The organism is Pseudomonas sp. AD21 (assembly GCF_002878485.1).
Taxonomy (GTDB): domain Bacteria; phylum Pseudomonadota; class Gammaproteobacteria; order Pseudomonadales; family Pseudomonadaceae; genus Aquipseudomonas.
This window is the reverse complement of record NZ_NQYG01000028.1, coordinates 1-53,194: the sequence shown is the minus strand read 5'-3', so window position 1 is coordinate 53,194 and position 53,194 is coordinate 1. Positions and strand designations below refer to the sequence as shown.

The 53,194-nt window shown below is 59.4% G+C and carries 61 protein-coding genes, 1 tRNA gene and 2 pseudogenes (1 of these 64 cut by a window edge); 35 read left to right on the top strand and 29 right to left on the bottom strand.

The genetic code is table 11. The features are described from left to right. Positions 1-665, top strand: the 3' portion of a protein-coding gene (locus PseAD21_RS17460) for a siderophore-interacting protein (protein WP_102356753.1). 247 nt of this gene lie to the left of the window's left edge; only the last 665 of its 912 coding nucleotides appear in the window; the start codon falls outside the window, past its left edge; the stop codon is at positions 663-665. Positions 666-719: 54 nt separating this feature from the next. Here the strand turns inward: PseAD21_RS17460 and PseAD21_RS17455 are convergent, their stop codons facing one another. The 3 genes from PseAD21_RS17455 to PseAD21_RS17445 form a co-directional block, all read right to left on the bottom strand. Next, entirely contained in the window at positions 720-1,409 is a 690-nt protein-coding gene (locus PseAD21_RS17455; RefSeq protein ID WP_102356752.1) for an endonuclease, read from the bottom strand. Positions 1,410-1,413: 4 nt separating this feature from the next. Continuing rightward, positions 1,414-1,683 (bottom strand): DUF1654 domain-containing protein, encoded by a 270-nt coding sequence (locus tag PseAD21_RS17450; protein WP_371262577.1) that lies wholly within the window; start codon positions 1,681-1,683, stop codon positions 1,414-1,416. Positions 1,684-1,881: 198 nt separating this feature from the next. Further along, on the bottom strand, positions 1,882-2,970 hold the full coding sequence (locus tag PseAD21_RS17445; RefSeq protein ID WP_102356750.1) for an asparaginase: 1,089 nt from the start codon (positions 2,968-2,970) through the stop codon (positions 1,882-1,884). 349 nt (positions 2,971-3,319) lie between these two features. Here PseAD21_RS17445 and PseAD21_RS17440 point away from each other — a divergent pair, with 349 nt between their 5' ends. The 8 genes from PseAD21_RS17440 to PseAD21_RS17405 all read left to right on the top strand — a co-directional run bounded on the left by PseAD21_RS17440 (position 3,320) and on the right by PseAD21_RS17405 (position 10,957). Continuing rightward, positions 3,320-3,775: a hypothetical protein gene (locus PseAD21_RS17440; RefSeq protein ID WP_102356749.1), complete on the top strand. Its 456-nt coding sequence runs from the start codon at positions 3,320-3,322 to the stop codon at positions 3,773-3,775. A gap of 200 nt (positions 3,776-3,975) precedes the next feature. Then, entirely contained in the window at positions 3,976-4,932 is a 957-nt protein-coding gene (locus PseAD21_RS17435) for a sugar ABC transporter substrate-binding protein (protein ID WP_102356748.1), read from the top strand. A gap of 57 nt (positions 4,933-4,989) precedes the next feature. Next, entirely contained in the window at positions 4,990-6,543 is a 1,554-nt protein-coding gene (locus tag PseAD21_RS17430; protein ID WP_102356747.1) for a sugar ABC transporter ATP-binding protein, read from the top strand. Beyond that, a complete protein-coding gene (locus PseAD21_RS17425; RefSeq protein ID WP_025111208.1) occupies positions 6,540-7,517 on the top strand; it encodes an ABC transporter permease in 978 nt (325 codons plus the stop codon). Before PseAD21_RS17430 ends, PseAD21_RS17425 begins: the two co-directional genes overlap by 4 nt. A gap of 3 nt (positions 7,518-7,520) precedes the next feature. After that, positions 7,521-8,540: a LacI family DNA-binding transcriptional regulator gene (locus PseAD21_RS17420; protein ID WP_102356746.1), complete on the top strand. Its 1,020-nt coding sequence runs from the start codon at positions 7,521-7,523 to the stop codon at positions 8,538-8,540. Positions 8,541-8,564: 24 nt separating this feature from the next. Next, positions 8,565-9,482: a ribokinase gene (gene rbsK, locus PseAD21_RS17415; RefSeq protein ID WP_102356745.1), complete on the top strand. Its 918-nt coding sequence runs from the start codon at positions 8,565-8,567 to the stop codon at positions 9,480-9,482. Continuing rightward, on the top strand, positions 9,479-9,883 hold the full coding sequence (gene rbsD, locus PseAD21_RS17410) for a D-ribose pyranase (protein WP_102356744.1): 405 nt from the start codon (positions 9,479-9,481) through the stop codon (positions 9,881-9,883). Before rbsK ends, rbsD begins: the two co-directional genes overlap by 4 nt. Positions 9,884-9,928: 45 nt before the next feature. Continuing rightward, a complete protein-coding gene (locus tag PseAD21_RS17405) occupies positions 9,929-10,957 on the top strand; it encodes a nucleoside hydrolase (RefSeq protein ID WP_102356743.1) in 1,029 nt (342 codons plus the stop codon). Positions 10,958-10,990: 33 nt separating this feature from the next. Here PseAD21_RS17405 and PseAD21_RS17400 read toward each other — a convergent pair whose 3' ends face one another. Further along, a complete protein-coding gene (locus tag PseAD21_RS17400; RefSeq protein ID WP_102356765.1) occupies positions 10,991-11,203 on the bottom strand; it encodes a hypothetical protein in 213 nt (70 codons plus the stop codon). A gap of 132 nt (positions 11,204-11,335) precedes the next feature. On the opposite strand from PseAD21_RS17400, the gene PseAD21_RS17395 reads away from it, so the two are divergent. Both PseAD21_RS17395 and PseAD21_RS17390 read left to right on the top strand, forming a co-directional pair. Beyond that, complete coding sequence (locus PseAD21_RS17395; protein ID WP_102356742.1) at positions 11,336-11,641, top strand: hypothetical protein; 306 nt, start codon at positions 11,336-11,338, stop codon at positions 11,639-11,641. A gap of 168 nt (positions 11,642-11,809) precedes the next feature. Next, the gene (locus PseAD21_RS17390) at positions 11,810-12,127 is read left to right on the top strand and encodes an I78 family peptidase inhibitor (protein ID WP_102356741.1); all 318 of its coding nucleotides are present in this window, start codon (positions 11,810-11,812) and stop codon (positions 12,125-12,127) included. Between the two features lie 72 nt (positions 12,128-12,199). On the opposite strand, the gene PseAD21_RS17385 is transcribed toward PseAD21_RS17390, so the two are convergent. Continuing rightward, positions 12,200-12,412 carry a cold-shock protein gene (locus tag PseAD21_RS17385; protein ID WP_003179963.1) on the bottom strand — a complete coding sequence of 71 codons (213 nt, stop codon included), beginning with the start codon at positions 12,410-12,412 and terminating at the stop codon, positions 12,200-12,202. A 292-nt stretch (positions 12,413-12,704) separates the two neighbouring features. Then, positions 12,705-13,004 carry a hypothetical protein gene (locus PseAD21_RS17380; protein ID WP_102356740.1) on the bottom strand — a complete coding sequence of 100 codons (300 nt, stop codon included), beginning with the start codon at positions 13,002-13,004 and terminating at the stop codon, positions 12,705-12,707. A 381-nt stretch (positions 13,005-13,385) separates the two neighbouring features. Between PseAD21_RS17380 and thrS the strand changes: the two genes are divergently transcribed. The 9 genes from thrS to PseAD21_RS17335 all read left to right on the top strand — a co-directional run bounded on the left by thrS (position 13,386) and on the right by PseAD21_RS17335 (position 20,838). Continuing rightward, positions 13,386-15,308, top strand: coding sequence for a threonine--tRNA ligase (gene thrS, locus PseAD21_RS17375; RefSeq protein ID WP_003226368.1), 1,923 nt, complete (start codon positions 13,386-13,388; stop codon positions 15,306-15,308). Then, positions 15,308-15,859, top strand: a complete 552-nt coding sequence (gene infC, locus PseAD21_RS17370) for a translation initiation factor IF-3 (protein WP_171057393.1) — start codon at positions 15,308-15,310, stop codon at positions 15,857-15,859. Before thrS ends, infC begins: the two co-directional genes overlap by 1 nt. Positions 15,860-15,919: 60 nt before the next feature. Next, on the top strand, positions 15,920-16,114 hold the full coding sequence (gene rpmI / locus PseAD21_RS17365) for a 50S ribosomal protein L35 (RefSeq protein WP_002553160.1): 195 nt from the start codon (positions 15,920-15,922) through the stop codon (positions 16,112-16,114). Positions 16,115-16,142: 28 nt separating this feature from the next. Beyond that, entirely contained in the window at positions 16,143-16,499 is a 357-nt protein-coding gene (rplT, locus tag PseAD21_RS17360) for a 50S ribosomal protein L20 (protein ID WP_007913489.1), read from the top strand. 109 nt (positions 16,500-16,608) lie between these two features. After that, positions 16,609-17,625 (top strand): phenylalanine--tRNA ligase subunit alpha, encoded by a 1,017-nt coding sequence (pheS, locus tag PseAD21_RS17355; RefSeq protein WP_003226365.1) that lies wholly within the window; start codon positions 16,609-16,611, stop codon positions 17,623-17,625. A 26-nt stretch (positions 17,626-17,651) separates the two neighbouring features. Further along, positions 17,652-20,030, top strand: a complete 2,379-nt coding sequence (gene pheT, locus PseAD21_RS17350) for a phenylalanine--tRNA ligase subunit beta (RefSeq protein ID WP_102356739.1) — start codon at positions 17,652-17,654, stop codon at positions 20,028-20,030. Between the two features lie 3 nt (positions 20,031-20,033). Then, positions 20,034-20,336 carry an integration host factor subunit alpha gene (gene ihfA / locus PseAD21_RS17345; RefSeq protein ID WP_002553164.1) on the top strand — a complete coding sequence of 101 codons (303 nt, stop codon included), beginning with the start codon at positions 20,034-20,036 and terminating at the stop codon, positions 20,334-20,336. Beyond that, entirely contained in the window at positions 20,317-20,673 is a 357-nt protein-coding gene (locus tag PseAD21_RS17340; RefSeq protein ID WP_003179985.1) for a MerR family transcriptional regulator, read from the top strand. The genes ihfA and PseAD21_RS17340 overlap by 20 nt, the downstream gene beginning before the upstream one ends. 88 nt (positions 20,674-20,761) lie before the next feature. Further along, positions 20,762-20,838: transfer RNA gene (locus tag PseAD21_RS17335), tRNA-Pro, on the top strand. A gap of 69 nt (positions 20,839-20,907) precedes the next feature. Here the strand turns inward: PseAD21_RS17335 and PseAD21_RS17330 are convergent. From PseAD21_RS17330 to PseAD21_RS17300, 7 genes are all read right to left on the bottom strand, one after another. Beyond that, the gene (locus PseAD21_RS17330; protein ID WP_256588182.1) at positions 20,908-22,089 is read right to left on the bottom strand and encodes a tyrosine-type recombinase/integrase; all 1,182 of its coding nucleotides are present in this window, start codon (positions 22,087-22,089) and stop codon (positions 20,908-20,910) included. Further along, on the bottom strand, positions 21,975-22,376 hold the full coding sequence (locus tag PseAD21_RS30055) for a hypothetical protein (RefSeq protein ID WP_224794775.1): 402 nt from the start codon (positions 22,374-22,376) through the stop codon (positions 21,975-21,977). Before PseAD21_RS30055 ends, PseAD21_RS17330 begins: the two co-directional genes overlap by 115 nt. Before the next feature lie 44 nt (positions 22,377-22,420). Continuing rightward, positions 22,421-22,918: a hypothetical protein gene (locus PseAD21_RS17325; RefSeq protein ID WP_102356737.1), complete on the bottom strand. Its 498-nt coding sequence runs from the start codon at positions 22,916-22,918 to the stop codon at positions 22,421-22,423. Positions 22,919-22,969: 51 nt separating this feature from the next. Continuing rightward, the gene (locus PseAD21_RS17320) at positions 22,970-23,287 is read right to left on the bottom strand and encodes a hypothetical protein (RefSeq protein WP_102356736.1); all 318 of its coding nucleotides are present in this window, start codon (positions 23,285-23,287) and stop codon (positions 22,970-22,972) included. Positions 23,288-23,527: 240 nt separating this feature from the next. Continuing rightward, a complete protein-coding gene (locus PseAD21_RS17310) occupies positions 23,528-23,713 on the bottom strand; it encodes a DUF1382 family protein (RefSeq protein ID WP_102356734.1) in 186 nt (61 codons plus the stop codon). A gap of 73 nt (positions 23,714-23,786) precedes the next feature. Next, complete coding sequence (locus PseAD21_RS17305) at positions 23,787-24,179, bottom strand: ASCH domain-containing protein (RefSeq protein ID WP_102356733.1); 393 nt, start codon at positions 24,177-24,179, stop codon at positions 23,787-23,789. Then, positions 24,176-24,601: a hypothetical protein gene (locus tag PseAD21_RS17300; RefSeq protein ID WP_256588179.1), complete on the bottom strand. Its 426-nt coding sequence runs from the start codon at positions 24,599-24,601 to the stop codon at positions 24,176-24,178. The genes PseAD21_RS17305 and PseAD21_RS17300 overlap by 4 nt, the downstream gene beginning before the upstream one ends. 116 nt (positions 24,602-24,717) lie before the next feature. Between PseAD21_RS17300 and PseAD21_RS17295 the strand changes: the two genes are divergently transcribed. Beyond that, positions 24,718-25,365: a hypothetical protein gene (locus tag PseAD21_RS17295; RefSeq protein WP_146011293.1), complete on the top strand. Its 648-nt coding sequence runs from the start codon at positions 24,718-24,720 to the stop codon at positions 25,363-25,365. Here PseAD21_RS17295 and PseAD21_RS17290 read toward each other — a convergent pair. From PseAD21_RS17290 to PseAD21_RS17275, 4 genes are all read right to left on the bottom strand, one after another. After that, positions 25,332-25,625: a hypothetical protein gene (locus PseAD21_RS17290; RefSeq protein ID WP_256588178.1), complete on the bottom strand. Its 294-nt coding sequence runs from the start codon at positions 25,623-25,625 to the stop codon at positions 25,332-25,334. The two genes, PseAD21_RS17295 and PseAD21_RS17290, sit on opposite strands and share 34 nt — an antisense overlap. Before the next feature lie 437 nt (positions 25,626-26,062). Further along, complete coding sequence (locus tag PseAD21_RS17285; RefSeq protein ID WP_102356763.1) at positions 26,063-26,608, bottom strand: histidine phosphatase family protein; 546 nt, start codon at positions 26,606-26,608, stop codon at positions 26,063-26,065. Positions 26,609-26,657: 49 nt separating this feature from the next. Next, positions 26,658-27,719 (bottom strand): SDR family oxidoreductase, encoded by a 1,062-nt coding sequence (locus PseAD21_RS17280; protein ID WP_102356731.1) that lies wholly within the window; start codon positions 27,717-27,719, stop codon positions 26,658-26,660. Positions 27,720-27,722: 3 nt separating this feature from the next. Then, positions 27,723-28,142, bottom strand: coding sequence for a nuclear transport factor 2 family protein (locus PseAD21_RS17275; RefSeq protein WP_102356730.1), 420 nt, complete (start codon positions 28,140-28,142; stop codon positions 27,723-27,725). Positions 28,143-28,259: 117 nt separating this feature from the next. On the opposite strand from PseAD21_RS17275, the gene PseAD21_RS17270 reads away from it, so the two are divergent. Further along, the gene (locus PseAD21_RS17270) at positions 28,260-29,162 is read left to right on the top strand and encodes a LysR family transcriptional regulator (protein ID WP_102356729.1); all 903 of its coding nucleotides are present in this window, start codon (positions 28,260-28,262) and stop codon (positions 29,160-29,162) included. A gap of 91 nt (positions 29,163-29,253) precedes the next feature. On the opposite strand, the gene PseAD21_RS17265 is transcribed toward PseAD21_RS17270, so the two are convergent. From PseAD21_RS17265 to PseAD21_RS17250, 4 genes and pseudogenes are all read right to left on the bottom strand, one after another. Further along, positions 29,254-29,787 (bottom strand): NADPH-dependent FMN reductase, encoded by a 534-nt coding sequence (locus PseAD21_RS17265; protein WP_256588181.1) that lies wholly within the window; start codon positions 29,785-29,787, stop codon positions 29,254-29,256. A 185-nt stretch (positions 29,788-29,972) separates the two neighbouring features. Further along, positions 29,973-30,173, bottom strand: a pseudogene (locus tag PseAD21_RS17260) (helix-turn-helix domain-containing protein); the annotation flags it as partial. Between the two features lie 72 nt (positions 30,174-30,245). Then, positions 30,246-30,452, bottom strand: coding sequence for a hypothetical protein (locus PseAD21_RS17255; protein WP_102356762.1), 207 nt, complete (start codon positions 30,450-30,452; stop codon positions 30,246-30,248). A gap of 70 nt (positions 30,453-30,522) precedes the next feature. Beyond that, entirely contained in the window at positions 30,523-30,798 is a 276-nt protein-coding gene (locus PseAD21_RS17250; protein ID WP_102356727.1) for a hypothetical protein, read from the bottom strand. A gap of 167 nt (positions 30,799-30,965) precedes the next feature. Between PseAD21_RS17250 and PseAD21_RS17245 the strand changes: the two genes are divergently transcribed. Beyond that, entirely contained in the window at positions 30,966-31,295 is a 330-nt protein-coding gene (locus PseAD21_RS17245) for a hypothetical protein (protein ID WP_102356726.1), read from the top strand. Positions 31,296-31,352: 57 nt separating this feature from the next. Here the strand turns inward: PseAD21_RS17245 and PseAD21_RS17240 are convergent, their stop codons facing one another. Further along, positions 31,353-31,766: a VOC family protein gene (locus PseAD21_RS17240; protein ID WP_102356725.1), complete on the bottom strand. Its 414-nt coding sequence runs from the start codon at positions 31,764-31,766 to the stop codon at positions 31,353-31,355. Positions 31,767-31,968: 202 nt separating this feature from the next. Between PseAD21_RS17240 and PseAD21_RS17235 the strand changes: the two genes are divergently transcribed. Then, on the top strand, positions 31,969-33,780 hold the full coding sequence (locus tag PseAD21_RS17235; protein WP_102356724.1) for an ABC transporter ATP-binding protein: 1,812 nt from the start codon (positions 31,969-31,971) through the stop codon (positions 33,778-33,780). On the opposite strand, the gene PseAD21_RS17230 is transcribed toward PseAD21_RS17235, so the two are convergent. Both PseAD21_RS17230 and PseAD21_RS17225 read right to left on the bottom strand, forming a co-directional pair. After that, positions 33,777-34,721, bottom strand: a complete 945-nt coding sequence (locus tag PseAD21_RS17230) for an alpha/beta hydrolase (protein ID WP_102356723.1) — start codon at positions 34,719-34,721, stop codon at positions 33,777-33,779. The genes PseAD21_RS17235 and PseAD21_RS17230 overlap by 4 nt on opposite strands. Before the next feature lie 109 nt (positions 34,722-34,830). After that, positions 34,831-35,829 (bottom strand): NAD(P)H-quinone oxidoreductase, encoded by a 999-nt coding sequence (locus PseAD21_RS17225; RefSeq protein WP_102356722.1) that lies wholly within the window; start codon positions 35,827-35,829, stop codon positions 34,831-34,833. Between the two features lie 173 nt (positions 35,830-36,002). On the opposite strand from PseAD21_RS17225, the gene PseAD21_RS17220 reads away from it, so the two are divergent. The 3 genes and pseudogenes from PseAD21_RS17220 to PseAD21_RS17215 all read left to right on the top strand — a co-directional run bounded on the left by PseAD21_RS17220 (position 36,003) and on the right by PseAD21_RS17215 (position 37,563). After that, positions 36,003-36,878 (top strand): LysR family transcriptional regulator, encoded by an 876-nt coding sequence (locus tag PseAD21_RS17220; protein WP_102356721.1) that lies wholly within the window; start codon positions 36,003-36,005, stop codon positions 36,876-36,878. Between the two features lie 279 nt (positions 36,879-37,157). After that, a pseudogene (locus tag PseAD21_RS30325) lies at positions 37,158-37,220 on the top strand (hypothetical protein); the annotation flags it as partial. Then, a complete protein-coding gene (locus tag PseAD21_RS17215) occupies positions 37,210-37,563 on the top strand; it encodes a hypothetical protein (protein ID WP_146011295.1) in 354 nt (117 codons plus the stop codon). The pseudogene PseAD21_RS30325 and the gene PseAD21_RS17215, both read left to right, overlap by 11 nt. Before the next feature lie 49 nt (positions 37,564-37,612). Here the strand turns inward: PseAD21_RS17215 and PseAD21_RS17210 are convergent, their stop codons facing one another. Further along, a complete protein-coding gene (locus PseAD21_RS17210) occupies positions 37,613-38,335 on the bottom strand; it encodes a pirin family protein (protein WP_102356719.1) in 723 nt (240 codons plus the stop codon). Between the two features lie 212 nt (positions 38,336-38,547). On the opposite strand from PseAD21_RS17210, the gene PseAD21_RS17205 reads away from it, so the two are divergent. Together PseAD21_RS17205 and PseAD21_RS17200 are read left to right on the top strand one after the other, a co-directional pair. Then, complete coding sequence (locus tag PseAD21_RS17205; RefSeq protein WP_102356718.1) at positions 38,548-39,498, top strand: GlxA family transcriptional regulator; 951 nt, start codon at positions 38,548-38,550, stop codon at positions 39,496-39,498. Positions 39,499-39,657: 159 nt separating this feature from the next. Continuing rightward, the gene (locus tag PseAD21_RS17200; RefSeq protein ID WP_102356717.1) at positions 39,658-41,115 is read left to right on the top strand and encodes a winged helix-turn-helix domain-containing protein; all 1,458 of its coding nucleotides are present in this window, start codon (positions 39,658-39,660) and stop codon (positions 41,113-41,115) included. On the opposite strand, the gene PseAD21_RS17195 is transcribed toward PseAD21_RS17200, so the two are convergent. Beyond that, a complete protein-coding gene (locus PseAD21_RS17195) occupies positions 41,077-43,974 on the bottom strand; it encodes a winged helix-turn-helix domain-containing protein (RefSeq protein WP_102356716.1) in 2,898 nt (965 codons plus the stop codon). The genes PseAD21_RS17200 and PseAD21_RS17195 overlap by 39 nt on opposite strands. Before the next feature lie 134 nt (positions 43,975-44,108). Next, positions 44,109-44,540 carry a helix-turn-helix domain-containing protein gene (locus PseAD21_RS17190; protein ID WP_102356715.1) on the bottom strand — a complete coding sequence of 144 codons (432 nt, stop codon included), beginning with the start codon at positions 44,538-44,540 and terminating at the stop codon, positions 44,109-44,111. 213 nt (positions 44,541-44,753) lie between these two features. On the opposite strand from PseAD21_RS17190, the gene PseAD21_RS17185 reads away from it, so the two are divergent. The 5 genes from PseAD21_RS17185 to ycaC all read left to right on the top strand — a co-directional run bounded on the left by PseAD21_RS17185 (position 44,754) and on the right by ycaC (position 49,351). Beyond that, a complete protein-coding gene (locus tag PseAD21_RS17185; protein WP_102356714.1) occupies positions 44,754-45,677 on the top strand; it encodes a LysR family transcriptional regulator in 924 nt (307 codons plus the stop codon). A 77-nt stretch (positions 45,678-45,754) separates the two neighbouring features. Further along, positions 45,755-46,171 carry a DoxX family protein gene (locus PseAD21_RS17180; protein WP_102356713.1) on the top strand — a complete coding sequence of 139 codons (417 nt, stop codon included), beginning with the start codon at positions 45,755-45,757 and terminating at the stop codon, positions 46,169-46,171. Beyond that, the gene (locus tag PseAD21_RS17175) at positions 46,164-46,790 is read left to right on the top strand and encodes an antibiotic biosynthesis monooxygenase (protein ID WP_102356712.1); all 627 of its coding nucleotides are present in this window, start codon (positions 46,164-46,166) and stop codon (positions 46,788-46,790) included. Before PseAD21_RS17180 ends, PseAD21_RS17175 begins: the two co-directional genes overlap by 8 nt. Before the next feature lie 30 nt (positions 46,791-46,820). Further along, complete coding sequence (locus PseAD21_RS17170; RefSeq protein ID WP_102356711.1) at positions 46,821-48,659, top strand: amidohydrolase; 1,839 nt, start codon at positions 46,821-46,823, stop codon at positions 48,657-48,659. A 68-nt stretch (positions 48,660-48,727) separates the two neighbouring features. After that, entirely contained in the window at positions 48,728-49,351 is a 624-nt protein-coding gene (gene ycaC / locus PseAD21_RS17165) for an isochorismate family cysteine hydrolase YcaC (RefSeq protein ID WP_102356710.1), read from the top strand. Positions 49,352-49,452: 101 nt separating this feature from the next. Here the strand turns inward: ycaC and PseAD21_RS17160 are convergent, their stop codons facing one another. Both PseAD21_RS17160 and PseAD21_RS17155 read right to left on the bottom strand, forming a co-directional pair. Continuing rightward, complete coding sequence (locus tag PseAD21_RS17160; RefSeq protein ID WP_102356709.1) at positions 49,453-50,877, bottom strand: mechanosensitive ion channel family protein; 1,425 nt, start codon at positions 50,875-50,877, stop codon at positions 49,453-49,455. A gap of 102 nt (positions 50,878-50,979) precedes the next feature. Continuing rightward, positions 50,980-51,996 carry an alpha/beta hydrolase gene (locus PseAD21_RS17155; RefSeq protein WP_102356708.1) on the bottom strand — a complete coding sequence of 339 codons (1,017 nt, stop codon included), beginning with the start codon at positions 51,994-51,996 and terminating at the stop codon, positions 50,980-50,982. Between the two features lie 129 nt (positions 51,997-52,125). Here PseAD21_RS17155 and PseAD21_RS17150 point away from each other — a divergent pair, with 129 nt between their 5' ends. After that, positions 52,126-53,013, top strand: a complete 888-nt coding sequence (locus PseAD21_RS17150) for a LysR family transcriptional regulator (protein ID WP_102356707.1) — start codon at positions 52,126-52,128, stop codon at positions 53,011-53,013. Positions 53,014-53,194: the final 181 nt, after the last annotated feature.

Here is a 53,194-nt window from a genome sequence, read left to right as displayed (position 1 = left end):
CTTACACCATTCGTCATCTGCGCGCCGATCAAGGCGAAGTCGACATCGATTTTGTCCTGCATGGCGAGACCGGTCCTGCTTCGCGTTGGGCGCTGCATGCGCAGCCGGGTGCCTCGATGCAGATTCTCGCTCCCGACCGCGGATTTTCCGCGCAGGACGCCGGAGGGTTTGAATGGAAGCCGCCGCAGATACTCCAGCAGGTTTTGCTGGTGGCCGATGCGACGGCATTGCCAGCGGCCATGGGCATTCTCGAAGAGTTGGCCGCCCTGGCCGAACCGCCCCAGGTTCAGGCGTACTTTGAAGTGGACAGCGCCCCAGACATGCTCTCGGTACCAGACTGGCCCGGGCTGTCGGTGCAGTGGCTGGTTCGCGATCAGGCGCCGGCAGCGGTTGCTGGTGCGTTGATGGCAGAGGCAGTGCAACGGGCGTTCCTGCCGGCAGATGATTCCTCAGCCGGGCAAGCTGCCGAACTGGCTGAAGTCGATATCGACAAGGACATTCTCTGGGAGATCGCCAATACCGCCCCTGAAGGGTTCTATGGCTGGATTGCCGGAGAAAGCGCTGCGGTGATGCGCCTGCGCAAGCACCTGATCAAGGCATGCGGCATCCCGAGAGAATCGCTGAACCTGATGGGGTACTGGCGCTACAACAAGGCCGGCAGCTAGGCACAAAAAAGGCCTCGAACACCACGTTCGAGGCCTTTTCTTTTGGCTGGAGGATCAGCCGCAGGCTTTCAGGTTCACCGGGCCGACAAACTCATTGCCGCGTCCCATCACGCACGCCACGCTCTGGTTGCGCTGGCGTTCCCAGTCTTGCACCGGGTAGGTCTTGTCCCACGCCTCGTACAGCTGCCGATCCTGTTTCGACAGGCGCAAGCCGTACTGCTTGCTCATGTAGAAGTAGGTGCGAGCGATCATGCCGCGAATCGACGGGCGGGGCATGACCTTCTTGGCCTTGAAGTCGACCTGGGTCAGGCACGAGCCGTACTGGCCGGATTGCACCGGCAGCCAGCCATAACTGAAGTTGCTGCGATCACCGTTGACCTCGCCGATGCTCGGCACCAGATTGTGCAGATCGGCTTCGGCTTTCTGATAGCTCGGGTCATAGCGCGTGCAGTTTTTGCGCCCGCCCGACTGCCAGCATTGACGCTGATGGCCGAACTCCCACGCCGGCACAATGTGCTCCCACTCAATGCGCGAAGCGCGCTTGGCATTTTTGCGCGGCACGTAGCCGCAAGCCTTCAAGTCCACCTTGTTGCCGGTGTACTTGCACCCGCAGTAAAACTCGGTGGACTGTGGTGCATACAGTTTCCAGGCGACCTTCTTGGCTTCGGTAAAGGTGCGGGGTGCGCCAGCGTGGGCACCACACGCGATGAACAGCAACAGCAAAGCAAAACAGCGGACACTCATTGAATCAATCTTCCTTCGGCACAACCCAAAAAATCTGCACGCCGCCATCGTCGCGATAGGCGAGAGTGACGTTATCGTTCTCGTCGATTTCCTCGAGCAGTTGCTCCCAGGCATCCATCGGCTCGTCCGGTAAACGGAAGATCAAGGCGGCTTTGGCTTTTTGTGCGGTGGGAGAATTGATGATTTTCTGAACGCGCATGCCCATGCGTTCGTAAGCGTCAGGAGCATCAGGAGAGGTGGCCACGAGGTTATCCTTATTAAGCTGTACGTGCATACAGTATTTAGCTGTAGGCATTTTCGCAACTGCTTAAAATTCAAGAAAATCCTCTGACAGCGCTTTTCCGGTTTTGGTGTAAGTCGGGTCGATTATTTTGTGCGAAAAAGTCGCGCTCGGCGTAGGTGGCAGCACCACCCGCCGCGCGGGCGAGTGGTGAGCAAGCTGCCCGACCCGGAAGGGTCAGGCGAGGGTCAATCAATATTCCCAGAACATCCGTTGCAGCTCTTTGCTGTCGTTGGTCTTGGTCAGGGCGACCATGGCCAGGATGCGGGCTTTTTGCGGGTTCAGATCGTGAGCGACAACCCAGTCGTACTTGTCGTCAGGCTGTTCGGCGTTACGCAGGACGAAACCACCGGCGTTGACGTGGGACGAGCGGATGATCTGCACGCCATCCTTACGCAGGGCTTGCAGGGATGGGACTACGCGGGAGGACACCGAACCATTGCCGGTACCGGCATGGATGATCGCTTTGGCACCGGCCTGGGCCAGAGCCTTGTAGGCGGTGTCGTCGACGTTGCCGTAGGAGTAGGCGATTTCTACGTCAGGCAGGCTCTTGATGTTCTTGATGTCGAATTCCGAATCCATGGTGTGACGCTTGGCTGGCAGGCGGAACCAGTAGGATTTGCCTTCGACCACCATGCCCAGCGGACCCCAAGGGCTTTTGAACGCTTCAGTCTTGAGGTTGATCATCTTGCTGACATCGCGACCGGACTGGATTTCATCGTTCATGGTCACCAGCACGCCTTTGCCGCGCGCTTCTTTGCTGCTGGCCACGGCAACGGCGTTGTACAGGTTGAGCATGCCGTCCGCCGACATGGCGGTGCCCGGACGCATAGAGCCAACCACGATGATCGGCTTGTCGGTCTTCTCGACCAGGTTCAGGAAGTAGGCGGTTTCTTCCAGGGTGTCGGTACCGTGGGTAATGACAATGCCATCGACGTCCTTGCTGTCGGCCAGTTCGGACACGCGACGGCCCAGTTGCAGCAGGTTTTCGTTGGTGATGCTTTCGGAGGCGATCTGCATGACTTGTTCGCCGCGCACATTCGCCAGTTTGCTCAGCTCGGGGATGCCGGCGATCAACTGTTCAACGCCTACCTTGGCCGCTTGATAAGTCGCGCTGTTGGCTGCGCTGGCGCCAGCGCCGGCAATGGTGCCGCCGGTCGCGAGTACCACGACGTTGGCGAGTTTGGTCTGGGTTTCGACTTCTTTTGCCTGGAGGGCGGTCGGCAGAAGCAGGAGGAGGGCCAAAGCGCCCGGTGCCAAGGTGTTGAAAGCAGATTTCATTATTTTTCTCTCTAGTAGTGAGACGGTGCTGATGCAGGTTCATCTAGATGCGCCCCGAGCTGATCTGAATACTCGGGGTACAGGCTAGGGAGCAGGATCTGTCCCAGCCGTACTTTGCTTTAGAGAAATGTTTAACTTCATGATTTACATCAAGATTTTATGGAATGGCAAATAGTTGGGCAAATCGCCTGTCCGGTTTTCCGAACATTGGAAGCTTTCGCGTTCGGTTCGCCGAAAAAGACTACGATCGCTGTCGAACGAAACGGCTTTCCAGTTTCAGGTTTTCTGCTAAAGAAACCCGTCAGCAGGCCGATGGGTGTTCAAGGAAACGCTTATTTAGGGAGTTCACATGTCACTGACGATCGGTTTTTCAAACCCTGGTGCAGTCACCATCGGCGGTAAAACCGCAGCGACGATCAATGCAATGAATCAGGCGGAAGCGGACGCTGCTGACGAGGCACTTGGCGTTGAAAAAGAGCCGAGCAAACAGGTCCGAACCGGTGGTCCTGCGCAAGAAGCCAACAAGGCTGATAGTGGCGACAGCGGCGATAGTCTGAGCGTCACCGTGAAAATGCTGCTGAAGCGGATGAAGGAATTGCAGAAGCAACTGCAGGAGCAACAGCAGCAATTGGCGGCTGCACAAGCTGCGAGTTATCCGACGCCGGAGGCCAAGTCGCAGGCGGTCATGTCCATTCAGGGGCAGATTGCACAAACCAGCGGCGCATTAATGGAGGTCGCGGCTGCGCTGCTCAAGGAAATGTCCCAGGGGCCCACCAGCGGCAGCATGGTCAACACCACGGCCTGAGCATCGAAGGGCGAATCGACGGATTCGCCCTGCACTCGATACCGATTTCTGATTGTTGACAAATGTCGGCGGGATTCGCATAGTTCGGTCTACGCAAACGTTTGCGCGCCTTTTCCGATGCACTATTGCCCGGAGGAAAGCGATCAAGCTTACGCCAGCGCGAGCGTTGCTCACAATAATCATAAGATCGGAGTGAACCCATGAAGCTGCCATTTGCTGGACGTCTTCTTGCTGTCGCTATGCTGGCTGCCGCAGCCGCCGCACTACCTGTCTCTTCGGCCTTCGCCGAGTCTCCTGAAAAACCCAAAGTCGCGCTGGTCATGAAATCCCTGGCCAACGAATTCTTCCTGACCATGGAAGACGGCGCCAAGGCCTACCAGAAAGAACACTCCGCCGATTTCGACCTGATCTCCAATGGCATCAAGGACGAGACCGATACCGCTGGCCAGACCCGCATCGTCGAGCAGATGATTCTGGCGAAGGTCAATGCGCTGGTCATCGCACCGTCCGATTCCAAGGCCATGGTGCCGGTGATCAAGAAAGCCGTCGATGCCGGTATCACCGTGATCAACATCGACAACCAGCTCGATCCGCAAATCGTCAAAAGCAAGAACATCAGCGTGCCATTCGTGGGGCCGGACAACCGCAAGGGTGCACGTCTGGTTGGCGAGTACCTGGCCAAGCAACTGAAGGCCGGTGACGAAGTCGGCATCATCGAAGGTGTGTCCACCACCACCAACGCCCAGCAGCGCACCGCCGGCTTCAAGGATGCGATGGACGCGGCGCAGATCAAGGTGGTCTCGCTGCAATCCGGTGACTGGGAGATCGACAAGGGCAACAAGGTTGCCGCGTCGATTCTCAGCGAATACCCGGATGTAAAAGCGCTGCTGGCGGGTAACGACAGCATGGCCGTCGGCGCCGTTTCCGCGGTGCGTGCTGCCGGCAAGGCGGGGCAGGTGCAGGTTGTCGGCTACGACAACATCAACGCCATCAAACCGATGCTCAAGGACGGCCGCGTGCTGGCGACTGCCGATCAGTTCGCCGCCAAACAGGCGGTGTTCGGCATCGAGATCGCGCTGAAAATCCTCAAGGGCGAGAAAGTCGACAGCGGCGTCAATGGTGTGATCGAAACGCCGGTCGAGCTGGTCACTAAGTAAGTCTTTTGGCGACACAACGGCGCTCGTCCGTCCGGGCGAGCGCATGGAGAGTTTTTTATGTCAGTTTCCGCCCCGAACGCTGTCCTCTCGGTCAGCGGTATCGGTAAGACCTATGCGCAACCGGTGCTCACAGGCATCGACTTGACGCTGATGCGCGGTGAAGTGCTGGCGCTGACCGGCGAGAATGGTGCCGGTAAAAGCACGCTGTCCAAGATCATTGGTGGTCTGGTCACGCCGACCACAGGCCAGATGCAGTTCCAGGGCAAGGACTACCGCCCGGGCAGCCGCACTCAGGCCGAAGAGTTGGGCGTGCGCATGGTCATGCAAGAGCTCAATCTGTTGCCGACCCTGTCGGTGGCGGAAAACCTGTTTCTCGACAACCTGCCGAGCAACGGTGGCTGGATCAGCCGCAAGCAATTGCGTAAAGCTGCCATCGAAGCCATGGCGCAGGTCGGCCTCGACGCTATTGATCCGGACACCCTGGTCGGCGAGTTGGGTATCGGGCATCAGCAGATGGTCGAAATCGCGCGCAACCTGATCGGCGATTGCCATGTGCTGATACTCGATGAGCCGACGGCGATGCTTACGGCTCGTGAAGTGGAAATGCTTTTCGAGCAGATCACTCGCTTGCAGGCGCGTGGCGTCTCGATCATCTATATCTCCCATCGCCTTGAAGAGCTGGCGCGAGTCGCGCAACGCATTGCCGTGCTGCGTGATGGCAATCTGGTCTGCGTCGAGCCGATGGCCAACTACAACAGTGAGCAACTGGTCACCTTGATGGTCGGTCGCGAGCTGGGCGAACACATCGACATGGGGCCACGCAAGATTGGTGCGCCGGCCCTGACGGTCAAGGGCCTGACCCGCTCCGACAAGGTGCGCGATGTTTCCTTCGAAGTGCGTGCCGGCGAGATCTTCGGGATTTCCGGCTTGATCGGAGCCGGGCGCACGGAATTGCTGCGGCTGATTTTCGGCGCCGATCTGGCCGACAGCGGCACGATCGCGCTGGGTTCGCCGGCGCGGGTGGTCAGTGTGCGCTCCCCGGTTGACGCGGTGAACCATGGCATTGCCCTGATTACCGAAGACCGCAAGGGCGAAGGCCTGCTGCTCAGCCAGTCGATCAGCGCCAACATCGCGCTGGGCAACATGCCGGAAATTTCCAGTGGTGGTGTCGTCAATAACAGCGACGAAATCGCCTTGGCAAAGCGTCAGATCGACGCCATGCGCATCCGCAGTTCGAGCCCGACACAATTGGTCTCCGAGCTGTCCGGCGGCAATCAGCAGAAAGTGGTGATCGGCCGATGGCTCGAGCGCGATTGTTCGGTGCTGTTGTTCGACGAGCCGACCCGTGGCATCGACGTCGGTGCCAAGTTCGATATCTATGCCTTGCTTGGCGAGTTGACTCGCCAGGGCAAGGCACTCGTGGTGGTGTCCAGTGACCTGCGTGAGCTGATGCTGATCTGTGACCGGATCGGTGTCCTGTCGGCAGGGCGTTTGATCGATACCTTCGAGCGCGACAGCTGGACTCAGGATGATTTGCTTGCCGCCGCGTTCGCCGGCTACCAAAAACGTGATGCGTTGCTCAATGAAGCGGCGCCTAGGGAACTCCCATGAAAACTGCATCTTCTGCCGGCAAACGTAGTGGCAATTTCTACGGTCTGGGTACCTATCTGGGCCTGGCCGGTGCCTTGTTGGCGATGGTGGCGCTGTTCTCGGTGATGAGCAGCCACTTTCTGTCCTATAACACCTTCAGCACCCTGGCCAACCAGATCCCCGATCTGATGGTGCTGGCGGTGGGCATGACCTTCGTGTTGATCATCGGCGGCATCGACCTGTCGGTGGGTTCGGTGCTGGCGCTTGCCGCGTCGACGGTCAGTGTGGCGATTCTCGGTTGGGGCTGGAGCGTGTTGCCGGCGGCGTTGCTCGGTATGGCGGTGGCGGCACTGGCCGGTACGGTCACCGGCTCGATCACCGTGGCGTGGCGGATTCCGTCGTTCATCGTTTCGCTGGGTGTGCTGGAAATGGCGCGCGGTCTGGCGTACCAGATGACCGGTTCGCGTACCGCCTACATCGGTGACTCGTTTGCCTGGCTGTCGAACCCGATCGCCTTCGGCATTTCGCCGTCGTTCATCATTGCCTTGCTGGTGATCTTCATTGCCCAGGCGGTTCTGACGCGCACGGTGTTCGGGCGCTACCTGATCGGTATCGGCACCAATGAAGAAGCGGTGCGTCTGGCCGGGATCAATCCCAAACCGTACAAGATTCTGGTGTTCAGCCTGATGGGCCTGCTGGCCGGTATCGCGGCGCTGTTCCAGATCTCCCGTCTGGAAGCGGCGGACCCGAACGCCGGCTCCGGCCTCGAGTTGCAAGTGATTGCTGCCGTGGTCATCGGCGGTACCAGCCTGATGGGTGGGCGCGGCTCGGTGATCAGCACCTTCTTCGGTGTGCTGATTATCTCGGTGCTGGCCGCTGGCCTGGCGCAGATTGGTGCGACCGAGCCGACCAAACGCATCATCACCGGTGCGGTGATTGTCATCGCGGTTGTGCTCGATACCTATCGCAGTCAACGCGCCAGTCGACGGGGCTAAGTCATGGCAACGATCAAGGATGTGGCGGCGCTCGCAGGGATTTCCTACACCACCGTCTCGCATGTGGTGAACAAGACGCGCCCGGTCAGCCAGGAAGTGCGGCTGAAAGTCGAAGCGGCGATCAAAAGCCTCGACTATGTACCCAGTGCGGTGGCGCGTTCGCTGAAAGCCAAGACCACTGCGACCATTGGCTTATTGGTGCCCAACAGTCTTAACCCGTATTTTGCCGAATTGGCGCGGGGCATCGAGGATTACTGCGAGCGTAACGGCTACTGCGTGATCCTCTGCAACTCTGACGACAACCCGGAAAAGCAGCGCAGCTATTTGCGTGTGCTGTTGGAAAAACGCATCGACGGTCTCATCGTCGCTTCCGCCGGTGGCGACATCGGCCTCGCGCAAGGGCTGGCTGGCGTGAAAACGCCGATGGTCATTGTCGACCGGGGGCTGGATGGCGTGGATGCGGATCTGGTACGCATCGACCATGAATATGGCGCCTATCTGGCGACCCGGCACCTGCTGGAGCTGGGGCATCGCGACATCGCCACCATCGGCGGTCCGTCGAGCACCAGCGTGGCGCAAATGCGTCAGGCCGGTTTTTGCCGGGCGCTGAAGGAGGCAGGCATCAAGGTGCGTCCGGAACGCATGCTGGAAAGCGATTTCACCAGTACCGGCGGCTATAACGCGGCGGCGATCCTGCTCGAAGACAATCCGCCGAGCGCGATTTTCGCCGGTAACGACATGATCGGCATCGGCGTACTCCGTGCCGCGGCCGAGCGCAATGTGCGGGTGCCGAGCGAGCTGTCGGTGATCGGCTTCGACGATATCCAGATGAGCCGTTATGTGTATCCGGCGCTGACGACGGTTGGCCAGTCGATCCTGCAGTTGGGCGAGATGGCTGCCGAAGTGTTGCTGCGAAGAATTGCCACCCCGGGCCTGGTCACCGATCAACGGATCGTGACCCCGAGTATTGTCTTGCGCGAATCGACTGCGCCGCTGTCCGGCGTATTCACCGAGTACCGCTGAAACCGAATTGACGAGTAGCGATGTATGCCAGCAAATGTAGTGGTAATAGGCAGTCTGAACATGGATCTGGTGACCCGGGCGCCACGGCTGCCCAAGGGCGGTGAAACGCTGATCGGTCATTCCTTTGCCACCGTGTCCGGCGGCAAGGGCGCCAATCAGGCTGTCGCTGCTGCGCGCCTGGGTGCACAGGTCGCCATGGTTGGCTGTGTTGGCAACGATGACTACGGTGTGCAATTGCGCGACGCATTGCTGGCCGAGCAGATCGATTGCCAGGCCGTGAGTACCGTGGAGGATTGCAGTGGGGTGGCGCTGATTGTCGTGGACGACAACAGCCAGAACGCCATTGTGATTGTCGCCGGCGCCAACGGTGCAATGACGCCTGCGGTGATTGATCGCTTTGATGGCGTGCTGCAGGCTGCCGATGTCGTGATCTGTCAGCTCGAGATTCCCGATGCAACGGTGGGCCATGCGCTCAAGCGTGCGCGTGCGCTGGGCAAAACAGTGATCCTCAACCCGGCGCCGGCCAGTCGTCCGCTGCCGGCAGACTGGTTCGCGGCGATCGACTACCTGATTCCCAACGAAAGCGAAGCCGCTGCGTTGAGCAGATTGCCAGTGGATTCGCTGGAAACCGCTGAAAGCGCCGCCAGCCACCTGATTGCCATGGGCGCAGGCAAAGTCATCATCACCCTCGGCGCGCAAGGTTCGCTGTTCGCCAATGGCCAGGGTTTCGAGCATTTCCCGGCACCCAAAGTGAAAGCGGTCGATACCACGGCGGCTGGGGATACCTTCGTCGGCGGGTTTGCGGCGGCGCTCGCCAGTGGCAAGTCTGAAGCCGAAGCGATCCGTTACGGACAGATCGCAGCAGCGTTGTCTGTGACCCGGGCCGGCGCGCAACCTTCCATTCCAACCATGTCCGACGTACAGGCGTTCAAACCCGCATGAAAAAGACTCCTTTGCTCAATGTTGCATTGTCGCGACTGATCGCTTCCCTGGGGCATGGCGACATGGTGGTCATCGGTGACGCCGGCCTTCCGGTACCGCCGGGTGTCGAGTTGATCGATCTGGCGTTGACCCATGGCGTTCCGGATTTCGTCAGCACCCTGAAGGTCGTGCTCAGCGAGATGCAGGTGGAAAGCCATGTGCTGGCCAACGAAATTCTCGACAAGCAGCCGACGGCGTTGAACGCGCTGGATGAGTTGCAGGAAGAGGGCGCCCTTGGTCGGCGCGATCTGCTGACTCATGAGCAATTCAAGGTTCTCAGCCGACAGGCGCGGGCGATTGTTCGTACAGGTGAATGTCAGCCGTACTGCAACATCGTGCTGGTGGCCGGCGTCACGTTCTAACCGGGTCTTCGACCCTTCCATTTTCATCAGCACAAGGAATGCGCCATGCACCGCTATGCTCAAAAACTGCATCAATTGCTTCGGAGTCTGCTGCTTTTGTCTTTTATCTCCGCCACCGGCGCTCAGGCCGCTGAAAAGATCGACCTGATCATCGACACCGATCCTGGTGCCGACGACGTGGTCGCCTTGCTGTTCGCCCTGGCCTCGCCGGACGAACTGAACATCCGTGCATTGACTACCGTGGCCGGCAACGTGCGTCTCGACAAGACGTCGCGTAACGCGCGTCTGGCCCGCGAGTGGGCGGGGCGTGAGGACGTCCCGGTCTACGCCGGTGCGCCGAAGCCACTGATGCGTACGCCGATCTATGCCGAGAACATCCATGGCAAGGAAGGCCTGTCGGGTGTCACCGTGCATGAGCCGAAAAAAGGCCTGGCCGAAGGCAATGCGGTCAACTACCTGATCGACACCCTGAAAAAAGCCAAACCGCACAGCATTACCATCGCCATGCTGGGTCCGCAGACCAACCTTGCGCTGGCACTGATCCAGGAGCCGGAGATCGTTCAGGGCATCAAGGAAGTGGTACTCATGGGCGGTGCGCACTTCAATGGCGGCAACATTACCCCGGTGGCCGAGTTCAATCTGTTCGCCGACCCGCAAGCGGCGGAAGTGGTGCTCAAGAGCGGCGTGAAACTGACCTACCTGCCGCTGGACGTGACCCACAAGATTCTCACCAGCGACGCCCGCCTGAAGCAGATTGCCGCGCTCAACAACAATGCGAGCAAGATTGTTGGCGACATCCTGAATGAGTACATCAAAGGTGACATGGAGCACTACGGCATCCCGGGCGGTCCGGTGCATGACGCTACCGTCATCGCTTACCTGCTCAAGCCTGAGCTGTTCACCGGTCGCTCGGTAAACGTGGCCATCGACAGCCGTGAGGGGATCACCTTCGGCCAGACCGTCGTTGATTGGTACGACGGCCTGAAACAACCGAAAAACGCATTCTGGGTCGAGAACGGCGACGCCCAGGGCTTCTTCGATCTGCTGACCGAACGTCTGAAGCGCTTGAAGTAAGGCTGCGACCCGCAGGTGCCAGCCTGCGGGTTTTTACTCTCTCTCGGTGTCCTGCACGCTCTTGTCGTCATGCTGATACCGCTCGAACACTTGAGCGATAAACGTTTGTGCGCCTTGGGTTCCCATGGTCTTGACCAGCAGATCGATGCTGATCAATGCCAGCTCCTCCGAACTGCCCGGGCTATACGAACTGTGCCCCTTCGGCCACAGGACCTTGATGTCGGCGGTGATGCTTACGGTGCTCATGAGTGCGCTCGAAAAGTCGGGAATGTCTGAGGGCGAGTTAACCACTTTGTCGGGCGTTTGGCACTGCGACTTAGGCATGAGCGCGACGCTATGCGACACTTGGTCTTTTCCGGCAGATCCAAGGAATGCGCTGTGCAGATTGATTTGAACAACCCCGACGGCCTGACACTCGACGCTGTGCGCCAGTTGCTGGCCTCGGCCAGCGATGATGTGCACACGCAACTGCGCGTGACCAAGGGCGGGATTGCCTACATCTCTTCCGGCGTGACGGGCGGTCAGGACATCGATGGTCTGCTGTTTCGGCTGGAAACCTGGGCCAAGGGTTCGGGTTATGTCGGCAACGTCGCGGCCAGTGATGAAGTCTGGGTCATGCAGATTTTCAATGCGCTCAAGGATAACTGGCCGAACCCGCCGCTCGACTACATCGACATCTACTGAGCTGCGTTAATATTCGGTGACGATTGTCTGAAGATGCATTGCCTGCTCTTCAGGCAGACTCAGCGTTTTTCCGGGTCGTGGGGCAGGGTGATGGCACTTGCTGTGAAACCAAACGCCGGATTGGCGGTCGCACGATCTCAGCTTAACCATTTGAAAGAAGGAGGCTTCATGCCTTTGAAGTTCGCGTCTCTGGGTGCACTTATGGCCGTTGCCATGTTGGCCGGTTGCAGCACAACCTCCAGCGAGTCGGCAAAGGATCCTGTGGCGACCGATGCCGGTCATAGCCGCTGTGAAGCAAAGGCAGCGGAATTTGCCATCGGTAAAAAGGCTTCGCCTGAGCTGCTGGATCAGGCCCGTGCCAAGGCAGGCGCGCAAAATGCCCGCTTCCTCAAGCCAACGGACATGATCACCCTGGAGTATCGTTCCGATCGCCTGAACCTGAACACTGACGCCAATCTGGTGGTCACCCGCGTCAACTGCGGCTGATCTCTGACGGCTTTTGTTACAGGCATAAAAAACCCCGTCACATGGACGGGGTTTTTTTAGTGCGCCGGGAAATTACTCTGGGCGAACTTGTGCAGCTTGCATACCCTTTTGGCCTTTCTCAGCCACGAAGGAGACGGTCTGGCCTTCTTTCAGGCTTTTGAAACCGTCGGATTCGATAGCTTTGAAGTGTACGAACAGGTCGTCACCGCCACCTTGAGGAGTGATGAAGCCGAAGCCTTTTTCATCGTTGAACCATTTAACGGTGCCGGTTTGGCGATTAGACATGGTGTATCTCCAAGAAACATATATTTTCAGTAGTACTGTGCTGCTCAGGCCAACTGGGCACACCCGGGTATCATAGTCGAAATGTTCGCTTTGGTAGCCCCCCGGACGTGCTGTTTGCTTTCATATTGCATTCATTTCAACCTCTGAAATGTCTGCAAGCCCCGGTTTCAGAGGCTTTCGGCCGAAAAATCAGGGCGTAAAAAAAGCTATAAAACCTGCGTAAATTATCGAAATCGGGGTCTTTTTGGCGGTTTTAAGGCTGTCTGGGACCCGAAAAAGCATTCGTCAGCGCTTATTTCTGCACGCGGCAAACCGAGATTTCTTTCAGTGCGCGCTGACCCAGTTCACCGCTTGGCGGGGTGTTCTTGTCCATCAGTTGCGCAATCTCTTGCGTGGTAAATTTCTTCTCCAGGACATCGGCACCGCAAGTGCAGTGCTGTTTGGCTACGGTTGAATTGACACTTTGGGCAGCAGCTTTGGTGCAGTCATTCATGTACTGGTCTTTGACGCCGGCAGGCCATGCCGCATTGGCGCTCAGCGGCAGCAGCAGGGCCAGCGGGGCCGCGAAAGCAAAAAGACGGATAAGGCGCATGTCTGAAACTCCTTGGTTTGATATCGGCGAGGATTCTCAGCCTATTTGAGGCAAAGCGTATATCCCAAGTTCACTTTGCGCCGCAAAAATGCACAAATCTTCAGCGCCGCAAATCGTTCGAGTCGATGACCGCTCATCTGTGCTAGCATGCCGGGCTCAAGCGTTCTCAGGCTCCGGACGGCCTTCAGCCCCGGCAGCGGTCAGCGTGCGAACATTCTGATTTGAATCCCAGTCACTCTGGTTCGGTTTTCCGGTTGGCCGCAAGGCTCCTGCCGCTGTAAGGCAGGCGTTCGTCATTGAATGGCCTGGATCGGATCTTGTACTGGCTCATCCCAACCCACGTGACCTTTGGTAGGGGTCACCACTAGGAGAGGAGGCGCCATGCCAACTATTACTCTTCCCGACGGCAGTCAACGTTCATTCGATCACCCGGTTTCCGTAGCCGAGGTCGCCGCATCCATTGGTGCAGGTCTGGCCAAGGCCACAGTGGCCGGCAAGGTCAACGGCAAGCTGGTCGACGCCTGCGACATCATCGACAGCGACGCGACGCTGCAAATCATCACGCCAAAGGATGAAGAGGGGCTGGAGATCATTCGCCACTCTTGCGCGCACCTGGTTGGCCATGCGGTCAAGCAACTGTACCCGACGGCCAAAATGGTCATCGGTCCGGTCATCGACGAAGGCTTCTATTACGACATCGCCTTCGAACGTCCTTTCACGCCGGACGACATGGCCGCCATCGAACAGCGTATGCATCAGCTGATCGATAAAGATTACGACGTCATCAAGAAAGTCACTCCGCGCGCCGAAGTGATCGAAGTGTTCAAGGCCCGTGGCGAAGACTACAAGCTGCGCCTGGTCGAGGACATGCCGAACGAACAGGCCATGGGCCTGTACTACCACGAAGAATACGTCGACATGTGCCGTGGTCCGCACGTGCCGAACACTCGTTTTCTGAAATCCTTCAAGCTGACCAAGCTGTCCGGCGCCTACTGGCGCGGTGATGCCAAGAACGAGCAACTGCAGCGCGTTTACGGTACTGCCTGGGCTGACAAGAAGCAGCTGGCGGCTTATATCCAGCGCATCGAAGAAGCGGAAAAACGCGATCACCGCAAGATCGGCAAGCGCCTGGGCCTGTTCCATACCCAGGAAGAAGCGCCGGGCATGGTGTTCTGGCACCCGAATGGCTGGACCCTGTACCAAGTGCTCGAGCAATACATGCGCAAGGTGCAGCGTGACAACGGCTACCTCGAGATCAAGACCCCGCAAGTGGTTGATCGCAGCCTGTGGGAGAAATCCGGGCACTGGGCCAACTACGCCGACAACATGTTCACCACCGAGTCGGAAAGCCGCGACTACGCCATCAAGCCGATGAACTGCCCATGCCACGTGCAGGTGTTCAATCAGGGCCTGAAGAGCTACCGCGAGCTGCCGATGCGCCTGGCCGAGTTTGGTGCCTGCCACCGTAACGAGCCGTCGGGTGCGTTGCACGGCATCATGCGTGTACGTGCGTTCACTCAGGACGACGCCCACATTTTCTGCACCGAAGAGCAGATGCAGGCTGAATCCGCTGCCTTCATCAAGCTGACCATGGACGTTTACCGCGACTTCGGCTTTACCGATGTCGAGATGAAGCTGTCCACTCGTCCGGAAAAACGTGTGGGTTCCGACGAGCTGTGGGATCGCGCTGAAGCGGCACTGGCTGCAGCCCTTGATTCTGCGGGTCTGCCGTACGATCTGCAGCCGGGTGAGGGTGCGTTCTACGGTCCGAAGATCGAGTTCTCGCTGAAAGATTGCCTCGGTCGCGTCTGGCAATGTGGTACCTTGCAGCTCGATTTTAACCTGCCTGTCCGTTTGGGCGCTGAATACGTCTCCGAAGACAACAGCCGCAAACACCCGGTGATGTTGCACCGTGCGATCCTCGGTTCCTTCGAGCGTTTCGTCGGGATTCTGATCGAGCACTACGAAGGTGCGTTCCCTGCATGGCTCGCGCCAACGCAGGCGGTGATCATGAATATCACTGATAAACAGGCAGATTTTGTTGCAGAAGTTGAAAAAACTCTCAACGAAAGCGGATTTCGTGCCAAGTCCGACTTGAGAAATGAAAAGATCGGCTTTAAAATCCGCGAGCATACTTTGCTCAAGGTTCCCTATCTTTTGGTTATCGGAGATAAGGAAGTCGAGATGCAGACTGTCGCTGTGCGTACTCGTGAAGGTGCTGACCTGGGCTCGATGCCCGTCGCCCAGTTCGCTGAGTTTCTCGCGCAAGCGGTTTCCCGGCGTGGTCGCCCAGATTCGGAGTAATTATTATTAAGCGTGAAATGAGACAAGATAAACGAGCTGCACCGAAAGCCCCGATCAACGAGAATATCTCGGCACGCGAGGTTCGGTTAATTGGCGCTGATGGCGAGCAGATTGGCATCGTCTCGATTGATGAAGCGCTTCGTATTGCTGAAGAAGCAAAGCTTGATCTGGTGGAAATCTCCGCAGACGCAATCCCACCGGTTTGCCGGGTGATGGATTACGGCAAATCGATCTTCGAAAAGAAGAAGCAGGTTGCCGCGGCGAAGAAGAACCAGAAGCAGATTCAGGTAAAAGAAATCAAGTTTCGTCCAGGGACGGAGGAAGGGGATTACCAGGTAAAACTGCGCAACCTGGTACGTTTCCTGAGTGATGGGGACAGGGCCAAGGTATCCTTGCGATTCCGCGGCCGTGAGATGGCCCACCAGGAGCTGGGGATGGAACTCCTCAAGCGGGTTGAAGCTGACCTGCTCGAGTACGGTTCGGTCGAACAGCATCCTAAGATGGAAGGACGCCAGCTGATCATGGTCATCGCCCCGAAAAAGAAGAAGTAATCAACAGGGCACGGCAGGCCTTCTGATTATGTTTATCAACTGAATGCGGAGTATCCGAACATGCCAAAAATGAAAACCAAAAGTGGTGCTGCTAAGCGGTTTCTGAAAACTGCTAACGGTATCAAGCACAAGCACGCTTTCAAGAGCCACATCCTGACTAAAATGTCGACCAAGCGTAAGCGTCAACTGCGCGGTAGCAGCTTGCTGCATCCGTCTGACGTGGCAAAAGTCGAGCGCATGCTGCGCCTTCGTTAATTTTAGTCAAGAATAGAGGAAGTAACTCATGGCTCGTGTAAAGCGTGGCGTCATTGCCCGTAAGCGTCACAAAAAAATTCTGAAACTTGCTAAAGGCTACTACGGCGCACGCTCCCGCGTATTCCGTGTTGCCAAGCAAGCGGTAATCAAGGCAGGCCAATACGCCTACCGTGACCGTCGTCAGAAAAAACGTCAGTTCCGCGCTCTGTGGATCGCTCGTATCAACGCTGGTGCTCGTGTTAACGGTCTGTCCTACAGCCGTTTCATCGCTGGCCTGAAAAAAGCGTCCATCGAGATCGACCGTAAGGTTCTGGCTGATCTGGCAGTGAACGAAAAAGCGGTGTTTGCTGCGATTGTCGAGAAAGCTAAAGCCACCTTGGCTTAAGTACCCCCGACAATCACCCGGCCTCACTTTCGTGGGGCCAGGTGGTAAACGTCTTAAATAGGGGAAGAGCCTTCAAGCTCTTCCCCTATTTTGTATCTGGAGTCTGTACATGGAAAACCTGGATGCGCTGGTCTCTCAAGCACTAGAGGCTGTGCAAAGCGCTGAAGATATCAATGCCCTGGAGCAAATCCGGGTTCAATACCTTGGCAAAAAGGGCGAATTGACTCAGGTGATGAAGACCCTGGGGAATTTGCCGGCAGAAGAGCGTCCGCAAGTCGGCGCGCTGATCAACGTTGCCAAGGAACGTGTCACAGGCGTTCTCAATGCGCGCATGGCGCTGTTTGAAGAAGCCGAACTGGCTGCCAAACTGTCTGCCGAATCCATTGATGTGACGTTGCCGGGCCGTGGCCAGACCTCCGGTGGTCTGCATCCGGTGACCCGGACTCTGGAACGAGTCGAGCAATTCTTCACCCGTATTGGCTACGGCATCGCCGAAGGCCCTGAGGTCGAAGACGACTATCACAACTTCGAGGCGCTCAACATCCCAGGCCACCACCCGGCCCGGTCGATGCATGACACCTTCTACTTCAATGCAAACATGCTGCTGCGCACCCATACCTCGCCGGTACAGGTTCGCACCATGGAATCGAAACAGCCGCCGATCCGCATCGTCTGCCCAGGCCGCGTGTATCGCAGCGACTCCGATATCACCCACTCGCCGATGTTCCACCAGGTCGAAGGCCTGCTGGTCGATCGCGACATCAATTTCGCCGATCTCAAAGGCACCATCGAAGAATTCCTGCGTGTGTTCTTCGAAAAAGAGCTGGCCGTACGTTTCCGTCCTTCGTACTTCCCGTTCACCGAGCCATCCGCTGAAGTCGACATGGAATGCGTGATGTGCAGCGGTAAAGGCTGCCGCGTCTGCAAGCAGACCGGCTGGCTGGAAGTCATGGGCTGCGGCATGGTGCACCCGAACGTGCTGCGCATGTCCGGCATCGACCCGGAAGAGTTTTCCGGCTTTGCCTTCGGCATGGGAGTCGAGCGTCTGGCGATGCTCCGTTACGGCGTGAACGACTTGCGTCTGTTCTTCGACAACGACTTGCGGTTCCTCGCGCAATTTCGCTAGTCGTAACGAATTCTTAGGAGAGCAGGATGAAATTCAGTGAACAATGGCTGCGTGGCTGGGTTAGCCCGCAGGTAAGTCGCGACGAGCTGGTTGCTCGTCTGTCGATGGCGGGCCTGGAGGTCGATAGCGTGACCCCGGCCGCCGGTGTTTTCAGCGGCGTGGTAGTGGGCGAGGTGCTGAGCACCGAGCAGCACCCTGACGCCGACAAGCTGCGTGTGTGCCAGGTCAGCAATGGCGCGGAAACCTTCCAGGTCGTGTGCGGTGCGCCAAACGTGCGTCCGGGCCTGAAGATTCCGTTCGCCATGATCGGCGCCGAGCTGCCAGGCGACTTCAAGATCAAGAAGGCCAAGCTGCGTGGTGTCGAGTCCAACGGCATGCTCTGCTCGCAAGCCGAGTTGCAGGTCGGTGAAGGTAACGACGGTCTGATGGAACTGCCGGCTGATGCGCCGGTGGGCGAAGATTTCCGCGTGTATCTGGACCTGGAAGACGCCAGCATCGAGGTCGACCTGACCCCGAACCGCGGTGACTGCCTGTCGCTGGCCGGTCTGGCCCGTGAAGTGGGCGCGCTGTATGCCGCTCCGGTCACCCGTCCAGTGGTCATGGCCATTCCAGCGGTGCACGACGAAGTGCGTTCGGTGGAAGTGCTGGCGCCTGCCGCCTGCCCGCGTTACCTGGGCCGTGTCATCCGCAACGTTGACCTGTCCAAGCCAACCCCGCTGTGGATGGTTGAGCGTCTGCGCCGCGCCGAAGTGCGCAGCATCGACGCTGCCGTCGACATCACCAACTACGTGATGCTTGAGCTGGGTCAACCGCTGCACGCTTTCGATCTCGCCGAAATCAATGGCGGCATCCGTGTGCGCATGGCGGAAGAGGGCGAGAAGCTGGTTTTGCTCGACGGTCAGGAAGTCAGCCTGCGTAGCGATACGCTGGTGATCGCCGACCACACTCGCGCTCTGGCGATTGCCGGCGTGATGGGGGGCGAGCACAGCGGTGTGTCCGCGACCACGCGCGACGTTTTCCTGGAAAGTGCGTTTTTCGACCAGATCGCTGTGGCTGGCAAGGCGCGTTCCTACGGCCTGCACACCGACGCGTCGCACCGTTACGAGCGTGGCGTGGACTGGCAACTGGCCCGTGAAGCCATGGAGCGCGCCACTGGCCTGCTGCTGGAAATCACTGGCGGCGAAGCCGGCCCGATCATCGAGACCGTCAGCGAGCAGCACCTGCCGTCGATCGCGCCGATCACCCTGCGTGCGCAGCGCATTACCCAGATGCTGGGCATGGAAATGGATTCGGTGCAGGTCGAGCGTCTGCTCAGCGCCTTGGGTCTGAACATTTCCGCTGACGGAGCAGGGCAGTGGCGCGTAGAAGTGCCAAGCCACCGCTTCGACATCAGCCTGGAAGTCGATCTGATCGAAGAACTGGCGCGTCTGTACGGCTACAACCGTCTGCCGGTTCGTTATCCGCAAGCGCGTCTGGCGCCACAAGCCAAGGCTGAAGCGCGCAGCGATCTGCCTGAGCTGCGTCGCCTGCTGGTGGCCCGTGGTTATCAGGAAGCGATCACTTACAGCTTCATCGATCCACGTCAGTTCGAACTGTTCAATCCGGGCGTCGAGCCGCTGTTGCTGGCCAATCCGATCTCCAACGACATGGCTGCCATGCGTTCCTCGCTGTGGCCGGGTCTGGTCAAGGCGTTGCAGCACAACCTGAACCGTCAGCAAGATCGCGTGCGGCTGTTCGAGAGCGGTCTGCGCTTCGTTGGTCAGCTGGAAGGCCTGAAGCAAGAGCCGATGCTGTCGGGTGTGGTTTGCGGTAGCCGTCTGCCGGAAGGCTGGGCGCAAGGTCGCGACACGGTCGATTTCTTCGACGTCAAGGCTGACGTTGAAGCGGTGCTGGGTTTCGCCGGTGCACTGGATACCTTCACTTTCGCCCCGGGCAAACACCCGGCGTTGCACCCGGGTCAAACCGCGCGCATCGAACGTGACGGGCGTGAGGTCGGCTTTATCGGCGCGATCCACCCTGAATTGTCCAAAGCCCTGGGTCTGGATCGTCCAGTCTTCGTCTTTGAGCTGGTTCTGGCGGAAGTGGCAGCTGGAAAAATGCCGCAATTCCACGAGTTGTCGCGCTTTCCTGAAGTGCGTCGTGACCTTGCACTGATCGCGCACAAAGACGTCGCGGCCTCGGCTGTGCTGGACGTAATCCGTGAAAATGCAGGTGAATGGCTCACGGATCTCAGGCTGTTTGACGTGTATCAGGGTAAAGGTATTGATCCTGATAGAAAAAGCCTTGCAGTTGGCTTGACCTGGCAGCATCCATCGCGCACTCTTAATGACGATGAGGTGAATTCGACGACGCAAAATATCCTCACCTCGCTCGAACAAAGGTTGAACGCCACGTTAAGGAAGTGACGTATGGGGGCTTTGACGAAAGCTGAGATGGCGGAACGTCTGTATGAAGAACTGGGCCTGAACAAGCGGGAAGCCAAGGAATTGGTTGAACTGTTTTTCGAGGAAATCAGGCACGCTCTTGAAGACAACGAGCAGGTCAAATTGTCCGGTTTCGGCAATTTCGACCTTCGGGACAAACGCCAGCGGCCTGGCCGCAACCCGAAAACGGGGGAAGAAATCCCGATCACGGCTCGCCGTGTGGTCACCTTTCGTCCAGGGCAGAAGTTGAAAGCCCGAGTTGAGGCTTATGCTGGAACCAAGTCATAACGACGAACTACCCGTCATCCCGGGCAAACGCTACTTCACCATTGGTGAAGTCAGCGAGCTGTGTGCCGTAAAACCACACGTGCTGCGCTACTGGGAGCAGGAGTTTCCTCAACTCAACCCCGTCAAACGCCGCGGAAACCGCCGGTATTATCAGCGCCAGGACGTGCTGATGATCCGGCAGATCCGCGCGCTCCTTTACGATCAGGGGTTCACCATCGGCGGCGCGCGCCTGCGTTTGTCCGGCGATGAAGCCAAAGACGACACCACCCAATACAAGCAAATGATCCGCCAGATGATTGCCGAGCTTGAAGATGTGCTGGTGGTTCTCAAGAAATAAAAAGCTGCGTTTGAATACTTCCAGTTTTCAAAAGCTTGCGCTATATTCTTGAGCGCTCTTCGAGACGAAGAGCAGGTTTCAAACCAGTCGGGGCGTAGCGCAGTCCGGTAGCGCACTAGCATGGGGTGCTAGGGGTCGAGTGTTCGAATCACTCCGTCCCGACCATATAACTCAATGACTTAGCTCAACTCTAACCAGTTGGGCTTTTTCATGCGTAGGGACTTTTGCGGGGGTTCATCCCGTTTTTCTCCTCAAGATGGTCAGAGCCGGTCCTCGCGAATCGGTTGCCGACACTTTGTTTGCCGCCTCAATCAAATGCTCAAGCTCTGCGGTAGAATAGTGGCTCGTAATGCTGCCGTTCTTGTGCCCAAGTAATGCCTTTCGATCTTCCTCTGTCACGTTCGCTGCACGAAGCCTTCTGCCAAAGGTGTGCTTCAGATCGTGAACCCTGATCGACCGGAACCCAGGGTGCGCTGGTGACTTGTGTTCCTTCTCCCATTTCGCCGCCGCCCTGATCCTTGCGCTCTTCCATGCCGTGTCGTTCATGCGGTGCATCGCGGTTGGTCCGTACTCGTCCGGCTGACCGTAAGGGAACACGTACTTTGTGTGCAGACCGCGCTGGCCGTCGATAATCGACATCGCAACCCGATTCAGCACTACCAGTCTTTCATCCCTGTTTTTAACCCCCGCCTTTTCGTGCCTCCCACCAAATTCTGATGGGATCAGGAACACGCTCGTTCCCAATTCCGGCACCCGTATCTCCCAATCCCACTGAAGTTTGCAGACTTCCTGCTCCCGACTTCCCGAGTTCACTTTGTAGAGTGCCATCCTCAACAGGTGATCCGGGATCTCAGAGAACAACATCGACTGCTCTTCCCATGACAACGGGTAGGGCTTCCGGCTCGACCTCTTTTCCTCCAGCATCGAGATCATCGGCACGCTATCCAGCCACGGCCGTTTCTCTGCGTCTCGCCACTTCCTGTGGCACAGGTTCAAGATCCGTACGACTCGCTGCAGAGCGATGTTCACCGTCCTGTTCGATACGCCTGGCTTTACTTTCCCATTCGCTGTTTTGGTCGGCTTCTGCCGATCTCGCTTGAAGGCGGCCAAGGTGCCGTCATCTATATGCGTGATTGGCAGGTCGCCAATGTACGGGTCGAGCTGTTCGATGTGAGACGCAGACAGGGCAATCGAGGCTTGATCCTTGAACTCCACCAGAAATCTGGTGGCAGCCTCCCGCCAGGTTCGCACCTCGCGCACTCCGTAAACCTTTTCCTGTCTGAGTTTTTCCAGGCGGTGGATCAGGTACTGCTCCGCTTCCTGCCTTTCGCTTGATCCAGTGCTTTCCTGAAGTCGCTGACCTCTGACGACTTTGTCGATGTGCCAAATTCCGTTCCTCTCGTAGAGGCCGGAGATTGTTTTTCGCGCCATTTACTTGCTCCTTGGCGCCCACTGCGGGGCTGATTGTTGTCCTGATTGGCCGCTTTTTCAATTGCCATGGACTCGATGTAGGCGTCAGCCCACTGGTCAAGCTCAATCCGGTCGAACCCGATGCCCTGTTTCCCGATCGGGAACTCACGCACGTTCGGCCGGACTGTTTTGTTGAATTCGTCCCGGCACATGCCGAGGTAGCCGTATGCCTCACCGGCGCGAATGAAGCGCGGGAGGATGGGCGCGACCTGGGCCGCGCTGCGATTTGACATAGGGATGCTCCATGCCGCGCGTGGCGGCAGAAGGTGGTGATGGGTTATGCGCCGGCCTTGGCCAGAACCGCGTCGGCGATCTTCATGGCGGCTTGTGCATCGTTGACGTAGGCGGGATCGAAGCTTCCGGCCAAGTGGATCGTTGCTTGGCAGGCGCGCAGGTTCTCGCGGGTGAGCTTCAGTGCCGCGACCAACTCGTCGTGCAACTCGCGTTCCTCCCGACCGATATCCCAGAAGCGCTGCCCCCAGTGTTCGGCCGGCGGCGGGTTGTTGTTCTGCGCGCCGAGTGCCAGCGCGCCTACAACTGCGTCGAGGAGATCGCGCTTGTAGGCGTTGTCGCCGTCGATGCTCAGGCCTTGGCGTCGCAGCGCGTCGAGCGCGTTATTCAAGTTCGCCTCCGGCGATGGCAGCACCAGGTCGAAGTCGGCCTTGCCGGGCCGGCAGACAATGAGAAACATCTGGCAGTCGAGCGGAAGGTGCTGGGCGATATCGGAGATGGCTTCGATCGCGACTTCGCGCAGCGGATATTTTTGATCAGACATACGAATTCCTCGCCCGCCGTACACCGGCAGGCTGTTGAGTTTTGGGAGGGGTTACTGCTGGATGAGTTCGGCGGGGACTTTGACCGTTGCGCCGCGCTTGGCAAAAACCACGGCGCGGAACACGGCGATCGTCCGGGTTTCGCCGGCTTGGCGGTTGAACGGTTCGTTGGTCAGGTCGGCCAGCCAAGGATGCTGGTGGCCAACATCGACCCAGACGCCGTACTTCGTGATCAGTTGCTCGGCGTCGGGCAGGGCGAAAAGTTGCAGCTGTCCGGTACCGGGCTGCTGATCACCCTCGATCGCGCTGATTGCCCAGTCCAGCGCCGGGCCGGTCAGTTCCTCGGTTCGGACGCTGACCATGCGGCTCATGGCTTTACCTCAGGCTTCCACTTCGCCTTGTACGCGGCGATGAAATCGGCACAAAGCCAAGTTGTCCAGCCGCACTGGCACTGAAACTGACTGCCGTTCCATCGCGTTCTCGCCCAGACCATGCAGGCGTCGGCGCCGCAGTAGGGTGAGTAACCAGGCTTCGTCAGCAGGTTCTGCTCGATGTGGCTCATCGCCACGGCCCCTTGTAGATGAGGTAGGCCATGTAGAGCGGGGCGAAGATCATGGCGTCACCTCTTGATTGGCTTGCTGTTCGAGCTTTTCTAGGCGTTCGCCGGCCTGATTGAGCAGGTCTGCGTAGTCAGCTTGATCAGTGATCGGTACGGCCACGAAGAGGATGCCGGCCTTTACGAAAGCATTGGCTGTCACCAGGGCATTACGAAGGTCTTTCGGGTTTGCGCGATTCATCCGATCACCGCCTTTATGGTCAGTACCAATGGAAGCCAGAAGAAGAGGGTGCAGCCAAGTAAGCACTTGGTGATCATGGCTGCACCAGTCCGTCAGGGACGTCGAAGAAGTTGAGCCGGCCTTTCAGCGGAGTGAACGCCATCGGTTTTGGATCGCGGAGCAGGAAGGCTTTCTCGCCCATGTACCAGCGCGAGTCGCTCGTATCGGTGCTGTCGACCAATTCCACCGAGCCGACGATGCCGCCCAACAGCAGCTCATTGATCGGTGGAACCTCTGCAGGGTGATTGATCAATCCGGCTTTCAGGGCAAACGAAACGGCATCGGACCATTGCTTGCGTGTGCAACTCGCCGAAGCGTGTACGAGGAACCGGCCTCGAAACTTCGTGTGCCAGCTACGGTTCTCGATGTCCTTGCCGCCGTGGAGGATCAGCCAGGCCCACGGCTGTCGGATTGAAAGCGCCTTCATGGCGTCACCTCGCGGCGTGCCCACTGCACATAAGGGCCGTCGTCCGTATCGAAGATCCCCATCAAGAACCACTCCGGCCCGGGCGATTCGGGATTCCAAGCGGTGCATGCGGCATCTTCATCTGGAAGGTCGTAGGTTTCGTCGCCAGAGTTCCAGCCTTTCAGTTCCAGCCCCTGTTCTTTGGTCCAGGAAATATAGGGGGCCGGGTCTTCGCCTTCGCCAAAGCTCGGGATGTTCGGGTGATACCACCAGCCATCCTTGTCGCGCTTCACTTCGACTGGTCCGAAAGGTTTTTGACTGTGGGCAGCACACGGCATCACGTAAAGCACGTCGGAGTAGTGCCCGCCGCCAAAACTGAATTCCATCTTGCAGCCGCACTTGGCCGGCTTGCCATTGACGAACGTAATCTTTTGATCAGACATGAGTCGTCCTTGCCGCTATAGCGGCTGACTTTGAAGGGGGAGGTTCATTGGTGAGAGGGTATGTAGTCCCGCCTCCATCACTGAGGCATAATCAGTGACTAAGAGCAGGAGGTCGCGTGGATAGATTCAGATATTTAATATGTTTATTGCTGATTTGTGTGGGTGTGGTATTGGGTCTGCTTCTATCTGGCGTGAATATTAATTCTCTATCTGGCTGGAAAGATATTTGGGAGCTATTAAGCTTTATGGCCACGGTGGCCACTGCTTGCTTCGCAATATGGACCCTTGGAGCTTGGAGAGCCCAGTTTGGATTTGAGAAAAGATTTGTCACGCTAAAAGAGTTAGGCGACTCGTTTGAGGACTTACGAGTCATCTTCACCCATATAACGCACATCAAAGCCTATTGGCTTAAGAAGGCCGAGGGCATTGAGGACTCCCAGTTATCAGCTGAACTGGAGGATCTTGAGCGATCCGGACTGATGTGGGATGCCGCGATAAACAGGTATGCGAAGAATTGGCGCAGCAGTTTATTTTTTATTACTGAGGATCAATTAAGGCGCTTTCCCGTAAATCCTTATGAGCTTCGATCTAAAGTGAAAAAAGATCTAAACGCTATATGCAACGAGATAAATGATCGGACAGGGGAAGCAATAAAGGTGTTTATCAGTTTTAAATTGGGTCAGGTCAATAATGAGATTGTAGAGATTGTTCGGGAATCTGACGTACAGCTTTACAAAATCATTAAGCAAGCGCTAACCCGTTGAAGGTTATGACTAGGCGACCTTCGCTTGTCGAACTGAATGTAGCCATGGGTTATCTGCCTTTTCCGCTCGTCTTCCTGAGCCGCATCTCGAACCAAGGATGCTCCATACCATGCACCAGCGTAGGCGGCGATCAATGTCGCTACAGCCGGTAAAAAGTCTTTTGCGAAAGCCGCTAGTTGCGGAGTTCCAAATGGAGCGCTGAAGGACGCTGCAACAATGATCAAAACCAACAGGGTGAGCGGGTTTTTCAGCTTTTTCATTCCGTCCCTCGCATGACTCGTCTCTGCTCGAATGGTTTGCTTATGTAACGCAGATAGAGCTCTAAGCCGATCTTTAGGCTTGGATTTAGCACAGCACCGGGCCCACTTGACCGCACGCTGCATCAGAGCTGACAAACGACCGTGGTAAAGCGGTGCCGGATCTCTGTTGGTATCAAATGAGCATTTCTACTAACGCGATGGTGGCGACTGTTCAGCAGGGTTATAGAAAATAGTGAAATGCCCGCAGGTACATAAAACTGCGTTGCCTCCGATAGCGGGATAGGCACGCCAATGGATGCGTTCCTCCTCTACGTGCTCGCCAGGCGACGAGCTTCGATAAGCCTGATAATCGAGATTGCTCCTGGAGCACTTCGGGTTTCCACAGGCTACCGTATCTGGGCGCTTTTCAGGTTTTCTGGGCATATCCACTCCTGTGGCTACCGAAATGGCGGCCTTTGATACACGGTCGCATTCCAGTACTGGCTGCCGTTACGTTTTTGGCGCGCCCATCCATCGGCCATCAGTTGTTTGGCGATCATTCGGTTCATCAAGCCATGGCCGAGCAGCAAAACCGGTCCATCGCTGGCAATGGACTGCAATCGCTTGGCTGCCGTGCTGGCGCGCCTCCTTGCAACGCCGGCGGATTCGACATTGCGTGAGTAACCGCACAGCCATAAAACTCGAAGGATAATTGCCCAGGTAAACGGCGATAGCCGTGGCAGTTTCCAATGGCCTGAAGGTAGTTGTGCTTCGCAGAAAAGCGCGTCGACCAGTGCAGGCTTCAGGCCGAGCGCCTGGACGGAACTCAGCGCACGTGGCGCGCTGCTTGAAACAATCACCTTGGCGGTTGCGGCGAGTTGCAGGCTGGCAGGTGGGACCGGGTGATGGGTAATTTCGGATCGGTCGTATTGTTCGATCCAGTCTTTCATCTCGAACACTGAAATTTTGTCCGTTGCGGCCAGTTTTGGCTGACCGTGACGCATCAGGATGATTTCCCTTTTCAACATTTTACGTCCTTGTTTTTTCCGAGCGTCAGATGTCGATCATGGCGGATGAGCTTTTTTTCTTCGAGGCACTGTGGCTTTCAAACCAGCCATGATCACGGTACCACGCCACGGTGTCAGTGATTGTCAGCTCTAGCGACCTGAAACTCAGGCCAAGCTCCTGTTCACTCTTGCGGTGGTTGAAACAGGAACGGTCCTCCTCTCGTATCAACAGGCGCAACGTGGCCATGCTCAGCAGAATCGGCTTGCCGGTAAGGCGCGCATAGATCTCCTGCACAGCCGCCAAAGTGTATAGAAGGGGGAGCGGTAGTTGTCGAACGGGTGTCTTGACGCCCGCTATACGTCCTAGAACAGGAACCAACTGACGCATCGTCATATGCCGGCCCGCCGCGAGATAGCGTTCACCGCGTCGGCCATGTTTGGCCGCAGCAATCAGCGCGAATGCCACATCACGTGCATCGACGACGGAGAAACTGCCTGGGATCAGCCCGGGTAACTTGCCGTGTACGACATCGTTGACCAACTGCCCCGAGGAGGTCGGGCCAATGTCGGCAGGACCCCACATCCAACCGGGCAGCACCATGCAGGCATGCATCTCGGGATGTGCTTGCAGGAACGACAGGATGACGCGGTCGGCGAGGATCTTGCTGCGGTAGTAGTCATCCGCGTCGGCGTCGGCCCGCAGACATGTCTCATCAATGAGCGAGCCAGGTACGCCATCGAGCACGGCTATGGAGGACGTATGGATGAACCGCCGTATGCCGGCGCGGTAGGCCTGGTGAATCAGGTCGCGCGTACCGGCGACGTTGATCTTTTCGAGTTCCTTCCAGTGGTTGCCGCCCTTGTAGTTGTCGCGAAAGAACGCCGCAGTGTGAAACACCGTATCGCAACCTTGCAGTGACGCTGCGAATGCGTCGACATCGGCCATGTCCCCGACGATGAGTTCGACACTGGGCAAATTGTCGAACTGCTGTTGTCCTTTGGCTTTTGAACGGACCAGGGCTTTGACCGAGTAACCACGAGCGACCAGTTCACGTACCAGGTTGTTACCCAACAAACCGGTCGCACCGGTAACGAATACACTGTACATGGCTCAATCCTCTGCCGGATGGGTTAACGGCAGCAGCACTGCACTGTCGAAGAAGGCCTCTTCACGAATGACCAGCCCGTTTTTGAAGGTGAAGTGTGCGGCGTAGTACGCGGTGATATGGCGTCCATGAGGTGCAATCACCCGGCCTGGCAGCACCAAGGGGGCGGCGAATGTGCCGGTCAGGAAGGCAGTCAGCGCCAAACGATCGTTACTGACGGCGAATGGGCTGTAGATTACGTGGGCATCGGGGAGCGCTTCTAACAATGCACTCTCCCGTTTGCGCATGGCTTCGCGACCGGTTTGTATCCCCATGCTGTCGAGGTAGATGAAGTCTTCGCAAACCAGCGCAAGCATCGCCTCCACATCATGGCGATTGAAGGCGCTGGCGGCGCGTTCCGCAAAGTCGTTGGGGCCAGTAGTCATATAGTCCAGTCCATTCGTGTTCGAGGGCCTGCAGATATACCTTTGAGGCCGCGGCCGAAAAACAGCGACTACTGCATAATGGCTTTGCACATATGCAGACCAGGGAGGACAGGACGCATGGCGTTGCAAGCAAATTGGGACGATCTTCGTCTGCTGTTGGCAGTTTCTCGGCGTGGCAGCTTCCTTCAAGCTGGTCAGTTCCTGGGAATCGCGGCGTCTACCGTGTCCCGCCGGCTGACCCAACTTGAGATCGCACTGGGCGAGCCACTCGTCGAGCGGGGCGTTGAAGGATGCTGGTTGACCTCGCGGGGCCAATCTCTCGTTGAAGTCGCCTTGGCGGCGGAAGCGGGCTTGAGGCGTCAAACCGTTGCGGGCATATCCGAGCTCAACACCGCGCTGTCTGGCAGTGTCCTGGTCAGTGCCGGAGAGGGGTTCTCGTCATGCGTGCTGGAGGCCGCGAGTCGTTTCACTTCTCTGCACCCGCGTTGCTCGGTGGAGTTGATGGTAACCAGCGACTTTCACAAGATCGTTCGCGGCGTGGCAGACATTGCTGTACGCACTGCTCATCTGGGCGAACCGTCGCTGATTTATCGACCCATAGGCAGGCTCGCTTATGGTGTCTTCGCCGATGCAGATTATCTGAAACGGCATCCGCGGGTGACGCCGGGCACTGCGATCAACATTGCCTTGCTTCCGCCGCTGGACATGTTGCCGCAAATGCGAGCGGCAAAGGCCGCGGGCCTGGAGCGCGCGCAGATCAGTGTGAATTCGTTCGTCGCGCAACTCGAATCGGTGAGGCGAGGTATGGGGGTGGCGGTATTGCCCCGTTTACTGGCGAAGGATCTGATCGAGCTGTTCCCGGATATCCACCTTCCCGACATGGAGGTCTATCTGGTGACCCGGCCTCAGGCATTGAAGCAGGCTCACATCAAATGTTTCTTTGCCATCCTGGAGCAGGTAATGCTCGAAGCCCTGTCCGTGGAAAACGTCGAGGGCTGCCGCTTGGAAGGGGACCTGTAAAATATCGGCAGAACAACGATCTCTGCCGTGTACGGGGCGTCGTCTATGGCAACTCGAAGGAACGCCATCGGGTGAAACCCGTGTTGGAGTATCAAAAATCTTGATTTTCGAGGCGTCGTTTAAAGGCGCCGAGTGCAGTAACGATCTTTGGTCCCATCACCGGGTCGGTGGCGATGCTTTCGGCGCTCAGTTGGCTGGACAGGAGGTTAACAGTCATTGACGCTTCCTCGATGATGCGAGCGGACATCGTATCCAGTACCAGGCGTAATGCAGCTTGCGCGTGACTGGCTCTGGGTGACGCGTTGAAAAGCGCGACAGGCTTGCCCGGAAACTCTGCACTGCTCACGAGCCAATCGAGCATGTTTTTGAATGAACCGGGAATACCTCGCGCGTATTCGGGGCATGAAAACAACAGCCCGTCCGCTTGCCCGATAATTGAGCATAACGCGATGACTGCCTCAGGGGGATCTTCGAGCAGATCCGGGTTGAAGTGAGGCAATGCACCTATACCGTCGTAATGCATGACCAATGCCCCTTCAGGGCATAGACGCTCAGCTGCTCGGAGCAAAATTGAGTTGGAGGAGGTCTGGCGCAGACTTCCAGAGACAGCAAGCAGGCACACCATTTCAACACCGTCCGTGATTCGTGAGTCGGTGAAGTTTCGCACGAGCCTGACCTCACACACCATTGCTGCAGGGCAATGCAGCAATGGACATGTTCTTGCATCTTGTTGCTACGAACGAATGAACACGGCACTCGCTGAAACACAGTGGGTGATCCTCTGAAGGATCCAGCTCTGGATGCCAGGTTTTACCGGCGCTGCTGTTTTGGGGAGGCGTTCAACAGGCGGCGCATAAGTCGCCGCAGGGCGGTGGCATCCTTGTATCCCACCTGCTCGGCAATGGATTCAACGGAGTATCGGCTGGTTTCCAGGAGCACGCGGGCCCTGTTCAGTTGCATACGCTGGATCAAATACCGGGTTCAAAGGCCGGTTGCTTTTCGAAGGTGCCGCATTGCCATTGGCCTTTTTCATTCGCGTGAGTTTTGCGCGGCGGCTCAGAAGTCGCTGCGCGCAGGCAGGGCTCAATGCAGAACCCTGCGGCTCTCACCAATCCTGATCCGGTCCAGCGCCCGGTTCAGTGCATCCAGTGCATCCAGAAGCGCCTTTGCCTCAGCTTCCCGGCCGTCGCCCCACAGGCGCTCGGCCATTTTGTTAAGCGCCTGGATCGAGCGTTCGATGTCAGCGGCGGTGGTCGCTGTGACTGGAGTTTGCGCTGGTTTTTTCGGCATTCGCTCATTCATCTGCAGGAAATTGACAATCTCCAGCATGATCGGCGTTCACTGCCGTTCAATCCAGTGGTTACTGTTTTGGCTTGCTCTGAATGTCTTCCGAGTCGCTGGAGGTCGCCGTGTCTTTCTCGGTTTCTTTCGATTCTGCGCCGGAGTTCGAACCCGAGGCTTCTTCACCTTTTTTGTTGGCTTTCTCTTCGTTGGATTCAGACGTGTTGCTGGACTGGTTCACGCCCGGAATGGCAGTGGGTGGCGCGGCGGATCCTGCCTTCTCGGTTGCCAGTGAGAAGCCCGAGCCCGTCAACATCAGGCTTGCCAGTGCCAAGGTTGCAATTGTCTTGTTCATTTCCAGACCTTCCGTACGAGGGGTGTAGCGTATTGGAGACACGGGCAGGGCCAGGGTGCCGCCCGTTGGACGAGCGGCAGGCGCTGAAGCAAGGCGGCAAATTGCTGGCCCCCTGGTTTCCCCGGACCGGGCAAACTCGCCTTTTTTCAAAAGGTTAGGTTGGCTATATGCGGACGATTGTCATAACCGTTGCAACGCTTTCCCTGGCTGCATTTGCCTCGGGAGTCCAGGCGAAAGAGTTGAGCAAGAGTCATCGGTTTGCCTGTACGTGGGGTTCAGACATCGCTGCCGGTGCCCAGCAGTCGAAGCTGTCGGGGATTTCCCTGTACGGTGCGCGCAAGCAATTGCAGGTGCGCAAGTTCCAGCAACCGTGGATGCGCATGACGGCGATGGGGATCACCGAACAGACTTACAACAGTACCTCGACGCTCAAACCGGCGGCGGTCAAGCAGACCTATTACGAGCAATGCGTGCGGCATGAGCTGGCCCAGCGATAATCAGAAAAGCCCAATCTGAAGAGGTTGGGCTTTTTCATGCCTGACGAAACCTCAGCGTCACTTGTCGCGCTCGCAATTGACCATCCATGACACGCCAAAGCGGTCCACCAGCATGCCGAAGCGAGCGGCCCAGAACGTCGCCTCCAGCGGCATGTCGACGCGGCCGTCCTTGGCCAGCGCACTAAACACTCGCTCGGCTTCGGCAATGCTGTCGACATTGAGGGAGATCGAGCACCCGCTCATGCCCCCGGTCGGCCGGTCAGGTGTGGTGTCGGAGGCCATGATCATCTGGTCTCCGACCTTCAGGCAGGTATGGATGACCAGGTTGTGGTGCTCTTTCGGTACGTGCTCGGCGGCGGGTGTTTCGCCGAAGGTCATCATTGCTTCGAGTTTTCCTTGCAAGGCTTGCTCGTAGAAGGTGAAGGCTTCGCGGCAGTTGCCGTTGAAGATCAGGTAGGGATTGATTCTCATGGTAGCGATCCTGGCAGTAGGCGCGGAGTGAGGCGATTTTCGCCAGGTTCCGCGAAAGGCGGTTAAAACATAGCAGAGCATTGGACGCCGGAACGGGCAGAGTTTTTCCAGATGTTTTTCTCATGAAAAGGCCCAGTCTCAGCACGGAATAAACCTGCGGAGTACCATGGCACGCTCTACCCGTTGCCGAGCGCACCATTGCATGCCTTTGATTTCCCGATTCAACGCTCTGTTCGATCAGGCCCGGCGCGCCTTGTTGCTGGTCTGGGCGACGTCACGCGGATTATTTCTGGGACTGGTGCTGGCGACCCTGATTGCCGGTGTATTGCCGGCGCTGGCCGCGTGGCTGGGCCAGCGTATTGTCGATGCGGTGGTGACGGCGATGCAGATGCACGCGCAGCAGGGTGATGTGCCACTGTGGCCAGTATTGCGTTATGTATTGATGGAGGCGGGGGTATTGGCGCTGTTGTCCGGCACACAACGAGCGTTGTCGGTCCAGCAGTCGCTGCTGCGGGTGCAGTTGGGACAGAAGGTCAACACGCTGATTCTGGAAAAGGCGCAGACCCTGTCGCTGGTGCAGTTCGAGAACTCCGAGTTCTACGACAAACTGGTCCGCGTGCGCCGCGAAGCCTCGACCCGGCCGCTGGCGTTGGTGATGAAGTCGCTGGGATTGATCCAGAACCTGATCATGCTGATCAGCTTCGGTGTGTTGCTGGTGCATTTTTCGCCGTGGGCACTGGTGTTGCTGGTGGTCGGCGCGTTGCCGGTGTTTTTTGCCGAGGCGCACTTTTCCGGCGATGCTTTCCGCTTGTTCACCCGCCGTGCGCCAGAGAGCCGACAGCAAAGCTACATCGAAACCTTGCTGTCCCACGAGGCCTACATCAAAGAAGTCAAACTGTTCGGCTTCGCGCCGTTGCTGTTGCAGCGTTACCGGGACACGTTCGCCAGACTTTATGCCGAGGACCGGCGCCTGACCTTGCGTCGCGATGGCTGGGGTTTCGGCCTTGGATTGCTCGGCACCGGGGCTTTCTATCTGGCTTATGCCTGGGTGGTGATCGACGCAGTGCATGGCAATATCAGTCTGGGCCAAATGACCATGTACCTGGTGCTGTTCAAGCAGGGACAGGGGGCGGTCAGCAGCAGCCTGAGCGCGATCAGCGGTTTGTACGAGGACGGTTTATACCTGTCGAACCTTTACGAATACCTGGCCGAACCGGTGCTGGCCGACTCCGGTCATCTCACTGTCGGCGCGCAACCGGGCGATGGCCTGCGCTTTGAAAACGTCGGCTTCCGGTATCCGGGGGCCAACCGTGCGGCGCTGGAAGGTATCGACCTGCACCTGGTGCCAGGCAAGAGCATGGCGCTGGTGGGGGAGAACGGCTCAGGCAAGACCACAATGATCAAACTGCTGACTCGCCTGTATCGACCCGATCAAGGGCGTATTCTGCTCGATGGCAGCGACTTGCAGGATTGGGAAGAGACCACGCTGCGCCGGCGTATCGGCGTGATTTTCCAGGACTACATCCGCTACCAGTTCACCGTGGGTGAAAACATCGGCGTCGGCGATACCGCGGCGTTCAATGAAGAGCAACGCTGGAAGGCCGCGGCTGCCGAAGGCATGGCCGCACCGTTCATTGAAGGACTTGACCGCGGCTACGCCACGCAATTGGGCCGCTGGTTTGCCGGTGGTCAGGAATTGTCCGGTGGGCAATGGCAGAAGATTGCCTTGTCCCGGGCCTACATGCGCCGCGATGCCGACATCCTGATCCTCGACGAACCGACCTCGGCGCTGGACCCTGCTGCGGAAGCGGCGGTGTTCGAGCATTTCAGCCAGCACACCGAAGGTCGCATGACCTTGCTGATCTCCCACCGTTTTTCCAGTGTGCGCAACGCCGATCAGATCATCGTTCTGGAGGGCGGGCGGATCCTGGAGCAGGGCGATCACGACAGCCTGATCGCCGCCAACGGACACTACGCCAGCCTGTTCGATCTGCAGGCCCGTGGTTATCGCTAGGAGTCCTGGGCGCTGCGCGCCACTGCCGGGCTGGCCACACGAGGCGCGGGTCTGGACTGCATCAGTGCATCGATCGCCTTGCGGTAATTCTGTCCGCCCAGCGCCATGCTGTTGTTGTGGGTGGCGCCAGGCACCAGCAGCAATCGCTTGGGCTGTTGCGCGGCGTTGAACAGCTGCTCGCTGAAGCGCGGCGGCACGAAGGCGTCGGCCATGCCGTGCACCACCAGCAGCGGCATGTGAATTTCGGCGATCTTGTCGATGGAATCGAACTTCTGCGACAGCAGCCAGCGCACCGGCAGCGAGGTGTTGGCCACTGCAGCCGCCACATCGGCGAGAGAGGTAAATGTCGACTCGATCACCAGGCCCTTGACCGGCAGCGGTGTATGGTCCCGGGCAGCGTCCTGGCCGAGTTCGGCCGCCAGATCAATCGCCACAGCGCCACCCAGGGAGTGGCCGTAGATCAGGCGCTTGCTCGGGTCGGGCTGCAGCAGTTTGAAGCGCTCCCACGCCACGCGGGCATCTTGATACACGCTGCTTTCCGAGGGCAGATCGCCCTTGCTCTGGCCGAAACCACGGTAATCGATGGCCAGTACCGAGTAGCCCGCCGCGCGCAATTGCTCGATACGGAACAACTGCCCGGTGAGATTCCAGCGCACACCGTGCAGATAGAGAATCGCCGGGGCATTCGGCCGTTCTGCTGGCCACCACCAGGCATGAATGTTCTGCCCGGCCTTGAAGCTTTTTGGCTGCAAGTCGAGCTCCTGCACGCTACCCGGCAAGCCGTGATACCAGCCGGCCGTGCCTGGCTCGATGCGAAACAGCAGCTTGCGCTCGGTGTGTTCGAGAACGGCACAACTCGTCGGTACGCCAATGATCAGCGCAACCATGCAGGCGAACGCCAGACGACGGCGACGCAGACGGGTCATGAAGGAAAGGAACATTAAACGGTTCACCACAGCGCAGACAAAGAAGGCTTTTTACCAGATGCCTTGGTCTGCGCGTGAGTTTTTCGACCGCCGTGTGCCCGCAACGATTACAAAATGCTGCGGCTCAATCCACCCGCAGGACGATTTTGCCGATGTGATCACCGCTTTCCATGTGCGCGTGCGCCTGGACCGCATCATGCAGCGAATAGACTTGGTCGATGATCGGCAGGCAACGCCCGGCCACCAGCACCGGCCAGACGTGCTCGCGCAGCTGTTCGGCGATTTCGGCCTTTTCCTCTGCGGTTCGCGCGCGCAGCAGCGAACCGGTGATCACCGCGCGCTTGGCCATGATTGCCAGCAGGTCGATGTCGTTGGCCTTGCCACCACCGAGAAAGCCCAGCATCACCAGTCGGCCATCCATCGCCAGTGCGCTGACATTACCGTTGAGATACGAGGCGCCCATGATGTCAAGAATCGCGTTTACACCTTGGCCTGCGGTTTTCTGTGCGATGACGGTGGCGAAATCCTGCTCGCGATAATTGATTGGCTGCCCACCCAGTTCGCTGATCGCCGCGCATTTTTCCGTGCTGCCGGCGGTGGCGAAGGTTTCGATACCGAATTCGCGACAGAGCATCAGCGCGGTCGTCCCGATGCCGCTGGTGCCGCCGTGAATCAGCACCCGCTGGCCACGTTGCGCGCCACCGAGGCCGAACAGGTTGGCCCACACGGTAAAGAAGGTTTCCGGGAGGGCGGCGGCCTGTACCCAGTCCAGCCCCTCGGGGATCGGCAAGGTTTGCCCGGCGGGCACCGTGCAGTACTCGGCGTAACCACCACCGTTGGTCAGCGCACAGACCTTGTCACCCACGGCAAAGCCACTGACACCGGCACCCAACGCGACGACTTCGCCGGCCACTTCCAGACCGGGGATCGGGTTCATGCCGGGCTTCATCGGGTACTTGCCGGCGCGTTGCAGGGCGTCCGGGCGATTGATTCCGGCAGCGCGCACGCGGATCAGCACCTCGCCGGCTGCCGCGACAGGCAGCGGCACGCGCTTGGGCTGCAAGACTTCGGGGCCGCCGGGTTGAGTGATTTCGATGCGGGTCATTTCGCTGGGCAGTGTCATATCCGGTCCTGTTGCGTAGGGGGTCTGTAGGTGGGAGTTCAAGTCTTCGGCAATGATTCCCTTCAAAAGCCTTTCAGGCTTGAGAACAGTGGCGAGGATATCGGCTATTGTTGCTGCTTTGGCGCAGCGATTTGGCGGCACGGTGATGCAAATCTGCATCGGCAGGAGATGAGATGAACTGGGATGACGCACGGGTATTTCTCGCGGTCTGTCGCGAGTCGACGCTGCGCGGGGCGGCGCGAGTGCTTGGCGTGGATCAGGCGACGGTCGGACGGCGGATCACCGCGCTGGAAAAGTCCCTGAGCGCGACGTTGTTCCTGCGCACCTCCGACGGCTATGCGCTGACTGCAGTCGGTGAAGCGGCGCTCAGGTCCGTGGAGAAAATGGAGCATTCGGCGCTCGAGCTCGAGCGGCAGATCCAGGGCCTGGATGATCGCCTGACCGGCACGGTGCGGGTCAGCACCACCGATTCGCTGGCCATCGACTTCCTGATCCCGGCCATCGCCCGCTTGCATGAACAGCATCCGGACGTGCGCGTGCAACTGGACGCCTCCACGCAGATGCTCAGCCTGGCCAAGCGCGAAGCGGACATCGCCGTACGCAATGCCCGGCCGGACAACCCGGACCTGATCGCCCGGCGGATCGCACGCTGGCCGACCGGGCTGTTTGCCGCGCAGACTTATGTCGATGCCCACGGCGTACCTGAGCAGGGCAGTGCTTTCGCGGGGCATGATCTGGTGGTCTATCAACCGTACCTGCAGAGCAACAAAGACCTGACGCTGGTGGGGGAGCCGATCAGTCGCGGGCGCATCGTCGCCAGTCTCGGTTCGAGCCTGCTGATGCGTCGCTCGATTGCGGCGGGTATTGGTGTAGGAGAAATCCCGGTGTACATGGGCGAGCGCGACGGGCTGGTCAGGCTCTGGCCGCAGCGTACCCGGCCGCAGCCCTATGAAGTGTGGCTGGTGACCCATGCGGATCTGCGCCATACCGCGCGGGTGAGGGCGGTGATCGAACAGATCGTCGAGGTGTTTGCCTCGGAAAATGAGTAGCGCGTATTGGCAGTGGTGAACTCACAACGCCTGACGAAAAGGCCTACGCCGATAGCAGAATCCGCTGGCTTGTAAGCCGAAGGACCGAGGGCTATTGTTTTCAAAGGCTGGGGCGAGGCAGCACGCTCGCACTCAAGTGACATACCACGGACGGTATCGGTAGCCCGATAAAGGTGTCGAATTGAAAGCCAGGGAATTCAGTCATTTTCAACGTGACACAACGAGTAAAGGCCAAGGTACGCAGGTCATGGGCGCCATCAGTCGCGAAGAGTTCAATGCCAGGATCGAGACCATCGAGACACGAATGGATGCTCGGCTGGATGCGGTATCAATGAAAATTGACGGGTTTTTATCTGTTCAGCTGGAGCGAGACAAAACTCAAGTCGAACGTGACAAAACTCAAGTCGAACGAGACAAACGCTACGACCTGATTACGCAAGAGATGCGCAAAATTGCCGAAGGTGCGCAAGACGCCGCAAGGCAAGGGGCCACCGTCAAGGCCAACGTCTGGGCAGCAACGGCCGTCCAGTTACTGGGAATCGTCGCTATCGTTGTCGGGGCCTATTACGCCAACCAGGCCAACATGTATGTCGCCATACAAACCACCCTCGTCGCCGTTCAGGCAGGCAAGGACGTTCACGCCCCCCAACCGTCGATGCTGCCAAACCCATTTCCACCACAATAAAAAACGGCCTTCAAATGAAGGCCGTTTTTGCAGGCGTCGAAACCCTGCCTTATGGCATTTGCGGCAACTCCTGCGGTTGCAGATCAAACACCAGCACCTCGGCATCCACGCCATTGTTCAAGGTCAGGGCCTGCTCTTCACGTACCCGCACACCGTCGCCTTCCTGCAACTGCACGCCGTTGAGTTCAACGCTGCCACGCGCCACATGCACGTAGGCGTAGCGGTTGGCCGGCAATTTCAGTGTCGCGCTTTCCTTGCCGTCGAACAGGCCGGCGAAGACCCGGGCGTCCTGACGTACTTTCAATGAGCCATCAGCGCCGTCCGGCGAGATGATCAGTTGCAGGCGACCGCGTTTTTTCTGCGCGCTGAAGTGCTCCTGCTGATAGCGCGGTTTGGCACCGGCCACTTCCGGCACGATCCAGATTTGCAGAAAGTGCACAGGCCGGGTGGCCGAATGGTTGAACTCGCTGTGGGCCACGCCGCTGCCGGCACTCATCAGTTGCACGTCACCGGGACGGATCACCGAACCGGTGCCGAGGGTGTCCTTGTGTTCCAGTGCGCCTTCGAGCACGTAGGAGAAAATCTCCATGTCGCGGTGCGGGTGCTGGCCGAAGCCCTTGCCGGCCGCCACGCGGTCGTCGTTGATCACCAGCAGGTCGGAAAAACCCTGCTCACGCGGGTCGCGGTAGCTGGCGAAGGAAAAGGTGTGGAAGGACTTCAACCAGCCATGATTGGCGAGGCCGCGGTCGGAAGCTTTGCGAATAGTCAGCATGATCAAATCTCCTGGCGGGACGTTGATTCGTCCGAGTGAGGAGAAGGTTACTGTTAACCGAGTCGTGCAATAAGTAGATGGAAATTGAAACACTGTCCCTCTCAGGTGGACAGTTTTGTGTACCCGATCACGCATTCTTTTCGCCGCTCTCCACGCACTTGGCCATAATGCGAGGTCTGGCTACTTTCCCTTGATTTCAGTGATGTTTACCCATGAAAACCGTGGCAATGGTGCTGTTTCCTGACTTTCTTCTGCTCGACATGGCGGGGCCCATGGAGGTGTTTTCGGTCGCCAATCGTTACTTGAAAGCCGAAGATCAGTACCAGTTGCTCACCCTGGGCACCGAGCGCGGAATGCTGCGCGCCTCCAATGGCGTACAGGTGCAGACTGATCGCCATATCGACGATCCGTCCCCGGCCTGTGACCTGCTGCTGGTCCCGGGTGGCCCGGGCGCCTATAACGAAAAGCACCCGCAGCTACTCGCCTGGTTGCAACGGTCGGTGGGGCAGGCTGGCCGCTATGGTTCGATCTGCACGGGTGCCTTTGTGCTGGGCCATGCCGGTCTGCTCGATGGTTATCGTGTGACCACCCACTGGAACTACACCGAACGGCTGATCAAGGCCTTCCCCAAGGCGCAGGTGGAGACTGACCAGATCTACACCGAAGACCGCAATCTGATCACCTCGGGAGGCGTGACCGCCGGCATCGATCTGGCGTTGGCCGTCGTCGCCCGGGATCATGGAAAAAAAGTCGCCCAGGACGTGGCCAAGGTTCTGCTGGTGGTGATGAAGCGTCAGGGCGGGCAAGCGCAGTTCAGCCCGTTGATGGCGGCGGTGGCCCCTCAGGAAACTGCCATCACCCGGGTGCAGAACCATGTGCTGGAACACCTCGACGAAGCGTTTACGGTCGAGCGCATGGCCGGTCTGGCGAACATGAGTACCCGGCACTTTGCGCGGGTGTTCGCCCGGGATGTGAACATGACGCCGATGGAGTTTCTGCAGAACGCGCGTATTGACTGCGCGCGTAATCTTCTGGAAACCAGCGAGTTGCCGTTGAAGACCGTGGCCTATAAAAGCGGTTTTGGCAGCGTGCGCCACATGCGTTTGCTGTTCGCTGAAAAGCTCGGTCTGACCCCGGCGCAGTACCGCGAACAGTTCAGCTAGAGCGGTTTTGTCCGTCCGGTGCATCCGGATGTCCGTGCTGCGCCCTGCACGGAGGTTGTGCCGTCACCAACGCCTGCCAAGATAAAGGTAACGCTTGGAAGGGAGAGCCGCCGGAGGCTGAGAGCATGAAGCTCGGACCCGCTGGCGCTGGAAAACGGCATGAACAGCCACAACGATTTGCCCGCTGCATCGGTCCTGTATTTTGGGCCATACGCGTTTCATTTGCGCCAACGACTGGTCCTCGACGGTGACCGGCAGTTGCGCATGGGCGGGCGCGCCCTGGATATTCTCCAGGTACTGGTCGAACGCGCCGGTCGGGTGGTGCGCAAGGAGCAGCTGATCGCCTGGGTGTGGCCGGACAGTGTGGTCGAGGAGATCAACCTGCGGGTGCACATCGCTGCATTGCGCCGGGCGCTGGGCGACGGTGAGAACGGTCAGCGCTACATCGTCAACGTGCCGCAATGCGGCTATTGCTTCATCGCCCCGGTGCACGCTCGAAATGTTGCGCAAGTGGTGTTCGAAACCCTGCACGCCCCGCAGCATAATTTGCCTGCGCGCCTGACCCCGGTGATCGGCCGCGATTCGCTGGTGGGCAGCCTGGTGCGACAAATGCAGCTGTGTCGGCTGATGACCCTGACCGGCCCGGCCGGGGTCGGCAAATCCACGGTGGCACTGCGTGTGGCGGAGTTACTGCTGCAGCATTACCGCGATGGCGTCTGGTACATCGATCTGTCCGTTATCGATGATGCTCCGTCGTTGCTCGACCATCTGCTGCGCACCCTCGACACCACGTTCGAGTCGTTAGCCTCGCGCCATTCCTTGCTGGTGCTGGATAACGGCGAACGCCGTCGTGAATCGTGCCGGGCGCTGCTCGAGCGACTGCTGCTGGCGGCGCCACGGCTGGCGCTGCTGGTCACCAGTCGCGAACCGTTGCAGGCCGATCTCGAGACCCTGCAAGCGGTGGCGCCGTTGACCTTTCCCAAGGCATCGACGCCGGGCACTGTCGACGAGGCCATGGGCTATTCGGCAGTGCAACTGCTGGTCAGCCGCGCTCGTGCCCGTCAGCACGATTTCAGCCTGCGCGAGCAGGATCTGCCAACCGTGTGCGACATCTGTCGGCGCCTCGACGGCTTGCCGTTGGCCATTGAACTGGCGGCCGCGCAGATCGATGCGCTGGCGCTGGTGGGGCTGCAGACGCAACTGGACAACGGTCTGCGCCTGCTCAGTCATGGTCGACGCACGGCGGTAGCACGGCTTCAGTCCATGAACGCCGCACTGGAATGGAGCTATCAGGATCTCAAGACCAGCGAGCAACGGGTCTTGCAGCGCCTGTCGGTGTTCAAGATGGCCTTCACCGAGGAGGCTGCGTTGCAGGTCATTGATGGTGCGCATCTGACGGCGATTATCGAGCGCCTGGCCGCCAAGTCATGGCTGACGGTGGAGCGGGGCGCAGATCCGCTGCGCTATCGGATGCTCAATACCGTTCGCTGTTATGTCCGTGAACAGCTGGAAACCAGCGCTGAGCTAAGCGACATCGTGCACCGTCATACCCTGTACCACGGACGAAATCGATCCGGCTCAGGTGTGCAACTCGCCGCGCAACGCGTCGAGCAGTAAGCGCACCTTGCGCAAATCCGGGGTGGCGTAGCCTTCGCTGAAGCGTTGGTAGATCGGGGTCAGCAGATCCAGTGCTTCGCGATGACGGGACTGGCGCTGCCATAGCTGTGCCAGGGACGTGGCGCTGCGCAGTTCCCAGGCCAGGGCGCCCTGGGATCGGGCGATGGCGAGGGCGTCTTGCAGAAGTTTTTCTGCCTGCTCGACGCTGCTGGGGGTGCCTGGGTGATTGCCTTCGCGAGCAGGCGCGCTCCCACAGGCAGGCGGGCTCTTGTGGAAGCGAGCTTGCTCGCGAAGGCGTCCCTGCGGACAACCCGACTCTTCAGCCAATAACCGTTCAGCCTCGGCCCGTAAAACCTCCGCTGTGCTCCAGCCTGCCGCGCCACAGCGTGCGCGTTCCAGCAAGGCCTCATCGATGTAGCGCGCATCAAGCGTGACCATCAGCTCCTTGATCAGCCCGGTATCCGCCGGGGCGACGGGCTGGGCCAGGCGCTCATCGATGACCTGCGCATAGTGCCGTCCCCAGGTGTGGAACAGCAGCACCGAGTGCTTCTGCGCCTGCTCCAGCAACAGCTGCAACAGCGCGCGGGCGGTCTTGGGGTCGCCGTTGTAATGCGCGATCAGGCAACTGGCCTGGGCCAGGGTGTAACAGATCGAGGTGCCGTGGTTGATCTGCACGGCGATGTCCAGTGCCTGCCGCGCAGTGCGCCATGCCTGTTCGGGAAACCCTTGCAGCCATAGCACCCGGGCGAGAATGGTCAGTGAAGCCACGCTCTGGTCGTACTGCACGCCAAAGCCGTGGGTGAACCGGTTGCGATAGCCACTGTGGGCCATGCGCTGGATCACTTGTTCGGCGCTGATCCGCGCTTGCGGCTGGTCACCGGCAAAGTGCAGGGCCAGCACCCGCAAGCGATGAATACTCAACGACAGCAGCGGGTCGTCGTGGCCCCCGAGGCGGTCGAACTGTGCGCTTTGCTGCAAGGCTGCCTGGTAATGGCCGCAGCTGAGATTGACCGCCAGGTGTCCGGATATCGCGCGCAGTTGCCCGGCGACGTCGCGGTGTTGTTGCGCCAGCGCGTTGGCCTGAGTGAAGGCCTCGATGGTCTCCGGCGAACCGCCCCAGGTGTGGTAGCAGGCACTGCCGAGCGCCAGTTGCAGGGCGATTTCCAGCCGTGGGCAGGGTTGCTCGGCACTGGCGAGCAAGGTCAATGCCTGGCGCACATGAGCGCCATATTCCTTGAGCAATGACAGTTCTTGCCACAGCGCGGCCGACGTCGCCGTCAGACGGACTCCAAGAGCGCGTGCCCCGGCACCGTACAAACTCCAGTCGAGGGCGGCGCGCAGGTCTTCCAGACCTCGGGCATAACGCTCGATCCATTGCGTGGTCGGGGTGTGTTCCCACTCGGCTTGCGCCTGTTCCATCAACGTCAGATAGCGCTCGGCGTGGCGTTCGCGCAGGGTTTCACGTTCGCCGCTGTGTCCGAGTTTTTCCAGCGCGTAATGGCGCGTGGTATCGAGCAGTCGATAGAACACTTGTTCATCGCCGACATCCACATTGAGCAGCGATTTGGCCACCAGTTGCGTGACTGCCGCGAGCACCTGCACGGGCTCGATATGCTGCCCGACGATCACCGCCGCGGCCGACGCCAGGCTGAAGCTGCCGCGAAACACCCCGAGGCGACGCAGGCAGGTCTGCTCACAGGGCGTGAGCAGGTTGAAACTCCAGTCCAGCGTGGCATGCAACGTCTGGTGCCGCGCATGGCGCTGGTGGTTGCCTGCCGCCAGTGGATGCAGATGATCCTGCCACTGCTGCAGCAAGCCGCTCAGGCCGAGGCTTTCGACTTGCGCCGCCGCCAGCTCCAGCGCCAATGGAATACCGTCCAGGCGCCGGCAGATTTCAATTGCCAGCGGCAACTCGGCGTCGCTCAACTCAAAGTGTTCGTGGGCGACCATGGCCCGTTCGACGAACAGTTGCAGCGCGGCAAAAGCCATCGCCTGTTGGCGATCGAGACCGCTTGTCGCCGGCGGGCAGTCGAGTGAATCCAGACGCTGCACGAACTCGCCTTCAGCGCGCAGGCTTTCGCGGCTGGTGGCCAGAATGTGCACCTGTGGTGCGCCACGCAGGAGGCTCTCGGCGAGCAGTGCCACGGCATCGATCAGGTGCTCGCAATTGTCGATCACCAGCAGCATCTGCCGCTCGCGCAAATCGTTGATCACCGCCGCCATCGGCTCGCCGTCATGCACCGACAGATTGAGCAGGGTCGCCAGTTGCGAGGCGATCAGCGCCGGGTCGTTGAGCGGCGCCAGATCCAGCAGGCGAATGCCGTCGCGGTAGCGTCCGATCAACTGTTCGGCAACACGCAGGGCGACGGTGGTCTTGCCGATCCCGCCGGGGCCGACCAAGGTGATGCAACGCTGCAGCGGCAGTTGCTGCATCAGGCTATCGACCAGCGGCTGGCGGCCGATCATCCGGGTATGGCGCAACGGCAGATTGTGTCGACCCGGAGCCGCTTCGCGCGGGCGTTGTTCGCTGGCCTGCACCGTCAGCGGGGCGACGAAGCTGTAGCCGCGCTGGGCCACGGTGACAATGTAGCGCTGACCGGCCTGGCCATCGCCCAGCGCCTTGCGCAGGGCGGCCATGTGCACCCGCAGATTGATATCTTCGACCACGCTGTCCGGCCACACGCCGGCGAGCAACTGCTGTTTGCTCACCACTTCGCCGGCATGCGCCAGCAGCATCAGCAGAATATCCATGGCGCGCCGGCCCAGGCGCAGCGGCTGATCGCCTTCCATGACCAGTCGTTGCCCGGTGTATATCCGATAGGGGCCGAAACCGATGGCCTGATTCGGGGAAAGACTCAACAGCACACTCCTGCGGTGATGCGGCGATCCGGGCACAGGGGCGCTGCGTGAAGACGCAGACCGTCTGGTGCAAGGTATCGCAGCATATTCCTCAGGTTTGGCCATCAGTGCAACGGCAGGTTCTTGGGTAACGCTCAAAAGTTCATGGGCCGTGTCTTGGTGTCTTTGCCTTCGCGCATGATCTGGCAGCGCCAGGCGAACGGGTTGATCCCTTCGCTACGGGTGAACATGTGACAGAAGTGCGCCTGATCGCAGAAGCCGCACTCCAGACTGATCTGCGTCAGGCTCAGGCCGGTATGGCGGATCAACAGCTTGGCGCGGGCGATGCGCTGTTCGCGGATCCAGTCCTGCGGTGCCTGACCCGTGCTGGCCTTGAACGCCCGGGAGAAATGGCTGCGTGACAGCGAACAGGCACGTGCCAGCTCGGCCACTTCCAGGCTTTCTCCGAGGCGTTCGAGAATCAGTTGTTTGACCTGCCGCTCCCGTTGCGGGCTGAGGCCACCGAGGGGAGGCTTGCCGGGTTCGCTGGCAGGGGCGAGGGCAACGGATTGCTGTAGATGAGCCATGGCCAAGGTCCGTGTCGTGGGGGGAACACACACACCGGGCGTGTTCCCTCGGGGCAAAAAACAACGCTGCGCAGAGGCCTTCATTGTTAAGACGGGCGGCGCAGACTGACGAGTTAATCGTTGTTAATTCGCGGGCCTGACCCACGCGCAAAGCACCGTTGATCACGTAAAGTGCACAGCACTGACGTCTGCTCATCGAAGGAGCTGGAGCCCATGAACCGTAACGATCTACGCCGCGTCGACATGAACCTGCTGGTGATTTTCGAAGCGCTGATGTTCGAAAAGAACCTGACCCGCGTCGCCGAAAAACTGTTCATGGGCCAACCGGCAGTGAGCGCTGCGCTTGGCCGTTTGCGCGACCTGTTCGATGACCCGTTGCTGCTGCGCAACGGCCGCAGCATGGAGCCGACCGCCCGCGCACTGGCGATCCTGCAGGAGCTGCAACCGGCGATGGACGTGATTTGCGGCGCGGTCAGCCGGGCCAAGGAATTCGACCCGGCGAGCAGTTGCGACGTGTTCCGTATCGGCCTGTCGGACGACGCCGAATTTGGTCTGTTTCCGCCGCTGCTGCGCCAGCTTCAGCAGGAGGCGCCGGGGATCGTTGTCGTGGTGCGCCGCGCCAACTTTCTGCTGATGCCGGCGCTGCTGGCGTCCGGGGAAATCTCCGTCGGCGTGAGCTACACCACCGATCTGCCGGCCAACGCCAAGCGCAAGAAGCTGCGTGACATCCCCTGCAAGGTGCTGCGCGGTGACGACCGCCCGGGGCCACTGACCCTCGACGAATACTGCGAACGCCCGCATGCGATGGTGTCGTTTTCCGGTGATTTGAGCGGCAACATCGACCTCGACCTGGCCAAACTCGGCCGCCGTCGCCGCGTGGTACTCGGCGTGCCGCAGTTCAGTGGCTTGCGCACCTTGCTCGCCGGCACCGAAATGATCGCTACCGTACCGGATTACGCTGCCTGTGCACTGGTTGAAGGCTGCAACCTGCGCGCCGAGGATCCGCCGTTCCCGATCGATGCGGCGCAGCTGTCGATGGCGTGGAGCGGGGTGCACGACAACGACCCTGCCGAACGCTGGCTGCGCTCGCGGATCAGCCAGTTCATGGCGGCGCCACTGGACATCCCGCCCGCCTGAAAGAGAGCACATCCATCCAATTTCCCCCCGCCCGCACCGAGCATGATTCACCCCGATAAGAAATAAAGGGTGAGGTCATGAACGCTTCTCAAAAGGATGAACGGGCGCGGGACGTCGGTTTGCTGTTTCTGCGGGTCAGCGGCGGATTGTTTCTGCTGTGGGTCCACGGCTTGCCCAAGCTGTTGAACTTCAACGCGCAATTGCAGCAGATCGAGGACCCGTTCCACCTCGGCGCGCACCTCACCCTCAGCCTGGCGATTTTTGCCGAAGTCCTCTGCCCGCTACTGATCGTCGGCGGGGTGCTGGCGCGATTGGCCTGCTTGCCTATTCTCTTTGTGCTGCTGGTGGCGCTGCTGGTCGTGCATCCGCAATGGAGTGTGGCCGAGGGGCAGTTCGGCTGGTTGCTGTTGATCCTGTTCGCCACTGTGTTCATCGCCGGGCCGGGACGGCTGGCGTTCAATGTTCGCTTGCCCGGAGTGCTGCGTCATGCCTGAAGCCCTGAGTCCAAAAGCACCGGGGTCCGATGAGACCGTGACCCTGATCGTCAAGCACCGGGTCAAGGCCGGACTTGAACAGCCTTACGAGGCGTGGTTGCGCAACATCGTCCGGATCGCCGGGCAACGCGAAGGCCATCTGGGCGTGGACGTGGTGCGCGGCAAGCTCAAAGGCCTGGACACTTACACCTGCGTGCTGCGCTTTTGCTCCACGGCGGCCATGCAGCTGTGGCTGGAGTCGCCGCAACGTCAGGCGCTGGTCGACGAAGCGGCGCCAATGCTCGCCGATGGCGACCAGACTGAAGTCGCGCCGGTCAACGAGTTCTGGTTCGCGCCGCTGGCCGATGCCGCCAAGCCGCCGCCGCGCTGGAAACAAGCGGTGATCACCCTGCTGGTGATTCTGCCGCACACCTTGCTGGTGCCACTGATCTGGGGGCCGCTGCTCAAGTTGCATCCGCTGCTTTCCAATTACGTGGTCGCCACGTTCCTGATCACCCTGACCATCGTCCTGTCGGTGGTGTACGTGTTCATGCCCCGCGTGACCCGATTGTTTGCGCCGTGGCTGGAAGCCGGTCAGGCCCATGCTCACATCGAACCGGCCAAACAGCCGTCACGCTGAACCCCATTCATTTACTCGGAAGGAACTGCGATGAACGCCGATCTGATTCTGTTCAATGGCCAATTTCACACCGTCGACCGCAGCAAACCGCTGGCCAGTGCGGTGGCGATCAAGGACGGCCGTTTTGTCGTCGTCGGTAACGACACCCAGGCCATGGCCCTGCGTGATTCGGCCACGCAAGTGATCGACCTGCACGGCCGCTGCGTGATCCCCGGCCTCAACGATTCGCACCTGCACCTGATCCGTGGCGGCCTCAATTACAACCTCGAACTGCGCTGGGAAGGCGTGCCGTCGCTGGCCGACGCGTTGCGCATGCTCAAGGAGCAGGCCGACCGCACGCCAACCCCGCAATGGGTGCGCGTGGTCGGTGGCTGGAACGAATTCCAGTTCGCCGAAAAACGCATGCCGACCCTCGAAGAGCTCAACCAGGCCGCGCCGGACACGCCGGTGTTCGTCCTGCACCTGTACGACCGCGCGCTGCTCAACCGCGCCGCACTGCGGGTGGCCGGTTACACCCGCGACACGCCGAACCCGCCGGGTGGCGAGATCGTCCGGGATGCCAACGGCAACCCGACCGGGATGCTGGTGGCGCGGCCGAACGCGATGATTCTGTATTCGACGCTGGCCAAGGGGCCGAAGCTGCCGCTCGAATATCAGGTCAACTCGACCCGTCAGTTCATGCGCGAACTCAATCGCCTCGGCCTGACCAGCGCGATCGATGCCGGCGGTGGTTTCCAGAACTATCCGGACGACTATCAGGTGATCGAGCAACTGGCCAAGGACGACCAGTTGACCGTGCGCATCGCCTACAACCTGTTCACCCAGAAACCGAAAGAAGAGCTCAGCGACTTCCAGAATTGGACCGGCAGCGTCACCCTGCACCAGGGCGACGACTATCTGCGACACAACGGCGCCGGCGAGATGCTGGTGTTCTCCGCCGCCGACTTCGAAGACTTCCTCGAGCCGCGCCCGGACCTGCCGCAAACCATGGAGCAGGAGCTTGAGCCGGTGGTGCGCCACCTGGTCGAGCAGCGCTGGCCGTTCCGTCTGCACGCCACGTACAACGAATCGATCAGCCGCATGCTCGACGTGTTCGAGAAGGTCAATCGCGACATTCCGTTCAACGGTCTGCCGTGGTTCTTCGATCACGCCGAAACCATCACCCCGCAGAACATCGAGCGGGTGAGGGCGCTGGGCGGTGGCATCGCGATTCAGGACCGCATGGCGTTCCAGGGCGAGTACTTCGTCGATCGCTACGGCGCGCAGGCGGCCGAGGCCACGCCGCCGATCAAACGCATGCTCGCCGAAGGTGTACCGGTAGGCGCCGGCACCGACGCTACGCGGGTTTCCAGCTACAACCCGTGGACCTCGCTGTACTGGATGGTCAGCGGTCGCACCGTTGGCGGTCTGGCGTTGTACGAAGAAGGTCTGCCGCGCACCACTGCGCTGGAGCTGTTCACTCACGGCAGTGCGTGGTTCTCCTCCGAGCAGGGCAAGAAGGGCCAGATCAAGGTCGGGCAACTGGCGGATCTGGCGGCGCTGAGCGCGGATTTCTTCCATGTCGAGGAAGAAGCGATCAAGTGGATCGAGTCGGTGCTGACCGTGGTCGGCGGCAAGATCGTCTACGCCGCCGGCGATTTCGAAGACCTTGGCCCACGCTCGATTCCAGTGCTGCCGGACTGGTCGCCGGTGGTCAAGGTTCCGGGCCACTGGCGGCCGAACTCGCCATTGCAGGCGCAGGTGCATCAATGCGTTGGCGCCTGCGCGGTGCACTCGCACAGCCACGAAAAAGCGCGTCTGTCGAACGCACCGGTCAGCGACTTCGCCGGGTTCTGGGGCGCGTTCGGCTGTTCCTGTTTCGCCTTCTGATTCCTACAAAAAAAGCGCCGGCCAACCGGTACGGCGCTTCCCGCAACATCCATCCCAAGGAGTTTCCCATGAGCGTTCCCTACAAACGTCTGAACAAAGATGATGCAGTCGTGCTGCTGGTCGATCACCAGACCGGTCTGATCTCGCTGGTGCAGGACTTCACGCCCAACGAGTTCAAGAACAACGTGCTGGCGCTGGGCGACATCGCCAAGTTCTTCAAATTGCCGACCATCCTCACCACCAGCTTCGACGCCGGTCCCAACGGCCCGATCGTGCCGGAGCTGCGCGAGCAGTTTCCGGACGCGCCGTTCATTCAGCGCCCAGGCCAGATCAACGCCTGGGACAACGCAGACTTCGTCAAGGCGATCAAGGCCACCGGCCGCAAGCAACTGATTATCGCCGGTGTGGTGACTGACGTCTGCGTAGCGTTCCCGACCCTGTCGGCCATCGCCGAAGGCTATGAAGTGTTTGTGGTTACCGACTCGTCCGGCACCTTCAACACCACCGTGCAACAAGCAGCGTGGGCGCGGATGTCGGCCGCCGGTGCGCAACTGTTGAACTGGTTCTCGGTGGCGTGCGAGCTGCAGGGCGACTGGCGCAACGACATGGAAGGCCTGGCGCATCTGCTGTCCGAACGCCTGCCGAACTATCGCAACCTGATCAACAGCTACACCAAGTTCACTGCCAAGTAATTGCTTGAACTGAAAGTGCCCGCTTGATTGCGGGCATTTTCATGTGCAGTAAAAAGAGGCGCAACCCACCATCCCCTGTGGCGTTCAACTGTCTGATGGGGCTAGCGGTTTTGCAGCCACCCAAGAAAACCGCCCTTGCGCATCGGCGCCGGTTTCGCCATCAACGCGAGGCGGCTGTTCTGCTGACGCACGGCCTGCAGTTTGTTCAGCGCCTGACCGACTTCGCTGCGCTGCTCCATGCATTGGCGGGTCAGGGCTTTGTCGAGGCGGTAGATGATGCTCGACGTCAGCGCCGTGAACGTGGCTTGCGACGGCGTGTCGGCGAGGATGCTCTGTTCGCCCATGACCTCGCTCGGCCCCATGCGCCCGGCTTCGGTCTGGCCACTGCCATCGGGCACGGTTGCGCTGACCACGCCAGTGGCGATGACAAACAGACTGTCGGGGACTTCATCCAGCCCCAACACTACCTGACCGGCTGCGTACTGTTGCGCGACCATCGATTCGGCGAGGCGATCGCGTTCCTCATGACTCAACGAGCGGAACACTTTCACTTCATCGAGCAGTGCCCGGGCGCGGGTCGAAGGCTCGATCACGCCATCGGGATGCCGGGAAATACCCGCGGCTTCGAGATGACGGTGGGCGAGGTCGAACAGTTGATTGCGCACCTCGCCTTTCTTGCCCAGCTCACTGATGAAGCCACTGGCGACGTACTCCGACATCTCTTCACCGGCCTCTTTCAACACGGCTTTGGGCGGCGGATTCAACAGCAGACTGCTGCTGCCTTGCAGTGTGCGGTCGAGGGCGTCGAGCACCCGCCGTGGGCGGATATGATTTGGCACCTTGATGCTGATCGAGACACCGTGCAGGTTGGTCGGGCGACTGAGATTGACGATCTTCGCCTTGGCCGCCACCGAGTTCGGCACCACGGCCAGGGTGCCGACACTGGTCAACAGGTGCGTGGCGCGCCAGTCAATGTCGAGCACCTTGCCCTCGACGCCGTCGATCACCACGAAGTCGTCCACCTGATACGGCTTGGTGGTGTTGAGTACAATCCCGGAAAACACGTCGCTCAAGGTGCTTTGCAGCGCCAGACCGACCACGATCGCCACCACCCCGGAGGTCGCCAGCAAGCCTTTGACCGGCAGATCCAGCACATAGCCGGCGGCCGCGACGATCGCCGCCAGAAACACCAGCGCGCCAATCACGTCCTGCAACAGCCGACCGCTGTGGCCGATACGCCGCATCAGCACCAGGCCGATCACTTCGGTCAAAACGCGTGCGGCGTACAGCCACCAGACAATCCCCAGCGCCGTCGCGCCGAGCTGCGCCACGCGGTCATCGGTAAGCACTGGCGCCAGCAACGGGCTGATGCCGGCGTTGATGATCAGTGCACTGAAGCCGAGAAACAGCGCCAGCCGAACAGCGACTTTCGGCGCGCGGTGGGTGAAGGGGGTGAAGTGCCAGAGCAGACCATCGAGTACCAGCAGCACGGCACTCCAGGACAGCAGGTGGTTGAGGAGGGGCATGGCGATCTCCGGAACTGCATGAACATTGGTGTTGAAGAGGCTTTTGTGGTGAGGGGATTCAAAAAAACTCACCACACCGTTGGGTGTGGTGAGAGATCGGCATCAGTTCAGATGCGTCTTCAGTTCAGCCGCCGCCTGCCGCACGGCCGCTTTCACTTGCGCAATCTGACTCAGCGGATTGAGCAAGCCAAAGTCATGAATCATCCCGTTGTAGCGCACCGAGGTCACCGGCACGCCGGCCGCATCCAGGTGCCGGGCGTAGCCTTCACCTTCATCGCGCAACACGTCGAACTCGGCGGTCTGCACCAGCGCAGCGGGCAGGCCCTTGAGCTGTTCGGCGCTGGCGTTGAGCGGCGAGGCATGGATCTGCGCGCGCTCTGCAGCGTTGGTGGTGTAGTTGTCCCAGAACCACTGCATCATGCCTTTGGTGAGGAAATGCCCCTCGGCAAATTGCTGGTACGAGCCGTCGTCGAACTGTGCGTTGGTTACCGGCCACATCAGCAGCTGGAAGCGCAGCGCCGGGGTTTTCTGTTCCTTGGCCATCAGTGCCACAACCGCCGCCATGTTGCCGCCAACGCTGTTGCCGGCCACCGCCAGACGCTTGCCGTCTACGCCAATGTCCTTGCCATGTTCAGCCACCCATTTTGTCGCGGCGTAGGCCTGATTGATCGCCGTCGGGTACTGCGCTTCCGGCGACGGCGTGTAATCGACGTACACCGCGACCGCGCCGGAACCCACCACCAGATCACGAATCAGGCGCTGGTGAGTCGGGTAATCGCCCAACACCCAGCCGCCGCCGTGGAAGAACATGAACACCGGCAACTCACCTTTGACCTTGGCCGGGCGCACCACTTTGAGGTTGATCGTCTGGCCATCGACCTTGATCGACTTGTCGCTGACTTCCACCCCGGACAGGTCGACGTTCACCGAAGCCTGAGCACCGGTCAGCACTGCACGTGCATCTTTCAGGCTCAATTGCTCCAGGGGTTTGCCACCGCCAGCGGCGAGGGCTTCGAGGAATGCCTGGGTGTGCTGTTCGACACCCGGGCTGCCGGCGGCGAAGGCGTTGCCGATGGACAGGGCGAGGAAGGACGCGGTCAGGGTCTTGGTGAGGTTCATGCTCAATTCCTTTTTCGAGAGTTTGTTGTGTTGTGTCGGGCTGTTTTCAAACCGTGAACACAGATTAATGAGCTGTCGAAAAGTGAAAAAGCGGCTATAAAGCGTTTGACTGTCTACCAGAGAGTGACAATGAACCCGTTCGAAGACATGCGTATTTTTTGTCAGGTCATGGACTCCGGCAGCTTTACTGCTGCGGCTGATCAGTTGGGCCTGTCCAAGCAGTTCGTCAGCCGTCGTTTGATGCAGCTTGAAGAGCGTCTCGGCGTGCGGCTGCTGAACCGTTCGACCCGGCGCCTCGACGTCACGCCACTGGGCCAGAGCTATTACGAGTCGGCGCTGCGCCTGCTGGGCGAAGTCGAGCAGGTCGAGCAAGGCATTGCCGGGCAGACCGCAGAACCGCGCGGGACGATTCGCGTCAGTGCGCCGCTGTCGTTTGCCGTGGCGCATCTGGGGTGTCTGCTGCCGCTGTTCCTGCAGCGCTATCGTGAAGTCACCGTGGAGGTGGACTTGAGCGACCGCCCGGTGGACCTGCTCGGCGAAGGCTACGACCTGGCGTTGCGCATCGGCGTGCTGGAAGACTCGACGCTGATCGCCCGGCGCATCGCCTCCATCGAACGGGTGTACTGCGCCAGCCCGGCGTACCTCGCCGAACGCGGTACACCGCTCAAACCCGAAGACCTGCATAGCCACGACTGCCTGCCATATGGCCATGGGCGTTCGGTGCAGTGGCGCTTCAACGCGGGGCAGGGCAAGCCGTTGCTGGTGAACGTCACCGGGCGCATGCGCGTCAACAACGGCGAGTTGCTCAGAGACGCCGCCGTGCAGGGCATGGGGGTTACCTATCTGCCGACGTTCATCGTTGGCGCGGCGCTGAAGGACGGGCGACTGGTGCCGGTGCTCGACGACTACAGACCGGAACCGCTGACCCTGTCGGCGGTGTACCCGCAACATCGCCAGGCCTCGCGGCCGGTGCAGGCGCTTGTCGAATTTTTGCGCGAACGCCTGAATCAGATGTGACCACGCCAAAAATGTGGGAGCGAGCTTGCTCGCGAAAGCGGTGGTCCAGTCGATGAAGATGTTGGCTGGATCGACGCCTTCGCGAGCAAGCCCGCTCCCACAAGACTTTAGCTAGAACGCAAGATTTGCATACTTCACAAAACCTGTGGGAGCGAGCCTGCTCGCGAAAGCGGTGGTTCAG

Bases quoted from the DNA above. Each gene is read 5' to 3' on its own strand.
- PseAD21_RS17420 (WP_102356746.1), top strand. From the start codon at position 7,521: ATGGCAACGATCAAGGATGTGGCGGCGCTCGCAGGGATTTCCTACACC.
- PseAD21_RS17255 (WP_102356762.1), bottom strand. From the start codon at position 30,452: ATGCCGAAAAAACCAGCGCAAACTCCAGTCACAGCGACCACCGCCGCT.
- ihfA (WP_002553164.1), top strand. From the start codon at position 20,034: ATGGGGGCTTTGACGAAAGCTGAGATGGCGGAACGTCTGTATGAAGAA.
- PseAD21_RS17180 (WP_102356713.1), top strand. From the start codon at position 45,755: ATGAACGCTTCTCAAAAGGATGAACGGGCGCGGGACGTCGGTTTGCTG.
- PseAD21_RS17405 (WP_102356743.1), top strand. From the start codon at position 9,929: ATGCACCGCTATGCTCAAAAACTGCATCAATTGCTTCGGAGTCTGCTG.
- ycaC (WP_102356710.1), top strand. From the start codon at position 48,728: ATGAGCGTTCCCTACAAACGTCTGAACAAAGATGATGCAGTCGTGCTG.
- PseAD21_RS17205 (WP_102356718.1), top strand. From the start codon at position 38,548: ATGAAAACCGTGGCAATGGTGCTGTTTCCTGACTTTCTTCTGCTCGAC.
- rbsK (WP_102356745.1), top strand. From the start codon at position 8,565: ATGCCAGCAAATGTAGTGGTAATAGGCAGTCTGAACATGGATCTGGTG.
- PseAD21_RS17430 (WP_102356747.1), top strand. From the start codon at position 4,990: ATGTCAGTTTCCGCCCCGAACGCTGTCCTCTCGGTCAGCGGTATCGGT.
- PseAD21_RS17390 (WP_102356741.1), top strand. From the start codon at position 11,810: ATGCCTTTGAAGTTCGCGTCTCTGGGTGCACTTATGGCCGTTGCCATG.
- pheT (WP_102356739.1), top strand. From the start codon at position 17,652: ATGAAATTCAGTGAACAATGGCTGCGTGGCTGGGTTAGCCCGCAGGTA.
- PseAD21_RS17220 (WP_102356721.1), top strand. From the start codon at position 36,003: ATGAACTGGGATGACGCACGGGTATTTCTCGCGGTCTGTCGCGAGTCG.
- rbsD (WP_102356744.1), top strand. From the start codon at position 9,479: ATGAAAAAGACTCCTTTGCTCAATGTTGCATTGTCGCGACTGATCGCT.
- PseAD21_RS17445 (WP_102356750.1), bottom strand. From the start codon at position 2,970: ATGAAATCTGCTTTCAACACCTTGGCACCGGGCGCTTTGGCCCTCCTC.
- PseAD21_RS17435 (WP_102356748.1), top strand. From the start codon at position 3,976: ATGAAGCTGCCATTTGCTGGACGTCTTCTTGCTGTCGCTATGCTGGCT.
- PseAD21_RS17285 (WP_102356763.1), bottom strand. From the start codon at position 26,608: ATGCGTCACGGTCAGCCAAAACTGGCCGCAACGGACAAAATTTCAGTG.
- PseAD21_RS17425 (WP_025111208.1), top strand. From the start codon at position 6,540: ATGAAAACTGCATCTTCTGCCGGCAAACGTAGTGGCAATTTCTACGGT.
- PseAD21_RS17245 (WP_102356726.1), top strand. From the start codon at position 30,966: ATGCGGACGATTGTCATAACCGTTGCAACGCTTTCCCTGGCTGCATTT.
- PseAD21_RS17275 (WP_102356730.1), bottom strand. From the start codon at position 28,142: ATGACTACTGGCCCCAACGACTTTGCGGAACGCGCCGCCAGCGCCTTC.
- PseAD21_RS17270 (WP_102356729.1), top strand. From the start codon at position 28,260: ATGGCGTTGCAAGCAAATTGGGACGATCTTCGTCTGCTGTTGGCAGTT.
- PseAD21_RS17450 (WP_371262577.1), bottom strand. From the start codon at position 1,683: ATGCACGTACAGCTTAATAAGGATAACCTCGTGGCCACCTCTCCTGAT.
- PseAD21_RS30055 (WP_224794775.1), bottom strand. From the start codon at position 22,376: ATGTCAAATCGCAGCGCGGCCCAGGTCGCGCCCATCCTCCCGCGCTTC.
- PseAD21_RS17250 (WP_102356727.1), bottom strand. From the start codon at position 30,798: ATGAACAAGACAATTGCAACCTTGGCACTGGCAAGCCTGATGTTGACG.
- PseAD21_RS17225 (WP_102356722.1), bottom strand. From the start codon at position 35,829: ATGACACTGCCCAGCGAAATGACCCGCATCGAAATCACTCAACCCGGC.
- PseAD21_RS17175 (WP_102356712.1), top strand. From the start codon at position 46,164: ATGCCTGAAGCCCTGAGTCCAAAAGCACCGGGGTCCGATGAGACCGTG.
- rplT (WP_007913489.1), top strand. From the start codon at position 16,143: ATGGCTCGTGTAAAGCGTGGCGTCATTGCCCGTAAGCGTCACAAAAAA.
- PseAD21_RS17235 (WP_102356724.1), top strand. From the start codon at position 31,969: ATGCCTTTGATTTCCCGATTCAACGCTCTGTTCGATCAGGCCCGGCGC.
- PseAD21_RS17340 (WP_003179985.1), top strand. From the start codon at position 20,317: ATGCTGGAACCAAGTCATAACGACGAACTACCCGTCATCCCGGGCAAA.
- PseAD21_RS17155 (WP_102356708.1), bottom strand. From the start codon at position 51,996: ATGAACCTCACCAAGACCCTGACCGCGTCCTTCCTCGCCCTGTCCATC.
- pheS (WP_003226365.1), top strand. From the start codon at position 16,609: ATGGAAAACCTGGATGCGCTGGTCTCTCAAGCACTAGAGGCTGTGCAA.
- PseAD21_RS17320 (WP_102356736.1), bottom strand. From the start codon at position 23,287: ATGAGCCGCATGGTCAGCGTCCGAACCGAGGAACTGACCGGCCCGGCG.
- PseAD21_RS17200 (WP_102356717.1), top strand. From the start codon at position 39,658: ATGAACAGCCACAACGATTTGCCCGCTGCATCGGTCCTGTATTTTGGG.
- PseAD21_RS17230 (WP_102356723.1), bottom strand. From the start codon at position 34,721: ATGTTCCTTTCCTTCATGACCCGTCTGCGTCGCCGTCGTCTGGCGTTC.
- PseAD21_RS17455 (WP_102356752.1), bottom strand. From the start codon at position 1,409: ATGAGTGTCCGCTGTTTTGCTTTGCTGTTGCTGTTCATCGCGTGTGGT.
- PseAD21_RS17325 (WP_102356737.1), bottom strand. From the start codon at position 22,918: ATGTCTGATCAAAAATATCCGCTGCGCGAAGTCGCGATCGAAGCCATC.
- thrS (WP_003226368.1), top strand. From the start codon at position 13,386: ATGCCAACTATTACTCTTCCCGACGGCAGTCAACGTTCATTCGATCAC.
- PseAD21_RS17290 (WP_256588178.1), bottom strand. From the start codon at position 25,625: ATGAAAAAGCTGAAAAACCCGCTCACCCTGTTGGTTTTGATCATTGTT.
- PseAD21_RS17440 (WP_102356749.1), top strand. From the start codon at position 3,320: ATGTCACTGACGATCGGTTTTTCAAACCCTGGTGCAGTCACCATCGGC.
- PseAD21_RS17400 (WP_102356765.1), bottom strand. From the start codon at position 11,203: ATGAGCACCGTAAGCATCACCGCCGACATCAAGGTCCTGTGGCCGAAG.
- PseAD21_RS17210 (WP_102356719.1), bottom strand. From the start codon at position 38,335: ATGCTGACTATTCGCAAAGCTTCCGACCGCGGCCTCGCCAATCATGGC.
- PseAD21_RS17265 (WP_256588181.1), bottom strand. From the start codon at position 29,787: ATGGTGTGCCTGCTTGCTGTCTCTGGAAGTCTGCGCCAGACCTCCTCC.
- PseAD21_RS17185 (WP_102356714.1), top strand. From the start codon at position 44,754: ATGAACCGTAACGATCTACGCCGCGTCGACATGAACCTGCTGGTGATT.
- rpmI (WP_002553160.1), top strand. From the start codon at position 15,920: ATGCCAAAAATGAAAACCAAAAGTGGTGCTGCTAAGCGGTTTCTGAAA.
- PseAD21_RS17150 (WP_102356707.1), top strand. From the start codon at position 52,126: ATGAACCCGTTCGAAGACATGCGTATTTTTTGTCAGGTCATGGACTCC.
- PseAD21_RS17215 (WP_146011295.1), top strand. From the start codon at position 37,210: ATGAAAATTGACGGGTTTTTATCTGTTCAGCTGGAGCGAGACAAAACT.
- PseAD21_RS17380 (WP_102356740.1), bottom strand. From the start codon at position 13,004: ATGCGCCTTATCCGTCTTTTTGCTTTCGCGGCCCCGCTGGCCCTGCTG.
- PseAD21_RS17310 (WP_102356734.1), bottom strand. From the start codon at position 23,713: ATGAATCGCGCAAACCCGAAAGACCTTCGTAATGCCCTGGTGACAGCC.
- PseAD21_RS17240 (WP_102356725.1), bottom strand. From the start codon at position 31,766: ATGAGAATCAATCCCTACCTGATCTTCAACGGCAACTGCCGCGAAGCC.
- PseAD21_RS17170 (WP_102356711.1), top strand. From the start codon at position 46,821: ATGAACGCCGATCTGATTCTGTTCAATGGCCAATTTCACACCGTCGAC.
- PseAD21_RS17300 (WP_256588179.1), bottom strand. From the start codon at position 24,601: ATGTCTGATCAAAAGATTACGTTCGTCAATGGCAAGCCGGCCAAGTGC.
- PseAD21_RS17280 (WP_102356731.1), bottom strand. From the start codon at position 27,719: ATGTACAGTGTATTCGTTACCGGTGCGACCGGTTTGTTGGGTAACAAC.
- PseAD21_RS17305 (WP_102356733.1), bottom strand. From the start codon at position 24,179: ATGAAGGCGCTTTCAATCCGACAGCCGTGGGCCTGGCTGATCCTCCAC.
- PseAD21_RS17190 (WP_102356715.1), bottom strand. From the start codon at position 44,540: ATGGCTCATCTACAGCAATCCGTTGCCCTCGCCCCTGCCAGCGAACCC.
- PseAD21_RS17385 (WP_003179963.1), bottom strand. From the start codon at position 12,412: ATGTCTAATCGCCAAACCGGCACCGTTAAATGGTTCAACGATGAAAAA.
- PseAD21_RS17160 (WP_102356709.1), bottom strand. From the start codon at position 50,877: ATGCCCCTCCTCAACCACCTGCTGTCCTGGAGTGCCGTGCTGCTGGTA.